Raw genomic sequence first — 52,689 nt, forward strand, 5'->3', positions numbered from 1 at the left:
AACAAGGACCTCAGCAATCCTCATTCTCGCTGGTCAGAGGCACTTTCCGCTTTCCTGATCACCAGTCGGACAGCCCACCTCGTGAAAGCGCGAGGCTAACGCAGCATGAGGCGGTTTGAAGCCTCCCCCCGCAGGGCGGCTCCGAAGGGCCACGAAACCTTCATCTCTCGCACAGCATCACTTCCGGAAATCGCTCCTACATGCAACTTCCTTTCATGTTCAGGACACACGGCAAGGGGGAATGTCGCGGTAGCGGAGCCGGACAAGGGGATGTAGCGGAACCGGACAAGGGGGTCGCGCGCGTCCGGCCGCACCCGACGGGGGGGCACACCGGTGCGGAGCGTCGGGTGCGGCGCACCGGGACGCTCGAGAGTGCCAGGCATCGTCGGAGTAGTGCGGTACCGGACGCGGTAGCGCACCATCGCGGCGCGCACCACGGTGGAGTCCACCGTCGTCCGGCACACCGGAGAGTGGGCTCCACTCGGTGGAGTCCATCGGGTGGAGCCCACTGAGTGGAGCCCACTCGATGTTCTGCATCCGGTGGCGATGCGCGACATCGGGTGGACTCCACTCAGCGGACGATGTCTGGCATCGTCACCACAGCCAGGCGGCGAAGTGCCCACAGCTGGCGCGAGGGGGTGCGGCGCGCAGCCGCGTTGCCGATCCGGTTCTGCCAGGGGCGGGGCCGGCACGACTGCCCGGCGGCAAGGCGGCGCCGTCCGGCGGCCGCCCCGGCGGTCTCCGGCTGAGGGCCGCTTCCAGACCGGCCGGCGCCCAGGGACTCACCGGACTCGGGCTCCTGGACCTCGTCGAACTGACCTTGCCGAAGTGCACCCGGGCCCGTACCCGGCACGGCTACGGTGCTGCCCATGCCCTCAGAACTGACTCCGGACCAGGTCCTCCGTGTGATCGCCGCCCTGGAAGCGGCATGGAACGGTGACAACGACGCCCTGGCCGCGCTGATACGCGGGGGGAGCGGCGAGCAGCCGCTGGCCGTTCTGGTCGCAGGGTTCGGCGAGAGCCGGCTGCTGAAGATGGTGCTGGCCGTCACCGGGATCGACGGCCTGGAGGGCGCCGAGCTGGAGCGGGCGCTGGCGGAGTACGGGCAGAGCCTCACCCCGCATCTGCTCGGTGTGGCATCGGGTCTGATGTCCGGGTGGGCTGCGAGCGCGGGCGAGGACGTCCGGGCGACCGGCGACCTCGCCCGCCACGTCCTGCGGGCCCTGCTGTCCTTCACGGGACGCGACGATCCGGAGGGGGTGCGGGCCCTGCTCGCGCACCTGCGCGCGGATGCCCTCGCCCATTCCTGAACCTCCCGGCCGGCCGCGCCCCGGTCTTCGGCCGCGACGGACCCGGAGGGCATCTGCCCGGCATCGTCACCACAGCCAGGCGGTGGAGTGCCGCAGCTGGGGCGCGGGGGCGCGGCTCGTGGCCGCGTTGCCGATCCGGCTCTGCCGGGCGAGAGGCCGGCGCGAGTTCCTCGCGGCGAGGCGGCGCTTGGCGGCTTCCTGGACGCGCTTGCGCTGCTTGCGCAGCTCCGCCTTCTTCGCCGCCTTCGACTTCGGCTTCCGCGGGCGCTTCCAGACCGGCTGCCACCCCGCGGGCTCGTCGACTTCGGGCTCCTGGTCCTCGGTGAGCGCGGCGGCCATCTGCTCGCGGGCGGCACGGGCGCGGGCGAGTGCGTCGTCGGGGGTGGGCTGGTCTTGCGGGGTGCTCACGTGACTCCTCCAATGGTCGGGCCCGGTGTGTGCTGGGTGCCGGGCTGCGGGGTGTGCGGCTGTGGGGCTGTCGCCGGGGCGGGCCGCGGCCGGGGGCCGTGGGTGAGGGCGCGCTCGCGGATGCCGTCCTGGAGGTGGGCGGCGACGGCTTCGAGCGTCCGGCGGGTCTGCTCCACCGTGTCGACGCCGGTCCCCTGCTCCAGGAGGCGGCCGGCCTTCCGGCCGGTGCGCAACGGCCGCGGGCGCGGCCTCGAGGCGGCGGGCACGGCGACGGGGTGCGGCCGGGGGCGGGAGCCCAGGCGCTCCGCTCGCCGCGCCGCGCGGACCCGGGCAGCCAGTGCGTCGGCGGCGAGGCGGGCCCGCTCGTACGGCGGGGCGGTCCGCTTGCGGGTCAGCGGACGCAGCACGGCCTCATCCTCGATGTCGCGCGGGTACAGGGCGCGCAGGTCGGCGGTCATCCTCCGGCCGCGCCCGACGGGGCGGGTGTGGCCGTCGACGGCCGTCTGCACGATCTGTTCGTCCAGGCCGGGTGGGTGTGGCCGGCCGCGCAGGGCGTAGGCGAGGTGGCGGCGGGCTTCGGCGAGCAGGTGGTGGCGCGCGAAGGCGCCGCGCATCACGTACACCACGGCGACGACGTCGACGGCCGCCAGCACGGTGTCGACCACCGGCCGCACCCGCGCCCACACGGCCGCGGCCGCCGCCCGCGCCCGCTCGGCCAGCCGGTAGACGGTGCAGGCGCCGAACGCCCGGATCGCCGAGGCGCGCCACCGCTCGCGCAGCTCGGTCAGCGACCGCAGCTCCGTGCGCTTGGGCGGGCGGGTCTGGTCGGCGGCCTGGCAGGCCAGCGCGTAGCCGGCCCGCTCCCCCGGCGCGTGCCCGTGCTTCTCCTCGTACCGGGCGGTGAGGACGGGCAGCGCGTCCTCGATCTGCTGGCGGCGGGTCGACTGCCAGCCGATCAGCCGCCGGTCGATGCCCGCGATCTCCATGACGGGCCGGCGGCCCCGGGTCACCTCGCGCGGCTCCCACGCCCACCCGAGCCTGGCCGTCACCTCCTCCATGAACAGGAGGGTGTAGAGGGTGTCGGCGGCGACGATGTGGGCCAGCATTGAGTCCGCGGACAGGTTGCCCCACTTCCCGTCGTGGGGCCGCCGGGCGCGGATCGACACCACCGCGTGATCGTGAAGAAGTGGCCTCGATTCCGTGGCTCTGGACTCGTAGTGCCGGAAGACCGCGACGATCAGCCCGTCCTTGACCCGGGCCCGCTGCTTTCCGCCGGCCTTCCAGCGGATCTCCGCGACCGACTCCTCCAGCCACGCCAGCGTCTTGTCCCGGGCGATGTCCTGGCACAGCTCCAGCACCAGCCGGGTCCCGTCATCTCCGAGCGCCCACGCGATGTGGGCCGTCGACGGGGCCCGGAACACCAGGTCCATCGCCAGCCACGGCGTACGCTCCTTCGCCTTCTCCGTCGTCGGGGAGCGGTTGTGCTCGATGGGCCTGCCCAGCACGGTCGCCCGCCTCGCCTGCGCCGGGGTCCTGCCCTGCGACAGGAGGTCGCGCTCGATCCGGTCGGCGTCCGGGTGCCGGCCCTCGCCCAGGAGGAGTTCGGCCTGCCGCTCGCTCACCACGTCCCCGGCCGCCAGGCCGACCGCGGCCAGGCCCCGGCCCTTCCACACTCCGGGCGGGACACCGGCCTGGTCCTGGGCGACGCGCAGCGGCGTCCCCGCCGTGCGGTGGCCGTCGCCGACCATCACGTCGCGGGTGAGGTAGCGCCACCCGCTCCCCGGGCGAACCTTCGATTCGCTGATCACCGGCCCATAGAAACCAGGCACTGACCTGTACAAAAGCGCGATCCCGGGTACGTCCCGCCGGGCGGGAGAGCATCACCAGATCTTTACCGGAGCGCCCGCCAGGCGGGCCGCCGGGCCAGCCCGAGACGGTAAGCCGCTGGTGTGTGCACAGTCCGCCGCATGAACGCGAATACGAACCTGTCCACGGAGGCCTCTGCCCGCTGTGCAACCGCCCGCTCACGCTGCGCACGACCGTCGAGGTCCGCTCGAACGTGCCGTACCCCACCCGGACCGGTTACCTGCCCCACTGCACCAGCTGCGCCAACGACCCGGCCAACACGCAGAAGTGGAACGACCTGATGAACGCCCCCTACGGCAGCTGACCCGGGCCGTGCGAATACTGCGCCGCGACCACAAGAGCACCACCAGCCTCACATTCTTCCGCTGTCCCGCAGCGGTTGAGCTTGCATAGGCCAGGTGGACCTTGCATCTGGATCTGCACAGGGCAACTGGATCTTGCATACGGCTGCCGCTTCGTAAGAGCCTTGTTTTCAATCCTCGGAGGCTTCGAAGGCAATGATTGAGTCGATTCGGATTGCTACCGCGCCTCCTCGGGCCAGGGGCCAGGTCACGTAGGTGGCGGCCGAGATGGGCGACTCAGTGAGCGATTCCACTCGCTCAACGTGTTCCTCCAGGCTGTGGCCCTTGGTGAGTACCAGCGCCTCACGTTCCTGCGTGCCGATGACGTATCGGATGATCATCTGGGGCGGCGCGAACTCGGGCTCGTAGAACATCGGTCTCCTTAAGGCAGTGGTCACTACAGGACGGCGGTACGCCTGGGCGTCGCAAGGTGGAGCTGCCCAACCGGAGTTCCGGGCGCGCAACCTGACCTTTCACCTCGCTGGTCAGGACCACCGCGCCATGCAGTCCTCACCAGGACCGGACATCCGCGGACTGCACGGTCCTTGAGCGTGCACCACCGCACCACTTCCCCGACCACGCACCACGACTGAGCGCTACGTCACCGACGCCCACAACACGAACAGCCACCACCGCCCCCGGCCCCCGCCGGGGGCTTCGTGCTTCCTGGAGGAGTTCGCCGTGCCTACGTACGAAGTCCTGCCCCGCTTCACCGCCGACCTGAACCGCCTCACCCCCGAACAGCGCCGGGCCTTCCGCCAGGCCGTCAACGCATTCGTCGACGGCCTGCGCGTCGGCCGCACGTTCCGCCCGGGGTTACGGATCAAGGGTGTGCGCCTCATGCCCGGGGTCTACGAGCTGACCTGGAGCGGTGGCGGGCGGGCCACTTGGTGCTACGGGCCGCAGAAGGTGCGCGGCACGCAGCACATCGTCTGGCGGTGCATCGGAGGCCACGGCATCCTCAACCAGCCGTGAGCAGGGCGCGGCGAGGGCGTTGGTCCCCGATGTCGTGGAGCACGTCGCCGGGCTTTAGGCGCTGCGCGGCCGGCGGCCCGCCGTCTTCTTCGCCCCAGCCTGCTTGGCCGGCTGCTTCTTCGCGGCCGTCTTCTTCTTCGGCTGCGGCAGCTCGTGTACGTCGGCCGGACCGGCTGCCGGCCCGGCATCGCCACGGGAGGCCTTCGCCTTGGACACCGACTGCTGCAGGGCGGCCATCAGGTCCAGCACCTGGGCCGGCTGCTCCGGCTCCTCCATCGCGGGCAGGGGCTTGTCCTCGCGTTTCGCCTCGATGATCTGGGCGATCGCCTCGGTGTAGCGGTCAGTGAACTCCGGCCCCTCCAGCCGGTCGATCGTCATGGTGTCCATGAGGGCGAGCGCGCCGGCGATCTCGTCCTCGGAGACCTCGGTGGGCGGGGGCAGGAGCTCGGTGGGTCGCGGATCTCGTCGGGCCAGCGCATGGCGTGCAGGACCAGGACATCGTCGCGGACCCGCAGCAGCCCGAGGCGTTCGCGGCCGGACCAGGCGTATTTCGCGACGGCCACCTTCTCCGAGCGGGAGAGGGCCTTGACCAGTAGCTTGTACGGTTTGGCCGCGACCTGGCCGGCGGGCTGGAGGTAGTAGCCTTCGGCGATCCGGATCGGGTCGACGGATTCCAGCGGCACGAACGCGTCGATGGCACCGGACCAGATCGTGCGGGGCATGGTACACCTCTCCCACTCATCCCGAGCACCACCAGGCTATGTATCCGTCCGGGGTCCCGCACACGCTCCGGAGCGACAAGGGTTGCTGCGGCAGCTGACCATGCTGCGTGCAGGGTCTCGTCGACGAGTCGGGTGGCGCCGGCGGTCCGGCCGGGGCTGGAAGGAGGACGGGGCGGTCAGGGCCGGTACGGGTGGCGTTCACGTGGCCCATCTGGTCCGTTCGACGGCCCATCCGCAGTGTCCGGGACGTTCGCTGTACTCGATACCTTTGCGGGTGACACGCACGCCGATGTGCTTGTGGCACAGGCTGTCCGGAGGTGGGGAGCGTCGTATGCCCTGTCCGCCTGCAGGCGAGGGGTCCGCGAGAGCCCTCCGCAGCCGGGTGGTCGGGGAGGGCTCTCGGTGAGGCCGGTGTGGGTGGGAGAGGTGGTTACCGCGCCGAGTGGCCGAAGCGGTCACCGGTGGCTGGGAGACCGCCTGTGCCGGGCTGATAGGTAGTGACTTGGGCGATCGCGCCACCTGCGGTCGCATTGGACATGGGCAGGGCGTGGAGGGCGCCGTAGGCGGAGGGGCCGTACGGCATGCCGACGTACAGCCTGGTGGCAGTGAAGTGGATGTTGTGGCCCATGTACTGGTCGGATCCCGGGGTGCCGGGGATGCCGACCATGCCCGCCTGGATCCATTGGTCGGAGTCGCCGGGCGTGCCGAGGAGCGAGAAGGTCTGGATGGCTCCCGCGTCGGTGGCGGTGTCGATGTCCTCGCCGGGGATGCCGACGGCGATCCGCATGGTGGCTGCGGTGCTTTGCGCTCGCGGTGCGGTGTTCACGGCACTGACCTGGTCGCCGAAGTGGTCGCTGGGTTCGGCGGCGCCGGTCACCGCGTCGTTGCCGGTTCCTTGCCAGAGGCTGTTGAGTTCGCCGAAGGTGTTGGCGGCGGTGAGGTGGACGACGACTACGCGGCCGGCCTCGGCCTGGTCGACGTTGTTGACGCCCAGGCTCTCGCCGGGTGAGCCGATGGCGAGCACCGACTCGGTGGCGGCTGCGGCACCGGACGGGCGGTAGTCGGCCATGGACAGTGAGGCGCCGAACTTGTCGCCGGTCTCGGAGCCGCCGCTGATGATGTCGGAGTCCTGGTCGATGCCGTGCAGAGGGGTGGGGATGCCGTCGGTGTTCACCTTGTGGTCGAAGATCCACACAGCGCCGGCACCGGCATGGCCGTTGATGGCCTCGTTGGGGGCGCCGATGGCGAGGTGGTTGCCGTCGGCGGCGACGGTGGTGCCGAAGCCGTCGTTGGCCTCGTTTCCGCCGGGAACGGTCGAGCTGTCCTGGGTGATGGAGGTGTTGGTGTTGCCCCGCAGGTAGAAGGCCATCCCCGCCTTGGCCAGGCTGCCGGAACTCTGGCCGGGAACACCGATCAGCAAATACGGCTCGCCCGCGGCGGTTCGGCCGGCGGCGACCGAGTGGCCCATGCGGTCACCGGTCTGCGAAGCTGCGGCGGCGATGGCTCCGGAGCCGGTGCCCTGCTCCAGGTGGAGGGTAGCGGTGCCCGTCCCGATGCCGTTCCGGGCGCCGTAGAGCACGTCGACCGTGCCTGCGTCGGTGGCGCTGCCAAGGTCTTCGGCGGGGGTGCCGACGACGAGGTCGGTGCAGCCGTCCTCGTCGTGGTCGACGGTGTCGAGCACCTCGCCGAACCAGTCCTCCGGTTCGGCGCCGCCGGGCACCCAGCCGAGGTCCTGGGTGATCTCGGCGGTGCCCTTGCCGCCGCCGTAGACCACCCGAATCAGACCTGCCGCGGCCTTGCCTGCGACGGTTGCCTTGGGGTCGCCGATTGCGATGTCCTCGATGCCGTCGCAGTTGAAGTCGGTGAGGGGGGCGGCGTTCACCTTGGAGTTCACCCAGGAGGCCAGATCGTCGACGCGGGTGGCGATTCCGCCGGTGCGGGTCTCGGTCGGGTCGGTACCGAAGCACCCTCCCTGGTACGAGCGGCTGCCGAGGGCGACCAGCCGATGAAGGCCGTTGACCGTGCGTACCAGGGGGCCGCCGGCGTCGCCCATGCACACTGATGTGCCGTCCTTGCCTGTGTAGGTGGCGGTGGTGGCCGCGGGCGCGTCCATGGAGAGGGTGCCGGTGTGCAGCTGCAATGGCGCCCACTCGGTGGCGGTGCGCCCGTATCCGGCGAACTGCAGTTCCTCGCCCGTGTCGGGCGCTGTGGAGGCCAGGGTGATCGGGGTGACGTTGGTGACGGGCCGGGACAGGCGGGCGAGTACCAGGTCGCGGTCGGTGCGCGGCACCAGTTCCACGATCTCGCGGACGGCGCCCTGGCTCGTGGTCAGGTCGGGGCGGCCTATGGTCGCGGTCGTTCTCAGCCGCGGTTTGCCCGCGGGCACGGTGAGGCTCTGTGCGGGGTCGTCGACGAAACAGCTGGCCGCGGTGAGTATCCATTCGCGGTCTATCAGGACGCCGGAGCAGCCGCGTGTGGCATCACCGATGGTTAACTGCGCGGTGTAGGTGTAGCTGTTGGTGGAGTCGACGGTTCCGGTCACGGTGTGCGCGGGTGAGGCGGTCACCACGATGGAGCCCGCGATCAGTGCTGCGGTCAGCGCTGCCCGGGCGGCGGATCCGCTGCTCCGGAAGGCCCCGAAGCCCTTAGGGCGCGGTGTGATGGGCATGGTATGACCTCCGGTCACTTGCTCGTACGGATCTCGACTAGGACGAATTCACGGGCCTGCGGGTCCGCGGACTCTCCGACCGGAGTCCAGGCGTCCTTGGGGACCTCGACTTCCTGAGACGCGTTGTCGGGCGCGGTGAGAGTGACATCGGCGGTGTGCGCGACCGATCCCTTGACGGCGAACACCGAGGGGATCTCCAGGGAGAGGTAACCCGACGTGCCGACGGTGCGGAAGCACACCTTGTCGTCGGTCCGGGACCACACCTCCATCAGTCCGGTGGCCGAGTCGCACTTGGCCAGGGTGATGTGACCGTCTCCGCGTTTGAGAACGATGCCCGTCTCTTCTTTGATCTTGTCGGCGTTCGGGTAGGCGTAGTCCTCGACCGTGTAACCGGGCTGTTCATCGGCCACCGTGACCGTAGTGGCGGATGCGCTGTCGTGAGGTAAGGCGGTGGTGGCGACGAGTGCGGCGATACACGCCGCGGCGGCCGCGCAGACGCCGACTGTCCGCCGTATCAGTTTCATTAGGTTCCCCTTGTCCGGACGATGGGACGTGGCACTCGGGGCCCGTCCCGAGCGGGCGGTGCACCGGCACGCGGGCGGTGACTCGGCCATGGTGACGCGGAGCCGAGACGCTTCGCGTCGTCCCCGGACCGCCTGCGCGGCGGCGTCGACGCAACATCGACACAACATCGGTCAGGAGTCCGGCAGTTCATGGCTCTACAGCGTGCCGACAGCTAGCAGCAGAGTTTCCAGGAGTCTAGGATCACTGCCACGAAATTGTCATGTCTTCGATCAATTCGTGCGTCGCCGAGGACACGCGTGTCGCTGGCAGGCCAGTCCGCCCGGCGGTAAGCCGCCGGATGCGCAGCCGCCGACACCGACAACGGAGGGAAAATCTTGGACGCCACTTTCTGGAGCAGACGGCGCATTCTCGGCGCCTTAGCAGCCAGCGCCGTCGCCACCACGGCCTCGAACCTGGTTCTCACCCCCACGGCCGCCCAGGCCGACGTCCCGCCGGACGACGGCACCGACGGTGATCCTTTCGCTCTGCCCGACACCGACCGGGCAAAAGTCGTCAAGGAGTGGCTGGTAGGCGGTAAAGCCGTCCGCGCTGCCGCGCTAGCGGCGCTGACCGGCTCCGACACGGACGTCCAGGAGTTCCTGGCCGCGGGGCTCGCTCAGGCCACCGCGGAGGACAACCGTGTCGCCGTCATGACATCCCTCGCCGCGGGCGGGAAGGGCACCCGGCGCGAGGCGACGGCGGCGCTCAACGGGGGTGACACCGCCATCGCCGCGTATCTGGGAGGCGGCTTCAGGTCCGCCATCATCGAGGACCTCCAGGTCGCCACCACGACCGTGATGGCCACCGGCGGCAAGGCCGTCAACCGCAACGGCAGCACCGCCCTGGAGACGGGAACCCGGGAAGCTTTGGAGACCTTCCTCACCGACGGGCAGTACACCGCGCGCCTGCAGGACATGAGGGTCGAGGTGTCCACCCTCATGATGCAGGCGGGCCCGGAAGTACGGAAGTACGCCTCCCGCGCCCTGTCGGGGACCGCCGCCGACATCGAGTGGTTCCTCGAGACCGGCCAGCACATCGCCCGCGCCCGTGACCAGGAGGCCGCGACGATCGAGGAACTCGTCGCGGTCGTCGAGCGTGAGGGCAAGAAGGCCGACGCAAAGACCAAGCAGGCCGAAGAGGCGGCGGCCCGCGCTGTGGACGCCGCCGCGAAGGCCAAGGAAGCGGCGGAGAAGGCCGCAGCCGAGGCGCAGGCCGCCCAGGACGACGTCGTCAGGTCCGGCAAGGCGGCCCGCAAGGCGGCCGAATCCGCGAAGGGCGCGGCCGACTCGGCCCGGGCCGCCGTCTTCGCTTCCCACGCCGCTGTCCAGGCGTCCCGCCGCGCCGCCTACGCCGCCACCGCCGCGAGCCAGGCCGCTGCCACCGCCGGCTCTGCCGCCGCCCGCGCGTACAACGCCGCCATCGCCGCCTCCAAGGACGCGTCCCAGGCATCCGCCGCCAAGAACGCCGCCGTCGCCGCCCGCAACGCCGCGGCCAAGGCCCGCAGCGCGGCCAAGGCCGCCGACTACGCCGCTTCCGCCTCGGCCCAGGCCGCGAACGCCGGATCTGCCGCGGCCTCGGCGGCACGCAACGCCGCAGCTGCCGCGAACGCCTCCGCCACGGCCGCCGCCGCGGCGGGCCGGGCACAGGCCGAGGCGGCCGAGGCCAAGCGGCAAGCGCAGATCGCCAACACCAACGCCCAGATCGCGACCAACGCGGCCGGAACAGCTCAGGCGCTGGCCAACACATCGGCGGCCGCCGCCCGCACCGCACGCGACGCTGCCAACAGCGCGGCCGGTCACGCGGAGAAGGCCGCCGAGGCCGCAGAGTGGGCCGCCACATACGCCGGTCAGGCCGTCGAGTACGCCAAGAAGTCCACCGAGTTCGCCAATGAAGCCACCAAGGCCGCCAACGTCGCCACCGACGCCGTCAACCAAGCGGTCGAGGTCGAGAAACAGGCTCGTGAGGCGGAGTGGCAGCGGCTCGACCAGGACACTCAGCAGGCGATCGAGGAGGCCCGGCTGCTCGCCCAGGTAGAAGAGCAGCAGCAGGCGCAGTCCCTCGACAAGCGGACACAGGCCGAGCGAGAGGAACAGGCGACGAAGGACCTCGTCGCGCAGGCCGAAGAGGCCCTTCGCAGCGGTGACACAGCGCATGCCACCGCCCTCGGGCGCCGGGCAGCCGTCGCCCTGATGGACTCCGATGGCACATGGTCACGTGAGGCCGCCCGGTTCGCCCTGGCCGGAGCGGACGCCGACATCCACGCCTGGCTCGACGCCGACCGGCAGTTCGCCCAGCGGCAGGACGACCGGGAGACCGCCCTCTATCTCGCCCAGGTCGCCACCCCCGACGTCGCCGACGCCGCGACCGCAGCGCTGGAGAGCGACGACGCGGACGCCGCCACCGCCTTCCTCACCACCGGCGCCGTGGCCGCCGCCGCGATGGACAACCGCGTCATCACCACCTCCCTTCTGGCCGGCAACCCCGGCAGCGCGGTGAAAAAGGCGGCCAACGACGCGCTGAACGCCGGAACGGCGCAGGCTCTGTACGACTTCTTGACCACCGGATACCAGGAGGCGCTACGGCAGGACGACGCGGTCGCCACCGCCACGATCCTCGCCACGGCGGGCCCCTACACCAAAGCCCACGCCCAGGCCGCGCTGGAGGGCCCGGTGTGGATGCGCCGCAACTTCGTCGCCTCGGTGCAGTACAGAACTGCTCAGCTCGACTACGATTCCGCCACCCACATCGCCGCCGTACAGGGCACGATCGCCGCCGCCGCGAAGATCGCCCACAAGGCGCAGGAGGATGCCGCGCGGGCGCAGGAGGCGGCGGCGAAGGCCCGTAACGCGGCCGCGGAAGCGCTGCAGTGGGCCGACAAGGCGCAGAAGTCGGCCGAGAAGGCCACCCAGTACGCGCGGCAGGCGGACACCAACGCAGACGTCGCAGAGCAATCCGCCAAGGACGCACAGGCCTCGGCCGACCGGGCCAAGTCGGCGGCCGCCACGGCTCGCCAGGCCGCCCGCTCGGCCAACTACTCCGCCAACCGGGCGGTGGACGCCGCCACCCGCGCGGTGGCTTCCGCCAACTCGGCCCAGGCATCGGCCACGTCCGCCCGGGCCTCTGCGGTCCAGGCCGGCCAAGACGCGCGGACGGCGGCCGCCGCCGCGAGCCAGGCACACCAGATCGCCGTGGCCAAGCGGCAGGCAGAGATCGCCGCAGCGGCCAGGAAAGCGGCCGAGGAGGCACGCAGGGCCAAAGAATCCGGTACAAACCCCGCCGACACGCCCGACAACGACAGCGTCAAAGGCGGCCTGCCCTGGTGGCAGGAGGGAGCGCGCTGGCTGGCGACCCAGACCAACAGGGCCAGCATCGGGACCGCGCTGATCTCCAGCGGCTTGGGACTCGCCGGCGGGCTGTGCCTCCTGGGCACGGCCACCGCAGGGGCGACCCCATTCCTCGAATCCTGGGCCCTCTTTTTCGGGAACGTGTCGATCGGATTCGCCGGGCTCAACGTCGTATTCACCGCGATCGGCTACGGATGGGGCAACGAGCTCAAAAGCTCGCTGTGGAGTTTCGGCCTGAGCGTGATCACCTACGGCCAGTCCGGCACGATCAAGGCCATCGCCGGCACCACAGCCGGGTCGATGATCTCGGCGGCCGCGCACGACCTCATCTCACCGGTCACCAGTCTGCTGACGGGCGGCTGGTGACTCACCTCGAACACCTCCTGCCTTGCGGGTTGAAGCGGTATGAACCGACCGCCCGGCAGTCGGAGAACCACCCCGGTCAAGGCCAGCAAAACCGACGACACCCATGACCGGGGGACGGGGGCACCTCCGTGTCCTCTGTCGAGCGCGGGTGCAAACGTACGGGAGCGGGAGCAGGTTCCGTCACGGAGCACCGCGAACGCCGCGTTGATCCGTTGTCGGACGACGCAGGGAGGGTCGCGGTGTGGCTCTCTAACCACGGTGCGGCACAAGGCGCGGTTCGGCGCCTCACGGACTGTGACTGGTGTGGCTGGTGGACAAGCTCTCGCCTACCCGCCGCGCGCCACTGGCTCAGAGCCCTACGGCACGTGCCACCCCAACCCCATTGGAGTAGCCGCAGCGGCCGGACAGATTCGCCCTGTCCGGCCGCTGCCGCTATGTGCTGTCCAGGGCGGCCTCCCGGTCGGCGATATCGGCGCCGGCATCCTCGCGCCCGCCCCCTACCGGGCGAAGGTAACGGTGACCGGCGCGTTGGGGCAGTGGCTGAGGACCTTGGACAGGGCGGCCTCTTCGCTGGGGTCGATGCCCAGGCCCCAGCGCGTCTTGTCGGCGACCCAGTCACTGACGTACTGGCAGCGGTAGCTGGTGGCCGGCGGCAGCCACGTTGTCGGGTCCTGGTCCGCCTTCGACCGGTTTGACGCGGCCGACACCGCGATCAACGCCCGCTCGTCGCCCAGGTCTTGGCGTAGGCCTGCCGCTCCGCCGATGACCAGGCAGAGGCGCCGGAGTCCCAGGCCTCGGCGAGCGGGACCAGGTGGTCGATGTCCAGCCCGCTGGATCCGGCGATGTAGCGGTCGTCATACGGCGAGTACCGGCGGCCGCCGCTCAGCCGGCAGTTCGTGCCCTGCTCGGGCTCGGTGACGGCCTCGGCCTTCAGCACCTCGGCGCGAGTGGTGCAGCCGTCCTTGTCGGCGTCGACCCAGTGCTTGAACTTGGTGCGCTCATACCCGGTGCAGTCCTCATCGCGGACGGGCAGAGCGGCCAGGGCGTCGCGCACCGGCAGGGTGACGGCCCGGCCCTCGGCGCGCCCGGTGGGATCAGCGGCCGGGGGCGGCATGGGCGGTGACGGGGGCGAGCAGGGCCGCGAGGGCGGTGGCGAGGACGGCGGTCCGGGCGAAGCGCACGACGGAGTCCTTTCGGAGATCACTGGTCGTGCTCTTCGTCGTGGCGACTGCGTGCGACGCGCCCGGTAAGCCGTAGCCTCTACCCGTTCAGGGGATACGAACGATGGCCTGCAGACGCATCTAGCAGGTCCGGCCCCGCGCGAGCGTGGACGTCGGCGGCGGCCCCGGCCAGACGGCCGGCTGATCATCGGAAGGTGCTGTACCCGATCGGCCGGTGGGGGCAGCCGCCGGCGCTGTGCGGCCGCCGCCTAGGATCCATGAGTGTGCATGAGATCCCCGACGAGCTGATCAGCCTGGAGCGCTCCGCCGTGCAGGAGCGGGCCCGGCTCGCCGGCCTCACCGGTGACGACTACGACGCCCGGCTGCGCCGCTGACGCGAGGCCTCCGCCGCCTTCCAGGCGGCCGTCACGGAGCACGCCGCCAGCGCCGAGACGAGCTGGTACGAGCTGGAGCAGGCCGTGAAGAAGGCCGTACGGCACCCGGAGCCAGAGGACGGCACGGCCGGCGCGTAACCCGCGGACGGTACCGGGACTACCGCGGGTCGGGCCAGTCGGCCAGCACAGCACCGGTCTCCTCATCGAGGAGGGTGACGCGGGTGCCCGGTCTGGCGCCGCGTTCGCCGATCCAGCGCCGGAACTTGTCCCGCGCGGTCTCCTCCTGGCCCCACCAGCCGTGCCGCACCGGCCGGCCGTCCACGGTGAGCAGCAAATGGTAGCGGCCGGGGCCGCTCCACCGGCCGAAAAGGGGGAGGCACCGGCCGGACGAACCGGACGATCACGCCCTCGGCCGATCCCGAGAAGGACTGACAACCAAGGTCCACCTCGAGTCCGCCGCGCGTCACGGCTGAAGGCCTTGGCCTTGGCCGGGGCCGGGCTGCTGGTGCTGCTGCTGTTCGTGCTCCTGGCGGCGCCGGTCGACCGGCCCGGCCGGGCCGGTGGCCGGGTCCGGGATCTCTCCCTCCCCGAAGGCGCGGCGGCGGGCCCTGGCCACGCGGGTGAAGGCGGCGAGCCGTTCCAGGTTCTCCGGTGTACGCAGCCACGTCGCCGGGTCGGTTGTCCGGCCCTCCAGGTACTCCCCGGGCATGGCGGCCTGCTGATGCGCGTGGACGGCGGCGGCCCTCTGCGCCGGGGTGAGGGCGGCGTCCCGGTCCGGGTGGTGGACGGTATGCGGCGCGTCTGACGGCTGGTCACGGTAGTGGTCTTCGGTGTGCGCGGCCGCTGACGCGGTCGCGGCCGGCGGGGCGTCCTGTGCGGCGGCGGGTGAGGGGCGTGCGGTGCGGATCGCGTTCTGCACGGCGAAGCTGGCGACCCGGGCCCGCTCGTACCGGGACGACTCGCGGGGCGGCTTGCCGTCGTTGCCGGCGATCCACCAGCGATCGGGCGCGGCGAAGTCGGTGGTGTAGAAGAGCTGGTCGGCGGCCGGGGTCCGGCGGCGGGTTGGGCAACGGTGGACTGGCGGGAGTGGTCGGACAGGGCACGGTGGGCGATGTAGTCGTCCAGGCCGCGCGTGAACTCCTGGCCGCGCAGGGTCACCAGCAGGTGCCGGCGGGCTTCGGCCAGGACGTGGCGGCGGGCGAACTTGCCGCGGACGGTGGAGAAGACCGCGGCGACGTCGACGGCGGCAAGTACGGCGTCCACGTGCGGATCCACCCGGGCCGTGCCCTGGCTGAGCACTCCGGGCGGCATCCATGACGGAGAAGACGTAGCGGACGTCCGCGAAGTCGCTGGACGGCCAGGACGTCGGCACCGGTCAGTCTGCACCGGCGCAGTTCTTTGTGCTGCAGGTGGCCGTCGACCACGACCCGTCCGGCCGCACCACATCCGCACGGGCCTCTACGTGACACAGGTGCCACTGTTCGACGAGGATGGCACCTCGGTATGAGCCGTCTCAGGCCCTGGCCGTCTCAGCTGCGGGCGGGACGTTCCTGTCGCAGGTCGAGGTAGCAGCGCAGTCGGACGCCGGGCTGTCCGGGGTCCCGCGTGGTGCGCTCCGTTGTCGCTGTCGCCCACCGGCCGGCGAGCATCTGCTGGAAAGTAAAGGCGGTTGCGTCATCGGCAGCCGCGACGTCGACCACGACAAGCCCCGGCTCTCTGATGTGCGTCTCGTTGATCGGGTTCACGTACAACACCACGCCGCGACCCCCGCGAGGGTTCCGCCAGCCCGATGGATTCACCCAGCTGGGTGCGCCCAGCCCGCTGGCCTGTCTCGGCTCTGCGGGCTGGGCGACAACTGAGAAACCATCCCCGCCTGCGGGGATGGTCCGCTGCTCCCCCAAGGAGTGGATGCCACCGGGTGGCGGGTGAGGGCCACTCGGTGGAGGCCACCGGATGAGGTAGGACAGAGGAGCCCACCGAGTGGAGTGGTGCGCGGCATCGCCGGTGCGAAACGCAGCATCGGATGCACTCAGCGGCCGGCCGCCCGGCCGCGGTGCGGTCCGGGTTTCTGCGGGCGGGGGGCCTGCTGGCCGTCCGGGCGCACCGGGCCAATATTGTCGCCCTGGACGGTGTTGCGGTTCGCGCGGACGCGGGAGTCGTCGCCCGCCTTGGCGAACGCGTCCTGGAGGTGGCGCAGCCGGTCGGCCGTGAGATCGAGGGCTTCCACGTCCGTGCGGGACTTTCGCAAGGCCCGCAGCGCGGTCATGTCGATCACCTCCCCGGGACTGGCCTCCGGCTCTTGGTCGTCGTGCTTGACTTCGGCGGCCGGGGGCGCGAGCAGATGCTCGGGCATCGCTGCCTGCTGGTGGGCGACGACGTCGTACGCCCGGCCCCGCACGGCGGTGGCGGTGGCGGTGCGCAGCTTCTCGCGCACCACCACGCCGGCGAGGACGGCACGCTCGTACTGGAGCGGGGCGGGCCTCATCACCGGAGATATCTCCCTCGCCGCGCTGATCCAGCGCCTGGGCCGACTGGACAGCACCGGCGAACTCCGCCTCGTCCCCGCCACGTGATCCGCGCCAGCACGACCACCGACCACTGCGCCATTCCCATCACGGCGACGCCGCCGAACACACCTGGACCCGGCTGACCGGCCACGCGCCCGTACTCGCCGCAGTCGACCTCGACGCTTTCTCCGTCACGCCCGGCATGGGCGGTCGGTGCGTGCGCCGGCCGGCAACCGCGCGCGTTCGTCCTTCGTGTACGGGCGGTCGGCCGCCCGGCACAGGTCGCGCCACCAGGCAACGGGGTCGACGTCCAGGCTCTGGAGCTGGCCGCCGGCGGCCAGCCGGACGTGCGTGCCGGAGGCGGTCGTGGCGAACGGGTCCGTGCTCACGCTGGCCGGGCCCTCCCCGAGCGCGCCGCCGTCCGAGACGCGGTGCAGCCGTAGGCCCCGGTCGAGAGTGAAGGAGACGAAGGTGTGGTCGCCGATGAACGCGAGTGGCTTCGTCGTAGTCGGGTAGGGGACGGCGCCACCGGTCCGGCGGCCGGTCGCCGCGTCCCAGAAGCGCAGCTTGCGGTCGCTGTGGCCCACGGCCACGAGACTGCCGTCCGGACTGAACAACACGGTGGGTGTCCGGTCCAGGGACCAGGCAACGCCGGTCGGCGAGGACCAGTTCGCAACGCGCCTGCCCTTCACCAGGTCCCAGATCATCAGTCGGCCGTCGCCGTGCCCGGAGCCGGGGACGATCAGCGCCTGCCCAGGGTGGCCGGGGCGTGCGACGAGCTGACCGTTGGGGGTCAAGGCCGGCCGGGGACTGGACCCGGGCGGTGCCACGCGCACCGGAGCGGACACGACGGCGCCCGTCGTGGGGTCGACGCGGAGTACGTCGTTGGAGGTGAGCAGCACGGCCAGTTCACCGTTGTCCAGCTGGGCCATGGACTCGATGGCGGACTTGCCGGCCGTGCCGCGCAGGTGCCCGGCGAGATCGACGTCGAGACGGCTGGCCAGGTCGTCGGCCGCGTACAGCACGAGCCTGAGACTCCTCGTGTCCCCTACGGCCACCCTGTCGCGTTCGTCCGAACTCACCCACAACGGCGCCCACTCGGGGTGTTCCGGTTCCTCCGGCAGCGCCACACTGCGCGCCGGGGCACCCGGGCTGCTCAGATAGAGCCGACCCTCCTCCAGGGTCGCGAACCTGTCGTGGTGCGGGTCCAGCGCCATGGGCTGGCTCACGGACGCGCTGAACGGCAGCGGCTCGACATCCCTGTTGAGGCGCAGTCGTACGAGGCCGTCACCGACCGCCGCCACCGCCAGGGGACGTCCGGTCGAACCGCGGGACCAGATCGCCGTCGTCACGTTCTCGCTCGACGTGTCGTTGGTGGGGACCACCGCTGTCCAGGTGTCACGGGAGAGAACACCCGCGGCGGACACGACACCGTACTCCGTGCCGTCGCCGCTGGACTCGGCAGAGCGGAAGTACGTGCGGTAGTAACCCGTGGCGTCGGTCCCGGAGAAACGGGTCGGAGCTGCCCCGGCCACGACGCCGCCGTCCACGCGCACAAGCCGCACATCCGCGTCCAGCCGGGCACCGTTCACGGAGAGCACCTTGCCCCGGGCCATGAAGGCATTGGTCGCGTTGACGTCCGTCACCAGCCGTCGTCGCTCCCTCCCGGTCGACAGGGAGAAGACCCCCGCCGACGACAGGTAGCGACCGGACAACGGACTGCGGACCCAATGGAGGGTCACCTGGTCGGTCCCCTCCGCGAATGCGGCGCCGTCCACCACCCGGCCCGCCGTCATCCGCCCCGTTCCCGTGACCGGGGTCGCCGCGGGCACGTTCCAGATGTCGAGCGCACCGCGCTGGTCGATCCCGCCGCTCGCGCGCCGGTTGCCGTAGGAGTGGAGGCGCAGCAGGCGGGAGGAGTCGTCGGAGAAGTCCAGCGAGGAGTCGTACACGTCATCCGACTCCGGTCGTGCCCCGGTGACCAGCCGCGGTTCGGGATCCTTGCCGACCTCCCAGAGCCGGACCGATCCGTCTGCGGACGCGATGGCGTACCAGCGTCCGTCGTCGCTGATCGTGTCCCGTGAGTCCTGTGTGGGGACTCCATGCAGGCGGTGGATCTCCGGGTGATCCGTGCCGGCGCCAACGACGACGGTGACCGTTCTCCGGCCCCGGTCGGGATCGGTGGTCACGGCGAGTACATCCGTCCGCGAGGCGGCCGTGACCCGGTCCACGCTTCCCGGCCACAACCCGGCATGCATCCGCTCCACGTCCCGCATCCGCAGGTACTGCCGGAACAGCTGGGCTCGGGCCTTGTCCGTGCGGGCCGTCGCCCATGCACCCATCGTCATCTGCACGGAGAGCCCGAAGTCGTTCGCCGACCGTTCCTGTGCGAGGTCGGCCAGCTGTTCGGAGGCGCCGGTGCGCAGCTGCCTCGCGATGAGGTCGCGGCTGCGGCCGGCGTCCCAGGCCAGCCAGCCCGCTATGAGCGTGAGAGCGGTGACGGCGGCAGCGAACCCGCGCAGCACGTACGCGCCCCGTCGCGCGTGACGCCGTCCTGCCGTCAGGTAGGCCCGCTCCACGGCGGTGATGTCGCGGTCGCGTTCCGGTTCCCACCGGTCCGCGGCGGTGAGCAGCTTCCCCGGGACGGGCACGAACGGACGGCAGCCTTCCGCGTCCCACGCGGCGGCCTGCTCCGCGACCTGGGACTGCCAGGCACGGAACTCCTCACCCTCGCGCAGACAGGTGCGAAGCCACTCCCATTCCCGCAGCAAAGCCTCATGAGCCATGCGCAGCGACTCACCGAGGGCGTCGCCCGGCGGCGGCAGGGTGAAGGCGAGCAGTTTCTGCCGTGCCATGTACCGTGCCAACAGCCGTTGAGATTTGTCAAGTTCGCCGACCGGCACGGTATCCGGCAGGAACCGGCCTAGTCCGTCCGGGCGTGCCAGACGCTGGAACAGGCGTCGCGCGGTCTGTTCGTCGGCGACGCCTTCCGCGAGGGCCGCGTCGAGAGCGCGTTGCGCATGCCGCGCCAACGCACCGGACAGACCGCCCAGTTCGTGGTAGGTGGTCAGGGTCAGCTGTCCCCCGGAACGTCGCCGCCACAGCTCGGCCATGGTGAACTCCAGCAGCGGCAGGGCGTTGCTCTCGCCGCGTGTGTCCTGGGCGTCCTGGACATCACGAAGCAGCAGTTCCTTCAGCCCGTCCTGGAGGCCTGCCCCGGGGATCGCAGCGAGCCGTGCGGAGATCACCTCGCCCAGTGCCTCGGGAGGGAGCGGGTCCAGCGGTACGACGGCTCGGGCCCGCTCGGCGGCCAGCAGCACGGCGGACAGCACGTCCAGCGTGGCGTGCCGGGCGGACACAACCGCCCGTATCCCCTGGCCGGTCGACGTGCTGACGGTCAGCTCCCGCCACCACGTCACTACCTGCCGGGCGGCGGACGGCGCGGTGGCGGCGTACTCCTCGAACTGGTCCAGGACCAGCACACCCATCCGGTCCCGGAAGGCCCCTCTCAGTTCCTCCCGCAGCGCGGCGAACGCGACCGCGTCCCCGGCCAGTGCCTCCCGTACGACTGCCAGCAGCGCCCCGGCATCTCCCTCGGGTACGGCCGCCCGCCACAGGGCCAGCAGCGCCTCGCCGAGCGTCGCGGCCGGGCCGTCCGCCTCCTGGGGGATGCGTACCACAACGGTGGCTTCAGCCGCCCGTAACCGCGGCAGCAGACCTGCGTGCAGCAGCGACGACTTGCCCGTGCCCGACTGCCCGGTCAGCAGGGTCAGCGGCTGCTCGCCTACCGCCGCGACCAGTGCGTCCGTCTCCACGGCACGCCCCGTGAACAGGTGCGCGTCTTTCTCCTCGAAGCGCAGCAGACCCTTGAACGGGCCGGCGTCGTCGGGGGCGTCCGGCGCCCGGGCGGCCAGTCGCGGGGCGGGGATGAGGTAGGCGGTACCGTCGAGTCCGGCACGGCCGCGCGTGGCGAGCATGCCGACCACATGGCCGGCTTCGACGTCCCAGACCGGACCGCCGCTGAAGCCGGGCTGGATCGCCACGCTGCCGTGTCCCGCGTCCAGTTGGATAAGGCCCGCGCCCTGGCCGCCGCGCAGGACGCCGTGCGCGTTCACACCGGTGTCGGTGCTCTCCGGGAAGCCGTACAGGCGAGCCGCACGGCCGTACAGCGGGGCGTCGAGACCGGCCAGGGGAAGCGGCGCGGTACCGGCGACCGCGCGGTCGAGCCGGAGGACCGCGATGTCATCGGCGGGATGCCAGGCGATGACGGTGGCGGTCACGTGTTCCCGCGTTCCTGCGGGCACCAGTGGGAAGTCGACCGCGAGCGGTTCGACCGGCCGGCTCGGTTCCGTCCCGTCGCCGTGGGCCACCACATGCGCGCACGTGCACACCAGGTCCCGCGCCAGCAGGAATCCGGCGCCCAGCAGCTCCCCCTGGTGGTCGAAGAGCCGGGCGAGCCCCTGCTCGAACTCCGCGCCTGGCGACGGGAGGGGGGAAGCCGGCGTCTCAGCCGCCGTCAACGGCGGGCTCCGCGTCCGGGGCCGACTGGTCATCGGCGCCGTCCCGGCCGGTACCGCCGGGTTCCGCGCCCGGGTCCGGCTCGTCGTCCGCGTCGTCCCGGCCGGCACCGGCGGGTCGTCGCTCCCACTCCAGGGCCACCTTGAAGTGCGCCTCGGTAGCGGCGCGGGCCAGCACGACGCCGGCATCCGCGCTGAGCTTCACCCCGAATTCGAGGCAAACCCTGTCGGGAGCCTGCGGCATGGTCCGCAGCGAGGCCAGAACGTCCTGGACGGCCGGACGGACGCGGTCGACAGCCTGCCGGAGGGTGTCCGCCGCGGCACTCGCGGCGTTCCCGGGCCGTCTGCGCACGGGTTCGTACGCGTCGCTGTCCGGCGGCGCGGGACCGTCGACCTCCACGCGCAGCACCGAACCATCGCTCACCCGGAACTCCGTTGCCTCCGTCATGAGTTCACCCGCCCCCGTTGCTTACTCTCAGTGCGCCTGCGGTGGAGGCACCCAGCCTAATGGGACGGTGCCGGCTCTGTCTCGGGCGGGAACCAGCGATCGACGGTCCCGTCCAGCGGTCGCGTCCGGCGCCAGCCGCCTCCAACCTCGAAGGGAGGGCAGGCGGCGAGCCGGTGCCTGCCGCACGAGCCGGACGGACGACGACCCCGCCGCCTGGCCCGACATCGCCCACGCCGCACGCCGCGGCGGCACGGCGCCGCCCGCACGCACGAAACCAGCCTGATCACCCACCACCCGTCGACCGAGCCGGAAGTCACCGAGACCGCCCGCTTCCTGGCCGCCCGGGGCGTCCCGTCCACTTCGACCAGGAGGGCCTGCACGTGTGCGGCAGCGACGGGCCTTGGCCCCGAATCCTGGACACGGGTTATGCAGCTGGTGTCAGCGTAGTTGATGCTGCTCGGAACGCTGTCTCGTAGGCGATCGGGCTGCGATGTCCGAGGCGGGAGTGACGGCGTCGGGTGTTGTAGCGGTGCAACCAGCGGAACGCGTCGAGGCGGGCTTCGCGCTCGCTGGACCAGTTCCTTCGGCCCTGGAGCGTCTCTCGCTTGAACGGCGCGTTGAACGACTCGGCGAGCGCGTTGTCCGCCAAGCTGCCGATCGCGCTCATGGACTGACGGACGCCAGCCTGGCGGCAGGCGTCAGCGAACGCCCGGCTGGTGTACTGGGCGCCGTGGTCGGTATGCATGACTGCCCCGGCGAGGCTGCCGCGGGTCCGTTGGGCGGCTGCCAGGGCATCGAGGACGAGGTCGGTTCGCATGTGATCCACGACCGCCCAGCCGACGAGGCGGCGCGAGGCGAGGTCGATGACGGTGGCCAGATAGAGGAACTACCCTCCGTGTGGCGGGAGATAGGTGATGTCACCGACGTACTTCGTGTTCGGTTCACTCGCGGTGAAGTCGCGGCCGATCAGGTCCGGAGCCTTCGCCGCGGCCGGGTCCGCCACCGTGGTGCGGTGCCTGCGGCGCAAGCGCAGACCCGCCAGGCCGGCCTGGCGCATCACGCGGGCGACCCGCTTGTGATTGACCCGCTCGCCCTCGTCGCGGAGCTCGGCGGTGATCCTCGGGACACCGTAGGTGCCGTCGGATTCCCGGTGCACGGCCCGTATTCGGACGGCGAGCCGGGCGTCGGCCGCTTGCCGTGCGGCCCGGTCCGCAGCCGTTCGGCGCCAGTAGTAGAAGCTGGAGCGGGCGATGCCGAGGATGATGCACAGCCGCTTCACGCCGTGGCGGCGCTGATGGTCGGCGACGAACTGGAAGCGGTTCACCAGCGCGTCTCCCCGGCGAAATACTTCGACGCCTTCCGCAGGATCTCGCGTTCTTCCTCCAGCTCGCGGACCTTCTTGCGCAGAGCGGCGTTCTCCGCCTCCAGCGGTGTGGGCGGCTCGGCCGGAACCTCCGCCCGGCGTCCCCGGGGCCGACTCGCCCCGGCCGCCCTGACCCAGTTCCGCAACGTCTCCGGGTTGACCCCCAGATCAGCGGCGACCGACCTGATCGTCGCTCCAGGCCGCGACTCGTACAACGCGACCGCGTCCGCCTTGAACTCCGGCGGGTAGCGCTTCATGACCACGGGACACCCGTTCTCCTTGGACTCAAGATCCAAGTGTCTCGAGTGTCCAGGATCCGGGGTCAAGGCCCGGGAAGGCATCACCCATGACCTGGTTCTTGCCCGAGCCGATGCTGACCGTGGCCGTGGACAGCCCCGCCCTGCCCGCCGGGTGGGCCGCCGAGCCGAAGTGGGACGGTTCTCCGGACATCTGAGGCTGTCTCATCAGATGACGACGGCGCTTTCGCGGCAGCCGAGCAGGTGCCGGCCGGTGCGTGGCTCTGACTGATATCCCGTGTCCCCGGCGGGGCCGTTCGCTGTCGGCCTCGGGGGGATGCGTGACTCTCGTGTATGTGCCGGGGTCGAAGGCCGGTCCGTCCGGTCCCGAGCGGGTTGTGCTGGCTTCAGGGGCGGGCCCGTGGAGGGGGAGGGACGGAAATGGCGACAACGGCTGCCGCGCTGGTTCTGCGCGGAAGGCGGCGTACGGCGCTTCGTCTGGAGGGTGAGGTGGTGGTGCTGCGCAGACCGGCCAGGGAGTTTTGGATCCCGATGGAAGCGATAGCGGAGGTGCGGGCGGAGGGACGTTGCGTCGAGATCGAACTGCTGGGTGGGGCGGAGCCGACGGTCTACCGCATCGAGGGTGTCTCCGCGGCGGGCGCTGCCGCCTTCGGACGGACGGTCGGTCATTTGCTGCCGCCGTCCGGCGGTGGCACCGGCTCCGTGGACGGTTTGTCGCTGGTGGATGTGCGTTCACTGCCCGGGCGGAGGTGGCTCTCGGGGTGGAGGCTTGCCACCGTGGTGGTGGGCGGCCTGCTTTATGCCGGGCTGGTGACCGGCCGTGGGCGTGATCGGGGGCGGAAGCCGGGCGCTCATAGTGCTCTGTTGTTCGGGCGGTCTTTACGGGTGCGGTTTATTCCTCTATGGCGGGATTGAGTGGCTCGTGAGGCAATGGCGGGTGAGACGGCGTGGCATCACCGTCATGGCGCAGTTCTCGCACTACACCGACAAGCTGAAGGTGTACACGTACACCACGGTCACCGGCCAGGACTACACGTACTGGTCAACCCGCACCGGCACCGGCACGGACCCGATCGAGGTCACCTACGACCCCGCACACCCCGGCGACGCAGAAGAGGACATCAGCCTCGTGGGCATGCTCTTTGGGGTTCTCATCGTGCTGGCGATGCCGGGCTTCGGGGCAGCAGTGGCCACTTTCTTCGCCGCTCGCGAGATCGCCGTGCTGTGGGGCGGCTGAACAGCAGATGACAGCGCCTGGGCCCGGTCGTGCATGGGCGGATCCCGCGGGTGCCGCCCGGCCCGCGAACGATCGCACACTTCGCCACCGGCACCGCAGTGGCCTGAAGCGAAGAACGACAGACGACGGCGTCGACCTCGAGTCCGGAACATCCTGCCCACGAGAGACAGCAACTGATCGATCTGACCGGCTGACCGGCTGAGCTCAACGACTTCCAGGCGTTCGCCCCAGGCACTCGGCATCGCCCATGTCTCACGAGACACCCTCCAGCCTGGAGAAGGACGGCTTCCGCGCCCAGCTCGCCGTTCACACGGACGGCCGGGTACTGCTGCGCTCAAGGCAGGGAACAGACATGACCGGCTCATTCCCCGAGATCCGGGCTGCGGCCCTCACACAGCTGTCAGCGGACACCGGCCTGGACGGCGAACTGGTCGTGTGGGGGGAGGGCCGACTCGCGTTCGAGCGGCTGCAGCAGCGTCTCGCCCGGCCCGCGGCCCGGGACCGGTGCGGCTGAGGCAGTGCGCCAGTTTCCGGTGCACTACGTCGCCTTCGACCTGGTTCACCAAGGCGACACCGACCTGACCGGCTGTCCGTACGATCGGCGGCGCGCGGCGTTGGAGGAGCGGCAACATCGTCCTCCGTCCCGCCGGACAGGTCTGCAGCGCATCGCGACTGGAGGCCCTCGCCCTGGCCGGGGCCGGGCTGCTGGTGCCGCTGCTCGTGCTTGTGGCGGCGCCGGAATCTCTTCCTCCTCGTGGCGCGGCGGCGGGCGCTGGCCGTGCGGGTGGCGGCGAGCCGTGCCAGGTTCTCCGGTGTGCGCAGCCACGTCGCTGAGTCGGGCGGCCGGCCCTCCCCATCTCCTCGGGCGCTGCGGCCTGCCGGTGGGCGTGGGCGGCAGCGGGCCCGCCGCGCCGGGTTGAGCGCGGCGTCCGGGTCCGGGTGGTCGATGGCGTGCAGCGCGTCTGACGGCTTGCCGCGGTGGTGGTCTTCGGCATGCTGGAGGTGGCCGTCGTCGTCGCCCGGGACAGCTTCGGACGGTGGCGTCATCCCGTCCGGCCGCACCGTGTCCGCTCGGACGTCGACGTGGCGCAGGTGCCGCTGTTCGGCGAGGACTCTGCCTCGCCGTGAGCCCTACGCCACGGTCGGCTCCGTAGGCGGGGCGGCTGCGGCGGGAAGCTCCTGGCGCAGGTCGAGGTAGCAGCGCAGCCGGACGCCCTGCTCCCCGGGTGTCCTGGTGGTCCGGTCGTCTGTCGCCGTCGCCCAGCGTCCGGCGAGCGCCTTCTGGAAGGCGAAAGCGGTGGCGTCGTCTGCGACCGCGACGTCTACGACGACGAGCCCTGGTTCCGTGACGTGTTCGTCCCTGATCGGCTTCATGCCCTGGTCGACGCCCGCGGATAGTACCCGGTTCATCCGGACCTGGGTTGTTCACCCGGTTGAGTGGCACCAACCCCTACGCCGCCGCCTGCAACGCCGCTCCGGCTTACGGCCCTGCCCTTTTGCGCGCAACGTCCGTCCGCTGCGCCCTCCCTCAACATCTTGCTTCCGGCAGTGCCGGGGGGACGCGTCCTGCCGCCGCTTGCCGTCTATGCGTCTTCGGCGGGTTCACGGTAGACGCCGTCGTCGTCCGCATCACGAGACCACTCGCGGAAGTCGGTGTTCCCCAAATCATCGCCCGGCGGCCACCGACGATCGAGATGACTACGGCCATCGTGAACGAGGCGAACAGGCCGATCGCCGGGTCGACGCCCGCGATGATCGAGAAGGAGATCGCCTCGGGAATCAGCGCGAGCGCGACGACCAGGCCCGCGAGGACCTCGGTGCGCCACACCTTCGGGTCGGAGATCCAGTCAGGCTTCAGGCCACGCAGGCGCGCGACCGGGGAGACAGCAGTGGCAGCAGAAGACAAGGCAGACGGAACCTGTCGGGCTCGGGCACGCCCCAACGGCAGGCCGGGACGTGCGGGAGGACGCGGAGAGGCCGGGCCGGCCCCCCGCGGACGGCCCCGTGGAGGACGGAGCCGGAAGTCGAAGAGGGACGGGGCTCGCCTACGCAAGGGCGCGGCGTTACCTCACGTCCGGGGGCGAAGCCTCACGGCGGGCAGGCGGCGGCGCCGGGCGTCATGGGCTCGCGCACGCGTCTCTCCTGCAAGAATTGGATCTTCGCCGGGGCATCATCGCCTCCGACACGGCAACGGCGGGGCAGTCGCGCGCCACCCTCACCACTAGCAACTCTACCCTAACGTTAGAGTAGAGATCGTTAGTGCCCACCCGGGCCGAGAACGCCGCCGACGAGAAGAGCCAGAGGATCACGGGCGTGGACGACAAGCACATGCAGATCGGCGAGGTCGCCGCGCGCACGGAGCTGTCCCTGCGCACCATCAGGCACTACGAGGAGACGGGCCTGGTTGTCCCCTCCGCCCGCTCGCAGGGCGGCTTCCGCCTCTACACCGAGAACGACGTCGCCCGGCTCATGGTCATCCGCCGGATGAAGCCCCTCGGCTTCACCCTGGACCAAATGCGCGACCTGCTGGACGTGACCGATCGGCTCGACGCTGATGAAGCGCTCGGCGCCGAAGAGCGCGAGGCCCTGCTGGACCGCGTCCGCACCTACCAGGAGGCCGCTGCCGAGCAGGTCGAGAAGCTCCGGGTCCAGCTGGCGCGTGCCGAAGACTTCGAAGGCGCCCTCCGCGGGCGCCTGCCGGCGCCCGCCCCGGTCAGCGGCTCCTGACGGTCGCCTACGGAAGGCGCCCGTCCGCTCAGGTCGTTTCGTCGGTGAAGACCGGCATGCCGAGGTCGACCAGCTGGGGCCGGCCGTCGGCCGGGGCCCGGCTCAGACTGTTGAGCTTGGCGGTGGCGGCGCCGAGGCTGACCTGTGGGCACCGAAGGAGTCAATGAACACGTCGGGCATGAGGGCCTCCATCTCGGTGGGTGTGGGTGCGCCGGAGTGCCGCCCAGCCGGAAGAGGCGGGCGGCGCTCCGGTGGCGCGTGCTACTGGGTGGTCTCGGTGATGACGAGGAAGCTGCCGGTGGTCAGGTCCATCACGACCCGGGCGTCCGGTGTGCCCTGGGCGCGCTGGGCGGCGGCGTATTCGTCGGCGGGCCATGAGCCGCGGGGATGGCCGGCGGGGAACCGTTCCAGGACGGTGCGCTGTGCGGGGAGAGTGGTCGTCATCGCGGGCCGCCTTCCTCGTAGGCGTCGATCAGGTCGCTGATCACGTCGGGGCTGGCGGCTTCGCCGACCCACCGGCCGGATGCGGTGAACACCGGGATCTGGTCGTGGTCGGCGTCGAACACGACGACGTAGTTCCCGAACCGCTCCAGCACGAGGTCGTACAGCACGGGGGCCGGGGCGGCCTCCAGGACCTCGAGGCCGACGACGGTGAAGTGGGCCGGGGCGTCGGGGTCGTCGTCGGGCTGCGTGGCGGTGCCGGGGACGCGCAGCAGGTCGCCGGGCTGGATCTCGCGCAGGAGCACGTTGGCGAAGTCCGGATCGGCGGTGGTGCAGGCGTACACGGTGTCGGGCGCGATGGTGTCCGCGTCGGCGGGGGAGTGGATCAAGTCGAACGTCGCGGTGCCCCAGCCAAGGCCGGGGGCCGGGATCGCGTCGACGTAGCCGTCTATGGAGAGGTGCGTCTGGAGGTTCATCAGCTGGCCTCCGCCAGGGTGTTGGTGGGGCGAGGGAAGCGGGGTCGGGTCGGGCGCTTCTGCGTGAGCACCAGGAGCTCGCGGTTGCGCCGCTGTTGCGCGGGGGTGAGCGGCCGGGCCTTCGCACCGTCGCGGTGCCACGGCGGTGAGGCCGGCGGCTCCGGGTAGGCGAGGGCGTGGTCGACGTTGCGGTCGGTGCTGCTCATGGGGTCCTCCACGTGGAGGTCAGGCGTGGTCGCCTTGGTCCTTGGGCTTCGGCGCGAGGTCGGAGGCGAACCGCCCGAGGCGGGCCTCAACGGGGTTGGCGGTGACCCAGTCCTGAGCGCATGCCTTGTGCACGGGCTCGCCGGCGTGGGGGCGCATGGGCGTGGGCCGGCCGCACAACGTGCAGGGGAGGTCCTGCCAGCGGTCGAAGTGCTGGCCGTCACGCCAGAGGAGATGTTCGCCGGGTGCCGGGATCAGTCCCGGCTCGAACGGCGGCTTCTCCTTCGTGCGTCCCGGGCGGGTCACGGCCGGAAGGCGGGCAGCTGCTGGAACACGCGCTCCAGCAGGTCCGGCTTCGGCTTCCAGGGCACGACCTGCCCGCGCGCGGGAACGGGCAGGGGGAGTTCTTGGACGTCGTCGAGCACCAAGTGCCAGGCGCCCGGGTGCACCCACTCCGAGCAGAGCGGCGCACCCTCGGGGTCCTGGTGGCAGTCGGTGATCCGGGCGACGCCCACCACCGCGCCGGTGACCAGCTGGCGGCCGCGGATCGTGCGACCGATCAGCGGGCTCCGCAGGGCGGCCTGGTCGATGGTCTTGCTCGTGTGCAGCAGCACCCAGCCGGTCCGCCACCGACCGGGCCGGTTCTCCACCGTCTTGGCGCCGGCGAGGATGCAGGCCGCGTACGGCTGCCGGATGCTGATGCCGCGGATCCAGTCGCCCTCGGGCAGGGTCGCGGTGCTCATGCGGCCCGCCCCCACACGGCCGTGCCCGGTCTGCCCGCCCGGCGTCCGTTGATGGACGGCACGGTGATGTGCCGCGCCGTCGCGAGGACCGCGCGGCCGGAGTGCTTGCCGTCGTACAGGGCCGCGTCGGCTGCCCTCTGCAGGGCGGTCAGGTCGCGGGTGCCGAGGACGTCTGGGGTCGCGGCGCCGACCGAGGCGGCGACGGCGATGGTGCGTCCGTCGTCCAGGACGACTGGGGTGTGCAGCATCCGGGCCAGCTGCGCGAGGCGCTGCTCGCGGCGGTCGGCGGGCAGCTCCAGGACGGCCGCGAACTCATCGCCTCCGAGGCGGCCGGCGGCAGCGTGCGGGCCTGCCCACGCGGTGATTCGGGCGCCGAACGCGGCGAGCACGGCGTCCCCGCCCGGGTGTCCGGCCGTGTCGTTGATCTGCTTGAAGTGGTCGGCGTCGACCATGACCACGGCCGCGCCGTCGCCGTGCCGGGAGAGGATCCGGCGGGCGCGGGCGGTGTAGGCGTCGCGGCGCAACAGGCCGGTCAGCGGGTCCCTCCGGGTGGCGGCGAGCTGCTTGTGCAGCGTGACCGCGTGGACCGCCCAGCCGGTCAACGGCACGGCGGCGGTCGTCAGTAAGAGGGTGCGCTGGCCGATCCGACCCTGAACGCGCAGGAGGGACGACATACTTGGGTTCTCCGTCTCGTCTCGTACGGGATGGATGGGCCCGGGGCAGCCGTCCAGCCGCCAAGCAGAGCGGCTGTCCCGGGGCAGAGCTACAGCTCGAAGGAGCTGGGGGAGTTGAGCCAGCTGTACGGGCTCCTCCAGGAGCCGGCCTGTGCGGCGTGCCAGTCGAGCTCCCCGCCGGGCCGGTATCCGCAGGCGCCCCAGCCGTCCGGCCGCCCGTGGGAAATCTCGAGCCCGGCCGCCGCCGCGGCAGCGGCCTGGTCGTAGACCTCGTGGGCGATCCGTAGGTGGGTCATGACGTCCATCTCCTTCCGTGCTCGGTGATGAGGGGCCACCGCGACCGCCCCGGCCTCCGTCGAACGGGGCTGGGGCGGCACGGAGCGTCCGTCACGCGTGGAGCGGCGGGTCAGAACTCCAGATGGATCGTGATCGGCCGCCGGGGATCACCGGCGGCCGTGTGGACGGTGCGGCGGTGCGCGGCGAGGCCGGCGGCTCCGCCCTGGATAGGCAGGTGGCAGTCCGGGCAGCCGTGGAACCAGTCGTCGCCGTCGGGGAGGTCGGCCGGGGTGAGCGGGTGCGGGTGCGGCCCGTCGGCGGCGCGGCTCATCCGCGGACCGCGTCCGCGTACTGCGCCTCGAGGTCGGCGCGGCCCTCGGGGTCGTCCTCCTGGTCGTCGGCCTCCTGGTCGATGTCGTCGGTGCCGCCGTGGACGGTGCAGCGCACGTCCGGGTCGTTCATCAGCTCGCCGGTCAGGGCCCGCAGGAGGTCGGTCACGTTGTAGACCGGCGCCCACGCCTGGCCCTCGCATTCGTCGTCGGCCGCGCAGCCCACCAGGGCCTCGAAGCCGACGTCGCCGGCCTCGTCGACGTCGTTGCGCTGGGCGAGGACGATGCGGTCGGCTCCGAGCCGGATCTCCGCGACGCGGTCGCCGCCGGCGAGCTGCGAGCCGTCGCGCCAGCGCCACATCGGCAGGATCTCGGGGCCGAAGCAGCGGCGCACCAGGAGCAGTTCGCCCAGGCCCTCGCCCCCGTCCCAGCCAAGTTCGGCACGGCGGGCGTCGCTGAGCGGCTTGAGCATCGCCTCCAGGCGGTGGAGGTTCTCCGCGACGACGACGTGGTCGAACCCTTCGGCGGGCAGGCCGGGCCAGGCGTCGACCATGGCGGCGTGCTGCGCGAGCACGACCTGCTCGGGCACGCGCCGGTTCGCGGGCCGGTCTGCCTGGCGTTCGACGCACACGGGGGCCGGGGTCGGGATGACCAGCGCGACCGTGGGCACGCCGTGGCGGCGGGCGGTCGCGATCAGGTTGGCCCGCACTGACTGCTCGCAATTCGTCGCGTCGACCACCGTCATCTTCCGGCGGGCGAGGCGCGCCTCCAGGACGGCTTGGAGCGCGAACACGGCGTCGCCGGTCGCCTCCTGGCAGCCCGCGTCGTCACTGACCAGGGCTCGGAACCTGTCGAGCTCCAGGACCTGCGTGGCGGGCCAAGTGCGCGCCCACGTCGACTTGCCCGACCCGGCAGCGCCGATCAGGACCACCAGCGAGTCGTCCGGGATCGTCGTGTCGACGGGCAGCGCGTTGACCAGGCGGAAGGTCTTCATACGGATTCTCCCTGCGGGTCAAGAGCACGGGTGGCGTAGTAGGTCTGCAGGCTGGCGTTCTCGGTGACGAGCGCAGCGGCCTCGTGCAGCGGGCACGACATCTCGCCGTCGCGGTCCGGTTCGATCCGTCCGGCTGTCTGAGCGGCGACGGTGAGCAGCTGCGCGAGGGAACCGAAGACGCCGTCCTGGCGGTGGTCCTCGTGGTGGAGCTCGCGCAGGACCTCCGCGAGCTCCTGTGCTCCGATCTCGCCGGTGAGTTCGTCCTCAATCTGCTGGAGGGCGAGCTTGGCGATCCCGGCCGCCGCTCGTACGCGGTCCAGGCGGGTGCGGGTCACCGGCGGCCGCCGGGGCGGGTGGTGAGCCAGGTGGTGACGGCGGCGGCGCCGATGCCGATGGCGCGGTGCAGGGCCGCGTCCAGCTCCATCCACGCACTGCCCGGGCCGGTGATCTCCTTGGTGACCGCGCCGTCGTCGTCGAGGCGGACCGCCTGGCAGTGCTCGATGTAGCCGGTCTTCTTGGTCTTCTTCGCCAGCCACAGCAGTAAGGCGCCGCGGTCGATCGCGGCGTGCGTCGAGGCGTTGATGGCCGCGCCGGCGAGCAGCGCGGTGGGCGTGACGCGGTAGCCGAAGGCCCGGGTGATGCCGATGGTCGCGGCGAACTGGACGGCGGTGTAGGACGCGACGTGGCAGGCCACCGCGCGCCTGCCGAGGGTGCTGGTGGTCATGGTCGGGCAGGTGGAGTCGGGCGTGGCGGGGGAGCCGTCGGCGTGGACCAGGTCCTTGCCGTAGAGCCGCTTCCGCGAAGCCGTCGTCGACCCCTGGACCCAGTGATCACATGCGGGATGCAGCTCACCGAAGGTGGCCAGCAGGGTGCCGAACAGGGCCAGGCGCTCGGTGGTGAGGTGACGGGGCATGCTGGAGGTCTCCTGATCTCGAAGGGGTGAAGGAGCGGGTGGCCGGCCCTTTGCCGATGCCCGGCCACCCGGCGGTTCCCTGCCCCGGGATCTGTGTGCCGGGGCAGGGACCCGTGATGGAAGGTCGGAACCGATGGCTGACTGTCTCGGCCTGCGGTTTCAATGCCGGTGGCAGGACCGCCGGGCCGGGTGTCCCGGGTGCTTTCAGTCGCCGCTGGTGTGTGCGGTGGCGGTGGCGCGGACGGCGTCGGCGAGCAGCACGGTCAGCTCGTGGCCGTGGCCGACGGCGTCCTCCAGGTGCGCGATGAGCTCCGGGGCCAGGCCGCGGGTGCGGGCCCCGGCCAGGACGCCTTCCAGGTAGAGGACATCGGCAAGGACCCGGCTGCGGACATCGAGGACGCCGGGCTGCACGGCCAGGACGTTGTGATTCTTCGCGGTGGCCAGGGCTGCGTGGTCGGCGGCCTCGCGGTAGGCGGTCTCGGACTGTGCGGTGAGCAGCGCGTCGATCTGCGTGGTGGTGTCGTAGGCGCGGCGCCAGCCGAAGCGTGCGGCGGCGGCGTCCATCAGGGAGCGGCGGGTGAGGGGCACGGTGACCTCCGGGGGAGGGTCCATCGCCTGGTCCGGGTGACCGGGCGGACACCGCACGGCCCCGGCCGCCGGGGAAGGCCGACCGGGGGCGCACAGAGAGCGCCGGTCAGTCCTGGGTGAGGCGGCGGGCGTAGAACCGGATGCGGTCGCCGTGTTCACCGGTCTCGGTGCGCAGGATCTCCGGCTGTGTGATGGCCAGGTGCTGCAGCGCGGCCTCGATCCAGTCGTTGGTGCGCTGGATGGTGAGGCGGAGCAGGTCCAGCGACTCGAGGTGGAGCTGCTCGTCCGCGCCGCGGTTGCGGTAGGTGGTCACCCAGCTCCGCAGCTGCTCGCGGACGGTGTCGTCGTCGGGGCGGGCCGGGATGTCGCGGGGGAGCGCCCGGCACTGGGCGGCGTGGTCGTTGGCGATGGTGGCCGCGTCCTCGAGCTGCAGCCAGTCGTAGCTGGCACGCCGGTTGGCCGATGTGCGGAAGTGGCAGCCGAGGCAGGCGACGGTGTGCCGGTATCCCCGTGCGGCGGTGTAGACGAGGACGACCGCGTACACCTGGTTCCAGTACCGCTCGACGACGGTGACGCCTTCCGGCGTCCAGGTCTCTCCGGTCTCGGGCCACGGCTCGGGCTCGACGGCCGGCGGCGCGACGGGGGCGGGGGCGGGGCGGCGGGAGAAGAGGGTGAGGGCCACGGCTACTCCTTGTCGGTGGTGGTGCGGTGGGCGTGCCGGGCGGCGGTGGCGGCCACGGCGATAGGACCAGGGCGAGCACGTACAGCCGACCGCTCATCCGGCGACCGCGAGGATCGCGGCGGCCAGGAGGAGGGCGAGCGCGGCGAGGATGATGTCGACCGCACGGGCCAGACGCTGGAACTTGGCGACGGCGAGGCCGGACAGCGTCCTGACGCCGATGATGCGGGTGACCTCGCGCATCGCGGCGAGCAGCGCTTCATCGGTCAGCCGCGCCCAGAGTGGGAAACCCTCACGGACGGTGCGGCCTCGGCCGCCGAGGTTGGGGCGCACGACCAGGAACAGCAGCACCGCGGCGGCCGCGAGCGCGAGGACGGCGGCACCGCCGCCCAGCTTGGCGGGCACCGGAAGATCCTTGTCCGAGACGCTGGCGAGTCCGGCGAGGACCGCACCGTCGAAGGCCAGCAGGAGGGACGCCTTGCTGTCGGTGCGGCTGATCTTCGCTTCGACATCCGCGCAGGTGGGCAGCAAGCGCCGCGCTCGCCGACGGTGTTCGCCAGCGGGCGCATGCGGAGCGGCCAGCCAGCTCTGTCCGGTCCCAGCCCTGGGGGCGGGAGTCAGGCCGAGCGGCCGGGGCGGGGTTCAGGATGTCCGGCCGGCGGTGCCCGGTCGGCACCGATGGTCAGGGCGGCGGGGGCGGGCACGAGTCAACCGGCACGTCCAACTGGCCGCACCGGTCACCGACGAGTGGGACCACTTCACCGACGCCCCTCCTCGTAGAGAAGGTCGTAGTCAGCGGAATACCCCCACGTCGGCGGGGAAGACGCGGCTTCCTGGACGCGCTTGCCCTGCTTGCGCACCTCCGCCTTCTTCGCCGCCTTCGACTTCGGCATCCGCGGGCGCTCCCAGACCGGCCGCCACCCCACGGGCTCGTCGACTCCGGGCTCCTAGTCCTCGTCGAGCGCGGCGGCCATCTGCTCGCGGGCGGCACTGGTCGAGCGAGAACTTCGTCGGGATGGGGCTGGTCTTCCGGGGTGCTCACGTGACTCCTCCAGCGGGGTTCCGGCCCGGTGTGTGCTGGATGCCGGGCTGTGGGGCTGTCGCCGGGGCGGGCCGCGGCCGGGCGCCGTGCGTGACGGCGCGCTCGCGGATGCCGTTCTGGAGCCGGCGGCGACGGCTTCGAGCGTCCGGCGGGTCTGCTCCACCGTGTCGACGCCGGTCTCCGGGGGCGGGAGCCCAGTCGGTCCGCGCGACGCACGGCCTGAGCCCGGACCCTCAGTGCGTCGGCGCGAGGCGGCCCCGCTCGTACGTCGCGGTCCGGTTGCGGGTCAGCGGACGCAGCACGGCCTCATCCTCGATGTCGCGCGGGTAGAGGGCGCGCAGGTCGGCGGTCACCATCCGCTTCCCGGCCGGGCGGGTGTACTCGTCGACCACGGCCTGCACGATCTGCTCGTCCAGGCCAGGCTGGTGGGGCCGGCCGCGCAGGACGTAGGCGAGGTGGCGGCGGGCTTCGGCGAGCCGGTGCCAGCGGTGGAAGCGGCCGCCGCTGTTCATCACGAAGACCGTCGTGGCGACGTCCACGGTGGCCAGGGCGACGTCGACCACGGTGGCGACCCCAGTCCGGATCGCTGCCGCTGCGACGCAGGCGTGCTCGAAGAGGCGGTTGATGAGATCGACGGCCGCCTTCGAGGTGGGGATCGCCCTCTCCTTTCGCCCCTTAGCAGCTGCAAGAGCGGGCAAGCTTTCTGTTTCGGCGGGCGCGTGTACCGCTTACGCTGGCGGGCGAGCATAGCTCGCAGGTTGCACACCTGCATGACCATCCCGGAGTCCTGGGCAAGGCCGGTCAGGGGCAGGGCGCGGTCCAGGTGCTTGCCGACGGCTCAGAAACCCGGTCGGACGGCAACAGCAGCGGGGACCAGCGGCCGGGCAGCGGCCCGACGGGAGGGCGCGTCCGACATGGCGTGGCGCACCCCCGAGAATGTCGGATCGGCGGCAACCACAGGTCACCTGCCCGCTCCAGAGCGCTACCTCGCGGATGCGTGCCGCTCATGGCTTCTTTGCATCATGTGGTTCGACGAGCATGGGTCCAGAGTGGGATTAGGGAACCGATCGTCACCTGGCTGGGGTGCGGTCAGGAAGCACCGGAGGGTGTATCGCAGGAGATAGCGGGCCGCCTTCAGAGCGCTCGGTTTTTGACCCTTTCGTCCGGGGTTGGAGGGTGCGGGGGTCGACGGCTTCGGCGGGTGCGCTCTTGGCGTACAGGCCGTCGGGCTGGCTGTCGCGGTCGTGGGGCAGGAGCCAGAAGACGCGGCGGCGGAAGGTGCCGGAGGCGCGGGAGGGCTTGGCTGTCGGGCCGAGGACGGCGTAGCCGACCAGGCGGCCGTCGCGGTGGTAGGCGGGCCGTCCCTTCCGGGTGGGCAGCCGGTCCAGGCTCTGGCGGACGTAGTCCAAGGCGGTGAGGTCCTCCAGCCACACGAGCTCGGTCTCGTGGCTGATCTCTTCCGCGGTGATGAGGGAGCTCATCGGCCGGCCTCCCATTCCTCGTCAGTGAGCAGTCCGATGCCCGGGTAGTGCTTGCGCTGGTTGGACAGGATCATCTCCTTGGGCGAGGCCAGTCCGACGAGTTCCCGGGTACGGGCGGCGAATGCGCGGGAGGACATGGCTGGGGCTCCCTCATTCTGGCACCAGGCCTTGTAGGCGGCGTAGAGGGTCGTCTGCTCGGCGCGCAGTTCCGGGGCGAGGCGGCAGCGCTCTTCGTAGAAGCGGCCGGTGTGGTCTTCGGTTTCTGCGTAGGTGCTGGTAGCGATGCGGACGCGTTCGGGGCCGGTCAGGTCGCGGTCGCCGCCGAGGTAGCGGCGGGCGCCGTCGATGAGCCAGCCGAGGATGCCGGGCCCCTCTTCGGTGACGAGGATGTCTGCGAGGTTGTCGATCTTGCGGTGGTCGGGGACGACGCGTTCGAACGGGATCAGGCGCATGCGGCGCCAGAACGCGAAGCCGCCGGTGCCGACTTCTGGGCGGTGGTTGCCCAGCAGCCACAGCTTGTGGGTGGGTGTGAAGCTGAAGAAGTCCTGCCGCATCCGGCGGGCCTTGATGCGGTCGCCGCCGGTGAGCAGTTTGACGCGGGCCTCGTCGAACTTGTCGCCGGGTTTGACCTCGGAGCAGACGATGACGCGGCGTCCGTGGAGTTCGGCGAGGTCGGTGGGGTGTCCCTCGTATGGCTTGGCCATGAGGAAGCCAGGCGGGGCGGCGTCGGCGTAGTCGCCGAGCAGTTTCATCAGCACGTCGAGCAGGACGGACTTGCCGTTCTTGCCGGAGCCGAACAGGAAAGGCAGGACCTGGCCGCCGACGTCGCCGGTGACGGAGTAGCCCAGGAGCAGTTGCAGGTAGGAGATCATTTCCCGTCCTTCGGCGTCGTCGCCGAAGGTGTCGGTGAGGAAGCGTTCCCAGCGTGGGGTGGGTGTGGGCTTGGGGCCGACGGTGGTGGAGCGGGAGTGGAAGTCCTTGTTCGGGTCGGGCGTCCTGATCAGGCCGGTGTGCAGGTTGACGATGCCGTCTGGGGTGCACAGGGCGTAGGGGTCTGCGTCGAGGCGGGCGGCGTTGAGGACCATGCCGGGGGCGGACTTGGCCTGGGTGAGCATGGCGTTGATGCCGGTGGTGGACAGGGCTCGGCGGCGGTGTTTGTGCAGGGCGCTGGTGGTGAATACGCCGCGGGGGTCGTGGGTGGCGATGTTCTCGGCGAGGTCGCCGGCCGCCCACAGGACGGTGTCGTCCTCGTCGATCTGCCAGCGGGTGGCGTCCCACCGGTACCAGCCGATGCCGGGCACGTGCCGGTAGTCGTTGGCGTAGAGCTTGACGAACAGCTTGGCGTTGCCGCGGTCGGTGAGGGTGTCGGGCAACAGGCCGTCCGCGGTGGCCTCGCCGGCGGTGGCCCGCGTGGGGGGTGCCTGTAGCGGCAGCGGCACGGTGGCGCCTTGGGCCCGGATCTGCGCGGCGACGGCTTCGGGATCGAACTCGAACAGGGTGCCGGGGTCGGCCGAGGGGGAGGTCACGGGCGCCTCCCGCTCGCGTGGAGGGGGTGCTTGTGGCCGGCGGCGAGGCCGCTGCGGATGATCTGCTCGGCTCGCCGGTCCTGGCCCGGGCGGGCGGCGGAAGCAGCAGCCTTGAGCGCCTGCTCGGCCTCTGCCTGGGAAAGGCGGCCTGCGGCAACGAGTCCGCCGAGCGTGTAGGCGGCGCGGTTGAGTGCGTCGGAGAAGCCGGCGCCTTCGATGACCTGACCGCAGGCTTCGACGGGTTCCAGGACGGCTGCGAGCGTCTGTTGGATGCGGTCACGGCCGGCGCCTGCAGCAAGGACGGCCTGCTGGGCGCGGGGCGGGACCGGTCGCGGGGCCGGGATGGTCTGGGCGGGCAGGTGGCCAGTCCGCTCGAGTTCTTGGGCGAGCCATGCGGGCAAGGGGGCTGGCTGGCGGATTTCGCCGAGGGGGGTGTAGGTGCCGCTGTGGGTGGTGGTTCCAGGGGCGACGATGTAGCTGCCGTGGGCTCGGATGTCGACCTGCCAGGCCAGGGCACGGCGGGGGCTGGAGCCGACTGAGGACAGCCAGCGGCGGGTATCGGTGGCCCGGTACCAGACGTGCAGTCCCCCCGAGGGGGTGCGGACCCGCAAGGTGGTCTCGTCGTCCGCGGGACTGGGCTGCCCGCGCAGGGCGGCCAGGACAGCCAGGGTGTGGAATCCGTTGGCCAGGCCGGTGAGGTCGACATCGTCGCCGATCGGGATGCCGGGCAGGATCCGGTCGCGGGTAGGCGGCTCGGCGTCGTGGGCGTCGATGTCGATGATGACCAGCCCGGCCGGGCCGCAGGAGACGCCGATGCCGAGCTGCGGGTGGGCGCCCCACCACTGCTGGATGCGGTCTGGGTCGAGAGTGGCGGCGTGGAAGCCATGGCACCAGCGGCCGACCGGAAGACAGGGGCAGTCGGCAGGCGCGTGCGGGGTTGTGTGGCAGTCGCTGCAGTTCGCAGCCGGTGTCTTGCGGCCCGCCGCGAGGGGGTGGACGGGCCAGCCCTGGAGGGCGCACCAGCGGGCAGCGCGCAGGGAACGTGCAGCGACTGAAGGCGCCGGGGCGGAATGGTTTGAGTCGCTGCAAGAAAAGCGCAGGTCAGCAGGCATGTGCACCCCCTATCAGCGACTGAAGCGACTCAATGGTGGACACAGCCTAGCGAACAGTTCCTGCAAAGGTTGCGCGGCACATGCGGAAGGGGTTACTGCACCGTCGATCAGGTGGCCTGCGGGGGGTGCGGGGAGCGACTGAGTGCCGCGGCAGCGACTGAACATTCTTCAGTCGCTATTGCTACAAGTCGACCGTTTCCGCAGGTCAGCAGCCTCTGGGATGCCTAATCAGCGACTGAAGCGACTCAAGTCTTCTATATATCACGCACACGCACACACATGGATGGCTTCATATATTAGAAGCTTCGGTCGCTTCAGTCGCTGCACGAGTGAGGCGACGTTTCTGACCTGGGCTTTTCCCGCCTACCCGACAGCGACTCAACACCTCTTCAGTCGCTGGGCTTCAGTCGCTGGTTGCGGTCCGCGACTGCGTTGACCAGATGACCCGATACTGGCCAGCTACAACTCCCCCAGGAGGCCTTGGCCACCGTTGAGGCGATGCCCAAGGTGGACCGGTTGGACAGCAAGCCCTACCGGGCCGTCGCCACTCGTCAGGACCAGCTCGCCGAGCAGCGTAAGAAGCGGCCGGCTGAGCCAGGCCCTCGCCCGGATCAGCAGCGTCGAGACGTCGCTACCGTGCTCGCGCCGGTCGTGGCCGCCGCGCTCAACCTGCTTGCCGATACCGTCCGGCGCGCCGGCGCCGACCATGACGACATCGTCAGGCGCTCAAGGCCGCCGGTGTCCACGAGGCGTTCGCCAGCGTCTTCGACGCCGCCTCCGAGCGCGGCTGCACGCCGACAACCTCGCCGGGGCCGTGGGTGACGCCCAGCGACCCTTTGAGTGGCTCTAGACACCCCCATCCGCACCCGTCACCGCCCCTGGCAGGGCCTGAGATGACCAAGGTGGCGATCACCGTTCGGCTCCTGCACGGCCCAAAGCTGGCCGCCCGCGTCTGCTACGACCTGCGCCACCAGTTCAAGGACCCGCACCTGCGCTACCTCACCGCCCGCGGCGCCCCCGTGCGCGAGGCGCTGATGGGCACCGACGGCATCCTGGCGCTGCTGCACGCCATCCCCGTCACCGTGGACGCCTACCTCGCCGGGCCGCGCCAGGACGAGCCGCTGGCCGTGGCCCTCGGGTGTGCCAGCGGCCGCCACCGCTCCGCGACCGTGGCCGACGCGCTCGAGGCTGCCCTGTCCGGCGACGCCGAGAGGGCCGCCGCGTACCGGGTCGCCGATCTGGCCGAGCGGTACACAGGGCGCGGCCTGGTCGTGGACCTCCACCACCGCGACCTCGACAAGGACGTTGTCGACCGCTGAGAGCAGCACCCCCGCCCCTGTCCGACCCGCACCACCAGGAGGAGAGCCCGGTGACCACCGAGCCCGAGCACACCGACCCCGTCCCCGACCTCGCGATCCCGCTGTCCGCCGCCGCCGCCCGGGCGCTGGGTGACGACGTCGGCCAGCTCGCCGAGCGGTTCGGTGCCGTCCTGCACGGCCTCGCGCAGCTGCGCGCCGGCAGGGCGGACATCGACGACCTCAAGACGACCATCGCAACGTCCGCCGACCTGCTGGACCGGCTGGGGGGCATCCAGAACGCCGCCGTCCGTCAGCACTCCGCAGGAGGCGGCTTGTACGGCGAGCTGGCGAAGGCCATGGACGTCAAGCGGGCCACCGCGCAGTACCGCCGCGACACCCTGCTGAAAAACGACCCGAGCCCCATGGAGCGGTGGGCCACCGGCAGCAGCTGAACGCCGTGCAGCAGACTCCCGGCCGGGTGCTGCACGGATCCGCTGCCGCAGCACCCGGCGCTGCTGCACGAGCAGCACCCGTGTGCCGCCCGGCCGCCGGCCCCCCGGTGCAGCACCCCTCGCCCGCCGTGCAGCAGATGCAGCAGCGCCCCGGACCGCGACGGGGCCGGGGCGCTGCTGCATCTGCTGCTTCAGGCTTCGACGTACGCCACGATCGTGATCTGCCGGAGGGCGGTCACGTAGTAGATCACCCGGACCCCGTCGACGTCGTCCACGTAGTCCCGCAGCAGGGTGCCGGGCACAGAGGTGCCCAACTCCGGGTTGACGCTGATCGCGACGATCGCGCGGTCCAGGCGGTGCGTCTCGGCCGCCGTCAGCTTCTCCAGCTGGCTTAGCGCGGGCTCCACCAGGACGACCTGGGAGCGGCGCGGGCCGTGCTCAGGCGACACGGCGGGACTGCTGCTCGTCGGCGAGGCGCTCTAGGTGGGCGTCGCGGGCTTCCTCCCACAGCATCCCGGACTCGGGGCTCGGGTAGCCGTTCTCCGCGATGTCCTCCAGCACCGAGGCGAGGACGTCGACCTTCGCGCGCTGGTCGGCCGCGTAGGCGCGGATCGACGCGGCGGCGTTCTCATCGAGGGGCTGACGGTCGGGTACGGGCGCGGGGGCCGGCTGCTGGCTCATCCGGGGCTCCTGGACGGGTTGCTGGCGTGTGTCCTCACGGTAGCGTCGGCGCGGGCCGCTCCGGGACGGTACGGACGGAAACCCGCGCCCGGAGCGGGACCCGACTGGACCCAGGACCCAGGTAGCGGCGGAGCGCACGGGTAGGACGGCGGCCCGGCGGAGCATCCTGGAGACATGCGCACCAAGGATGTCCGGGTGGGCGAGACGTACCGCTGCGAGGTGCCCCTCGCGCTCCCGTGGCGGCGGTACCGGCCGGAGACGATGGGCGACTCCTGGTTGCCGCTGAGCTGGCTGCGCGGCACGTACTTCCAGCTGTCCGTGGTCGACGTGGACACCGCCGCCCGGACCGCGCAGGGCCTGGTGATGGGGGCGAGCCCCCGGGTCACGGTGGCGCTCACCGAGGACCAGGCGCAGGAAGCCGGCCTCCCGCCCGGGGGCGGCTATCAGGTCTCCGGGATGCTGCTGGACGCCGCGGGCGAGCCCGTCGAACTTCCCCGCGTCGGCACGCTCACCGTGCCGCTGCGGTGGCTGCACCCGGTGGACACGCCCGTCTCCCCCAGCCACCGCGACGCCTCGGTCCGGGGAATCCACTGACCCGACCGCCCGCACAGAGCGTGTCCGGCGACGTCGAAGATGAACCGATTGCCACCGAAGTTGGATCGCCGGGACTGCTCCTACGAATGAGCCAGGGCATCGGCGCGCAGGTGCGCGAGCAGGGCCCGCGCCCCCTTGGGATCGTCGCGTCCCGTGAAGGACAGCAGGGCCCGCAGGACGTGGCGGGCGAGGTCGCCGGTCGCCCGGACGTCCTCGCCCGCGCTCGCAGCCCACGCGGACATCAGACCCGCTGTCACACCGAGCAGATGCGGGGTGATGCTCTGCCCGTACTCCGCCAGCGCCCGCTCCAGCTCGGCGCCCTCCAGGCCCTCGATCCCGAGGACGACCAGCACCATCTTCAGCAGCCGGCTCTCACCGAACTCGGCGATCAGGGCCGCCAGCGGCCGCTCGCCGCTCCCACCGCGTACCAACGCGGCCAGGGCGTCGTCGTCACCGCCCCATGCCGCTTCCAGAGCGGCGACTACACGAAGGACCTGATCCGGAGTGAGCTCTGAAGGCATGGGCAGCACCGTAGCGGCCCCAGTACGGGGCCGGGCGTGATTCGGAGCGAGAGCCTCCCGAGGCCAACCGGGCCCAAGCTCCCCTGTCACAGGACAGAGCGTGATCACCGTCAGATGGGGTGTCACGCTCTCGCACCCGCCTCTGGAGGGGGTCCCGGGGGGTGTTCCGCCCTCAGAATAAGATTATTCCGGACATTCTGGGGGCTGCTGTCACGCGGTCGGCGGCGGGCGTGACAGGCAGCGTGACACCCCGGTTGTGACGCTCGGTGAGCGACACAACCGTTGACCTGTCTCACCGAAGTCTGACCGATCTCACCGAAGTTTGACGGCTGCTTGGGCCTGTCACCAAGGGCGGCGCACGGCAGTTCCTTTTGCACTTCCATGGTGGGTGTGACCGTCACTGCCGAGTCGTACTCTGCAGGCGCTGCATCACGATTGGCCAGCCACTGATGTTGGATGGGGGAGGACATGGACGGCGCGGTATGGGGTGCGGTCGGCGCGATGGTAGGGGCTGGTCTAACGGCCTTAGGCGGTTACCTAGGTCCCGTGCGAGCAACTCGTGCTGCAGCGCAGCAACAGACCCAGCAGCGTCGGGAGGAACGCGAGGCCGGCGCGGTAGAACGGCTCATTGCGATCCGCTCCGCCTATCGAGCGTGGGACCTCTATCTGAACGAAGTCGCGAGCTTGCGCCGGGGGTCTGCGAAGGCTGTTGCGCGGCGTATCTCTGAGCTTCGCGAAGCTGCTCTGGAGGCTTCGGACGCGGCGATGCGAGACGGGTGGTGGATCGGGACCGAGCACATTGCGTTCGAGTCCGTTTCGGCCAGAGTGGTGGCCCTGGTCTCGGGTGCGTCCTCGGTCGTCCTATCGGCAGAACTAGCTGAAGTGCGGCGAATGAGAAGCAGCTTGAACGAGCGGATCCTGGAGCGGCTCACAGCTCTCGTCGACGACGTTACTGTGCTCCGGAATGCACCAGATCAGTAACGTTGTGACGGCTGGGCAGCTGCAGTATTTCTGCGGTTCGACCGCATGGCCACCGTCTGGGAAGGACCGGGCGCCATGGTGGTCAAACTTCGGTGAGACGCTGGCCAAAGTGGAGTGAGACAGGACAACCGTGCTTCGGCACCCAGGTGTTCGCTCTCATCCGCCGGTACAGCCGGGTCAGTCCAGGTCGGCGCTGGCGAGGGCGGCCGCGAGCGCGATGTGGGTGACCGCGTTCAGGCAGAGTTCCGCCGCCGCGCTCGGGTCGGTCGCGGTACGCACCTCCTGCAACGTCAGGAGACCGGTCAGCACTGCGGAGTCGACCGCGTCGTCCAGGACCTCGTCCTCGGTGAACTCGCCGCTGGCCACCAGCTCCTGGACCAGGGCGACGGCCTGCTCCGGATCGTGCCGCCAGCAAGCGGCGACGTCCTCGCCGGCGCTCGCCAGCTCCATGGCGGCGGCCTGTCCGTGTCCGCCCAGCGAACCGTCCGGGTCGATGGCTTCCTCGGCCGCCGCCACGGCGCACCGGGCGGCGAAGGTCCGCCTGGCCGCCGCCCGCTCCCGCGTCACGGCGGCCGGCCACCGGGCGTCGTCCTCGGCTCGGGCCGCGTCCAGCAGCAGGGCGGCGCTGAGACTGACCTGGAGGCACGGCATGAGGTCTACCTCCACGCCCTCCTGGGCGGCCGGGGCGGCGGCGATCGGCTGGTAGACGGCGCCCGCCGCTTCGGCGCAGGCGCCGATCAGCTGGGTCAGGGCGGCGATCAGCCGCGCGTTGCGGCGCCGGCGGGCGGGCAGGTCCAGACGGTCCGGTGTCGTGGTCACCCCGGCACTATGCCGTGCCCGGGGCGGGCGCCGCTCCGGGCACGGGTGCCGGTGATCAGTTCGAGAGTGGTAGCCAGACGTGCGGTGCGCGGCACTGCCCGCAGACGACGCATCCGATGCATCCGTCGCACCACTGCTTCGGCAGGCGCGGGCAGGCGCAGACCGGGTTGTAGTCCGGGTCGTCCTCGCCCTCGAACCAGGGCTCCCCCAGCGGCGGCGTGCAGTCGACGTGGACCTGGCCGTCGGCCGTCAGGTCCTCGTACCGGGTGCCGCAGCCGGCCACCTCCACCCAGGAGGCCACCACGCGGTCGGCCGCACTCACCGCGCACCGCCCGCACCCGCCGGACCGGAAGGCACGAGGCTGTGCTCCAGCCAGGCGGCGAGCGCGTGGGGGGCGGCCGGGTCGGCCTGGGCGAGTCGGCCGGCGAACCCCAGCCCGCCGTCGGCGGCCGGGGCGTGAAGGCGGGTGAGCGCGGCGAGCAGGGCGGCGTGGGCCCGCACCCGGTCGGGCAGCGAGTCTGCGGCGGCCGTGCGCGTGGCCGGGTCGGCGTAGTGGCCCGAGTGGCCGGCGAGGGCCTGCGCCAGCCAGCCGTCGACCACGGGATGGTAGTCGCCCCGGTGGACCAGGAACTCGAGGGCGGCCTCGTCTCCCGGCCGGGTCTCCACGGTCCGGTCGAGCCGGCCGGCTCGGGCGAGCGCGGCGAGCTCGTCGGCGCGGGCGGCGAGCTGCTGCTGCTCCTGGCGGCGCTGCTGCTCGGCTTCCTCGGCCCGCCGGTCGGCGGCGAGCTCGTCCTGGACGACGGCGTCGGTCTCGGGGTCGTAGACGCCGCCGGTGGCGGCGAGCAGCTGGGTGATGCGCTCCCACTCAGCAACTTCGGCCGGCCCGCGTTCGTCGTCGGCCAGGTCCTCGCGGTCGCGGTCCATGTGCTGCTGCAGCCGGGCGTCCTCGAGCGCGGCCGCGGCCTCGGTGACCGTCATCCCGGCGGCGCGGCGGCGCACCGCGCGGCGGCCGACCTTCGCCTGGTCGACCGGCCGGCGGGGCGCGGGCGTGCCGGGCGCCGGGAAGCGCCGACGGCGGGATCGGGGAACAGGGGTTGCTCACGAAGCCTCCCGATTGTCGCGGGGACAGGGGACGGGATATCCGGGTGCCGGGCGGATGCGCGGCAGCCGTGGTGAGCCGAAGCACCATAGGTGACACCACCGGCCTCCCCTGAACTGCGGCTTCAGCCGGGCGAAGCACAGTGGTTGTCACCGATACGGCGCGCTACCTGTCACCAGCAGCACGCGAAGCAGAGCCAATGTCACCGCATCTGTGTCCCGCGGCCGGGTGCCGGCTGTCGGGGATCACCGGGGTGAACTGCCCCGGTCAGAGACCCGTCACAGGGCTCCGGCGTCCCGGGCCGTCCAGACGCTCGGGTAGATCGGCCGGAAGCCGAGTTCCCGGCGGATGCGCTGGTTGGACGTGATCCCGAACCACGGGTCGGGGTCCGTGAGCTCGTGGAGCCCGGCGGGCACCTCGACGCCGTTGAGCTGGTACAGCTCGACCGTCGTGACGGGGGCGTCATCGGCGATGTTGTAGATCCGGCCGGCGATACCCGGCGCGTACAGCAGACGCATCAGGCCTTGGGCGACGTCCGCGTGGTGGGCCATCTGCAGGCGCTGGTGCGGTGCCCAGCCGGCGGCCCAGCGCAAGGAGTTGGCGAGGTGCGGGTCGCCCTCGCCGTAGACGAAGGGAAGCCGCCCGATGCGTACGTCCAGGCCCTTGAGCGCGAGCAGTTCACGCTCGGCCTCGGCCTTGGACTCGGGGTAGGCGCCCCACATCTCACCGCCCGGTCGGCTCTCGTCCTCCTCGGTCAGCGGACGGCCCCGTCCGACGCCGTACACATTATTCGTGCTGACCTGCACAAACCGCTCCACGCCCAAGGCCTGCGCGGCGCGGCCCAGGGCCACCGCGGCGTCCCGGTTGACGGCCCACGCCTCCTCGTCGGGCACCCCGCGGAAGGAGGCGGCGACGTTCACCACGGCGTCCACGCCGGCGAGCGCCTTGTCGAGTGTCGCCGCGTCGCGCATGTCTCCTACGGCGACCTGGGCGCCCAGCTCCGCGAAGCGCTCACCGCGGGCCGCGTCCCGTACCAGGACTCGCACCTGCTCGCCCGGCTGCCGCTGGGCCAGCAGCCTCGGCACGAAGCGGCGTCCGACCTGTCCCGTCGTACCGGTCACCAAAGTCAGCATGATGTGCTCCTCACCCACTGTGTTGCCTGTCATCGGCGACCAGCCTCGACGGATGCGGCGACGTCCGGGAGAGACCTCTTCATCAGGGGATCGGGAGTCCCTGGATAAGCCGGCCGGGGTCCCGCACCCTGGAGAGGTGAACCGAGTCGAACTCGCCGGCTTCCTGCGCCGTGCTCGCGCCCGCCTGGACCCCTCCGACGTGGGTCTCACAGCCGGAGTCCGGCGCCGTACGCCGGGGCTGCGCCGCGAGGAGGTGGCCCAGCTGGCGGGCATGTCCGTGGACTACTACACGCGGCTGGAACAGTCCCGGGGCCCGCGCCCGTCCCGCCAGATGCTCACCGCGCTGGCCCGCGCCCTGCGCCTGACGGAGGACGAACGCGACCACCTCTTCCACCTCACCGGTCAGGAGCCGCCGCGCCGTGAGGCGACCAGCACGCACGTGCGCCCGGGCCTGCTCCTGGTGCTGGACCGGCTGCACGACACCCCAGCGATGGTGGCGACCGACTGCGGCGAGATCCTGGCTCAAAACGCGCTGTCGCGGGCGCTGAGCGGAGACGTCCTCGCCCGCCCGCCCCGCGAACGCAACATGATCCGCCGCTTCTTCCTGGACCCGGCGGCCCAGGAGCTGTTCCCGCCCGAGGACCGCCCGGCGCGCGCCCGCGAGCACGTCGCCGGCCTGCGAGCGGTGGCCTCGGCCCGCCCCACGGACCCCGAACCCGCCGACCTCGTCGCCGAACTACGCTCCGCGAGCGCGGAGTTCGCCCACCTCTGGGACGAACACGAGGTCGCCGTACGCCGCGCCGCCACGAAACGCTTCCGGCATCCCGCGATCGGTGACCTCGAACTCGACTGCGAAGTCCTCGTCAACTCCGATCACAACCAGCAGCTCGTCATCCACACGGCCCGCCCGGGCACGGAGTCGCACGAGCGCTTGCAGTTGCTGCGGGTGGTGGGCTTGCAGGACCTGACGCCGAGGAGCTCCTGACCGCGTGCGCACCCTTCCCGGTCCGTCCCCTGCCCTACGGCCACGCGAGCACCTGGATAAGGCGACCGACAACACACCGCGCTCCGCCAGTGACAACAAGCCTGCCGACGTGACACCTACCGTGCTTCGGCTCACGAATGCGTTTCTAGCAGGTCTCGAATTCGGCCGGGTCAGAACCGGAACTCAATTTGCGAGACGTGTGTGAAATCTGCGCGCAGGCCGACGGCGCGGGTGCCCCATTGCGTGAAATAGGACTCGGTGATGGCCTCGGCGACGATCGGATGCAGGTCTTCCTCCGTCGCACCGGCCTCCTGGAGGTCCAGGATCTGCTTCGCGTAGGTGGGCGAGATCGCCGTGGTGATGGTGCGCTCGCGGCCGTCGTCCGAGCTGCCCGTGCAGGTGAATCCGAAGTACGCGGTGACATCCACCATCATGCCGCTGGAGGTGGCCGCCTGGTGCCGTGCCTGTGCTCTGACCTGCGGTTGCCACTCGGATTCGGTCTCCTCCACCAGGGCGGCCCGAAGGCGCTTCTGCGGGGTCGTCAGCGTCCCAGCGCGGTAGCGCTCCACCGTGCGGCGCGAGACACCCAGGCGCTCCGCCAGGGCCTTGGTCGACCCCTTCGCCCGCGTGAGAAGGAATTTCACCTGAGCCTTCGCGGATTTCGGCGCGGGCCGGGTGACCACCTTCCGCTCCGCCCGTGCGAGGGCCTCCAGAACCTTGCCGCGGCGCGGGGCCGGCTGCTGCTGCTCGTGATCGCTCATGCCGCCCAGTCCGCCATGGCGAGCCTGTGGACAGCGGCCGGTGCCCGCCAGGTCGTGCCGATCGTCGGCGTCCATGTGACCACGCAGCTCAGTTGGCAAATCAGCACGTTTGTTGGCAAACGTTGCTGATGTTGCTGCGTGGTCACTCTGCGGAGTGATCGCGGCTGTCGTCAGAGTCGCGGGATTGGCGGCGTACAGCGCTGATGGCTGTCCACGGTGCGATGAGCGCGGCGACCGCGGAGACGGCAGGGCGGGCAGGGCGGCGCGGGGGTGCCCAGGGCGGTCACGAGCCGCAGCAGCCGCCCGCCGGGGCCTGCTCGGCAGCCGCCCCGACCGTGGCGGGGGCGCCGAGTTGGACGAGCTGCGGTGCGGGCGCGCAGCAGTCGCCGCCGTCGCCTTCCTGGGCGTCGGGGGCGTCGAACAGGCCAGCGCCGCCGCAGACTCCGGTCTCGGGCAGGGTCAGTTCCACGCGGTCGGCGGAGGCGAGGTCGCCGGCGATCGCCGCAGCAACGGAGCGGACCTGCTCGTAGCCGGTCATCGCCAGGAACGTCGGTGCGCGGCCGTAGGACTTCATCCCGACCAGATACACGCCCTGCTCGGGGTGGGAGAGCTCGCGGTGGCCGTGCGGATAGACGGTGCCGCAGGAGTGCTGGTTGGGGTCGATCAGCGGAGCCAGGGCCACGGGCGCCTGGAGGCGCTCGTCCAAGCCGAGGCGCAGCTCGTCGAGGAAGGACAGGTCGGGGCGGAAGCCGGTCAGCACGATCACTTCGTCCACCGGGTCCAGGCGGCGGCCGTCCTCGCCGACCAGGACCAGGCGGCCGTCGGTGTCGCGCTCGATCGCCTCGGTGCGGAATCCCGTTACCGCGTCCGCGTGGCCCTCGTCCACGGCCGCCTTCGCCGCCAGACCCAGGGCGCCGCGCGCCGGGAGCTGGTCGGCTTCTCCGCCGCCGAAGGTGGCGCCCGAGATGCCCCGGCGCAGGATCCATACGCCCTTCGTTCCCGCGCCGTCGCCGGACTTTGCGAGGTCGGCTAGGTAGGCGAGGGCGGTGAACGCGGAGGCGCCCGAGCCGATCACGGCCGTGCGCTTGCCCGCGTACCGGGCGCGGACGGCGGGGTCCTTCAGGTTGGGGACGCGGTAGGTGATCCGGTCCGCGGCGGCCTTCTCACCGAGCGCGGGCAGCCCGCTGCCGCCGGCCGGGGACGGCGTATTCCAGGTGCCGGAGGCGTCGATGACGGCGCGGGCGAAGAGGCGCTCCTCACGGCCGTCGGTGTGGGCGACGTGCACGACGAACGACTGGGCCTCGCGGTCGGCGCCCACGATCCGGTCCCGGCCGGTGCGTGAGACACCGGTGACGGTGGCGCCGGTGCGGACACGGTCGCCGAGGACGCGGGCGAGCGGCTGCAGGTAGAGGTCGGCCCAGTTGCCGCCGGAGGGGTAGGTGGCCGGGTCGGGCCGTGTCCAGCCGGTGGGGGCCAGGAGCTTCTCGGCGGCCGGGTCGACGACCTCGCCCCAGGTGGAGAACAGCCGCACGTGCGACCACTCGCGCACCGCCGCGCCGGCGGCCGGGCCGGCTTCGAGGACCAGGGGCTCGATGCCGCGCTCAAGCAGGTGGGCGGCGGCGGCCAAGCCGACGGGTCCGGCGCCGATCACGATGACGGGCAGCTCGGTGGTGGCGGGCGCGTTCACGGCGACTCCTTGCGTGTTTCGACATCTGTCGATGGCTTGCGCGGCTCAGCATGGCACCTGTATCGATAGACGTCAACATAGACATTCATCGAATCCAGGAGGTTCCTTCATGGAGTACGTCGACGTCGCGGTGATCGGGGGCGGGCAGTCCGGCCTCGCCGCAGCCCATGCCCTGCTGCGTGAGGGCCTTCGGCCGGTGGTGCTGGAGGCGTCCGGTACCGCGGCCGGGTCGTGGCCGCGGTACTACGACAGCCTCACGCTGTTCTCGCCCGTCCGGTACAGCTCCTTGCCCGGGATGCCGTTCCCCGGTGACCTGGACCGCTACCCGCACCGGGACGAGGTCGCCTTCTACCTGACGGCTTACGCCGCCCGCCTGGACGCGGACATCCGCACCGGCCGTCGGGTCACCGGCGTACGGCGCGGCGACGCCGGCTTCGAGGTAGAGCTCGCCGACGGCAGCGCGCTGGCGGCGCGGGCCGTGGTCGCGGCGTCCGGCACGTTCGGCCACCCCCACTGCCCTCCTCTTCCTGGCCTGGACGGCTTCACCGGCACGGTGCTGCATACCGCCGAGTACCGCCGCCGGAACCCTTCACGGGCCAGCGGGTCGTGGTGGTGGGCGCGGGGAACTCCGCGGTGCAGATCGCCGCCGAACTGGCCACCGCCGCCCGGGTCACGCTCGCCAGTCGCGCGCCGGTGAAGTTCGCCCGCCAGAGAATCGCCGGGCGCGACCTGCACTTCTGGCTGCGGCACACCGGCCTGGACATCGCCTCGCTCGGCGGCCTGTTGCGCCAGCCGCCCACGCAGCTCGTCATCGACGACGACCGCTACCGCGCCGCCCTCGCCCAGGGCGCCCCTAACCGGCTGCCGGTGTTCACCGGCATCGATGGCGCGAAGGTCTGCTGGATGTGGTGCGCTCGACGCCGCCGGGCGCCCCCGGCACCGCGGTGGTGCCTCGGCCACGGTGCCGGGCATGGCGTTCGTCGGGCTGGAGTGGCAGCGCTCCCTGTCCTCCCACTCGCTGCGCGGAGTCGGCCGGGACGCCGCCCGCATCGCCCGCCATCTTGCTGCACACCTGCGGGACCGGTGACCCACTGCCCGCTTGGTTCGACATGTGTCAACATAGACGCATGTCGAATGCGAAGGTGCTGCCGCTGCTCGAGCCCGCCGACGGTCAGGGCGTGGCACCGTGCTGCCCGCCGCTGACCGAGCGGCCGATGACCGCCGAGGAGGCCGAGAGGGCCGCACGGATGTTCAAGGCGCTCGGCGACCCGGTCCGCCTGCGTCTCTTCTCGGCCGTGGCCTCCCACGAGGGCGGCGAGGCATGCGTGTGCGACATCTCCGACGTCGGCGTCTCCCAGCCCACGGTGTCCCACCACCTGAAGAAGCTCAAAGAGGCCGGGCTGCTCACCTCCGAGCGGCGCGGGACCTGGGTCTACTACCGGGTCGAGCCGTCCGTGCTGGCCGCGATGGGCAAGCTGCTGGCCCTGCCGGCCGCGGCCTAACCGGCACGGGAGGGGGAACGTCGTGGGGAACGGGTCCGCGAACGCGGTGATCATGCCGCTGGCGCCGGAGCACGCCGAGCAGGTGCTGGCCATCTACCAGGCGGGGATCGACGAGGGGAACGCCACCTTCGAGACCGTCGCACCCTCTTGGGAGGCGTTCGACACGGCGAAGATGCCCGAGCACCGCTTCGCCGCCGTAGACGCCGACGGGACCGTACTGGGGTGGGTGGCCGCGAGCCGGGTCTCCGACCGGTGCGCGTACGCGGGCGTGGTCGAACACTCCGTCTACGTCCACCCCGCCGCCCGCGGCCGCGGTGTCGCCTCCGCCCTGCTGAAGGCGCTGGTGGACTCCACCGAACAGGCCGGGATCTGGACGATCCAGTCCGGGATCTTTCCCGAGAACACTGCCAGCCTCGCCCTGCACGAGCGGGCCGGCTTCCGGGTCATCGGCACCCGCGAGCGCATCGGCCGCCACCACGGCGTCTGGCGCGACGTCGTCCTGGTCGAGCGCCGCAGCCCAGCGATCCACTGAACCCGCCCGGCAGCAGGAGCAGCCCAACCGGGATGTGTGCGCGGTGATCAAGGGGTGGCGGCGTGCCACGGCGCGTCAGCCCGGGTGTGCAGCGCACCGGCGGTCAGCCGGAGCGCGTATACCGGCGGGTCGGCGCGGGGGACGGGGCCGAGGTAGCTGTGGCCGGTCATGTGGCACCAGGCGGGCAGGTCGAGCGGGGCGGCGGGGTCGGTGGCGATGACGTGCACGACGGTGCCCGGGGGCGCGTCGGCGATCTGCTTGCGCAGGCGCAGCAGGAGGGTGACGCAGAGCAGGCCGGTGCCGTCGACGGTGATGTCCGCAGCGGGTATCGGTGCGGTGGTCATCGGGGCAGGGTCTGGGTGACGCGCCACAGGCGGCGGGGCAGGTCGCCCTCTTCGAAGGCGTGGACCTCGTTCAGGTTCCAGCCGTCGGCGAGGGCGTCGACCAAGGCCCGGTCGAAGAAGTGCACGGCGAAGCCCCCGTGCTCGTAGATGTCGTCGCCGTGCGCGGTGCCGGCGCCGTAGTGTGCGTCGCCAGTGTGACGCACGGTGTAGACGAAGGTCCCGCCGGGCCGCAGGACACGGCGGATCTCGCCGACTACGGCGTGGATCTCCTTCGTGGACAGAGCCATGCACAGCAGCATGTGGGCGAAGACTGCGTCCACCGAGGCGTCCGGCAGGGGCAGCGGGTCGCGGACGTCGTGCACCGCGGTGGTGACCCGCCCGGCCACGTCCTGGGCCCGGGCGGCGTCGCGCAGCTGCTCCAGCCCGGTGGGGCTGAAGTCGGTGGCCTGGACGGTGAACCCCTCGCGGGCGAAGTACAGGGCGTCGCGGCCGTGCCCGACGCCGAGCTCCAGCACATCGCGGGCTCCGGCCGTGTGGAACACGGCGGCCGCGTGGACAGCAGGGGCGGAGGGCTGCTCGCCGTACATGCCGGGGTGGGCGGTGTAGGTGTCCTGCCAGTGCCGGCGCTGCTCTTCCGCCAGGTCCTG

63 protein-coding genes and 4 pseudogenes (1 of these 67 only partly in view) are annotated in these 52,689 nt (G+C 71.5%); 18 read left to right on the forward strand and 49 right to left on the reverse strand.

Features of this window, described 5'->3' with window-relative positions; all coding sequences use genetic code 11:
• Positions 1–869 precede the first annotated feature (869 nt).
• Positions 870–1,310: a hypothetical protein gene (locus ACZ4W9_RS28730; protein ID WP_467940645.1), complete on the forward strand. Its 441-nt coding sequence runs from the start codon at positions 870–872 to the stop codon at positions 1,308–1,310.
• Positions 1,311–1,376: 66 nt separating this feature from the next.
• Here the strand turns inward: ACZ4W9_RS28730 and ACZ4W9_RS28735 are convergent, their stop codons facing one another.
• The 3 genes from ACZ4W9_RS28735 to ACZ4W9_RS28745 all read right to left on the reverse strand — a co-directional run bounded on the left by ACZ4W9_RS28735 (position 1,377) and on the right by ACZ4W9_RS28745 (position 4,299).
• On the reverse strand, positions 1,377–1,718 hold the full coding sequence (locus ACZ4W9_RS28735; RefSeq protein ID WP_467940647.1) for a hypothetical protein: 342 nt from the start codon (positions 1,716–1,718) through the stop codon (positions 1,377–1,379).
• A complete protein-coding gene (gene mobF, locus ACZ4W9_RS28740; RefSeq protein ID WP_467940883.1) occupies positions 1,715–3,466 on the reverse strand; it encodes a MobF family relaxase in 1,752 nt (583 codons plus the stop codon). The genes ACZ4W9_RS28735 and mobF overlap by 4 nt, the downstream gene beginning before the upstream one ends.
• Positions 3,467–4,056: 590 nt before the next feature.
• A complete protein-coding gene (locus tag ACZ4W9_RS28745; protein ID WP_467940649.1) occupies positions 4,057–4,299 on the reverse strand; it encodes a hypothetical protein in 243 nt (80 codons plus the stop codon).
• A 307-nt stretch (positions 4,300–4,606) separates the two neighbouring features.
• On the opposite strand from ACZ4W9_RS28745, the gene ACZ4W9_RS28750 reads away from it, so the two are divergent.
• Positions 4,607–4,900 (forward strand): hypothetical protein, encoded by a 294-nt coding sequence (locus ACZ4W9_RS28750; RefSeq protein ID WP_467940651.1) that lies wholly within the window; start codon positions 4,607–4,609, stop codon positions 4,898–4,900.
• Positions 4,901–4,954: 54 nt separating this feature from the next.
• Here the strand turns inward: ACZ4W9_RS28750 and ACZ4W9_RS28755 are convergent, their stop codons facing one another.
• The 4 genes from ACZ4W9_RS28755 to ACZ4W9_RS28770 form a co-directional block, all read right to left on the reverse strand.
• Positions 4,955–5,287: a hypothetical protein gene (locus ACZ4W9_RS28755; protein WP_467940653.1), complete on the reverse strand. Its 333-nt coding sequence runs from the start codon at positions 5,285–5,287 to the stop codon at positions 4,955–4,957.
• The gene (locus ACZ4W9_RS28760; RefSeq protein WP_467940655.1) at positions 5,275–5,622 is read right to left on the reverse strand and encodes a Ku protein; all 348 of its coding nucleotides are present in this window, start codon (positions 5,620–5,622) and stop codon (positions 5,275–5,277) included. Before ACZ4W9_RS28760 ends, ACZ4W9_RS28755 begins: the two co-directional genes overlap by 13 nt.
• 430 nt (positions 5,623–6,052) lie before the next feature.
• On the reverse strand, positions 6,053–8,290 hold the full coding sequence (locus ACZ4W9_RS28765) for a trypsin-like serine protease (RefSeq protein ID WP_467940657.1): 2,238 nt from the start codon (positions 8,288–8,290) through the stop codon (positions 6,053–6,055).
• Positions 8,291–8,304: 14 nt separating this feature from the next.
• Complete coding sequence (locus ACZ4W9_RS28770; RefSeq protein ID WP_467940659.1) at positions 8,305–8,700, reverse strand: hypothetical protein; 396 nt, start codon at positions 8,698–8,700, stop codon at positions 8,305–8,307.
• Between the two features lie 489 nt (positions 8,701–9,189).
• Here ACZ4W9_RS28770 and ACZ4W9_RS28775 point away from each other — a divergent pair, with 489 nt between their 5' ends.
• A complete protein-coding gene (locus tag ACZ4W9_RS28775) occupies positions 9,190–12,564 on the forward strand; it encodes an ALF repeat-containing protein (protein WP_467940661.1) in 3,375 nt (1,124 codons plus the stop codon).
• A 497-nt stretch (positions 12,565–13,061) separates the two neighbouring features.
• On the opposite strand, the gene ACZ4W9_RS28780 is transcribed toward ACZ4W9_RS28775, so the two are convergent.
• The 3 genes from ACZ4W9_RS28780 to ACZ4W9_RS28790 form a co-directional block, all read right to left on the reverse strand.
• Positions 13,062–13,271: a hypothetical protein gene (locus tag ACZ4W9_RS28780; protein WP_467940663.1), complete on the reverse strand. Its 210-nt coding sequence runs from the start codon at positions 13,269–13,271 to the stop codon at positions 13,062–13,064.
• Positions 13,272–13,276: 5 nt separating this feature from the next.
• Positions 13,277–13,678 (reverse strand): hypothetical protein, encoded by a 402-nt coding sequence (locus ACZ4W9_RS28785; protein WP_467940665.1) that lies wholly within the window; start codon positions 13,676–13,678, stop codon positions 13,277–13,279.
• Between the two features lie 598 nt (positions 13,679–14,276).
• Positions 14,277–14,441, reverse strand: a complete 165-nt coding sequence (locus tag ACZ4W9_RS28790) for a hypothetical protein (RefSeq protein ID WP_467940667.1) — start codon at positions 14,439–14,441, stop codon at positions 14,277–14,279.
• A 43-nt stretch (positions 14,442–14,484) separates the two neighbouring features.
• Here ACZ4W9_RS28790 and ACZ4W9_RS28795 point away from each other — a divergent pair.
• Positions 14,485–14,589, forward strand: a pseudogene (locus tag ACZ4W9_RS28795) (IS5/IS1182 family transposase); the annotation flags it as partial.
• Here ACZ4W9_RS28795 and ACZ4W9_RS28800 read toward each other — a convergent pair.
• A complete protein-coding gene (locus tag ACZ4W9_RS28800) occupies positions 14,583–15,038 on the reverse strand; it encodes a hypothetical protein (protein ID WP_467940669.1) in 456 nt (151 codons plus the stop codon). The pseudogene ACZ4W9_RS28795 and the gene ACZ4W9_RS28800 overlap by 7 nt on opposite strands.
• 167 nt (positions 15,039–15,205) lie before the next feature.
• On the opposite strand from ACZ4W9_RS28800, the gene ACZ4W9_RS28805 reads away from it, so the two are divergent.
• On the forward strand, positions 15,206–15,436 hold the full coding sequence (locus ACZ4W9_RS28805; protein WP_467940671.1) for a hypothetical protein: 231 nt from the start codon (positions 15,206–15,208) through the stop codon (positions 15,434–15,436).
• A gap of 212 nt (positions 15,437–15,648) precedes the next feature.
• Here the strand turns inward: ACZ4W9_RS28805 and ACZ4W9_RS28810 are convergent, their stop codons facing one another.
• The 5 genes and pseudogenes from ACZ4W9_RS28810 to ACZ4W9_RS28830 form a co-directional block, all read right to left on the reverse strand.
• On the reverse strand, positions 15,649–15,864 hold the full coding sequence (locus ACZ4W9_RS28810; RefSeq protein ID WP_467940673.1) for a DUF6207 family protein: 216 nt from the start codon (positions 15,862–15,864) through the stop codon (positions 15,649–15,651).
• Between the two features lie 284 nt (positions 15,865–16,148).
• Complete coding sequence (locus tag ACZ4W9_RS28815) at positions 16,149–16,604, reverse strand: hypothetical protein (protein WP_467940675.1); 456 nt, start codon at positions 16,602–16,604, stop codon at positions 16,149–16,151.
• A 213-nt stretch (positions 16,605–16,817) separates the two neighbouring features.
• A complete protein-coding gene (locus ACZ4W9_RS28820; RefSeq protein WP_467940677.1) occupies positions 16,818–21,146 on the reverse strand; it encodes an nSTAND1 domain-containing NTPase in 4,329 nt (1,442 codons plus the stop codon).
• Complete coding sequence (locus ACZ4W9_RS28825; RefSeq protein ID WP_467940679.1) at positions 21,133–21,591, reverse strand: CU044_2847 family protein; 459 nt, start codon at positions 21,589–21,591, stop codon at positions 21,133–21,135. Before ACZ4W9_RS28825 ends, ACZ4W9_RS28820 begins: the two co-directional genes overlap by 14 nt.
• A gap of 424 nt (positions 21,592–22,015) precedes the next feature.
• A pseudogene (locus ACZ4W9_RS28830) lies at positions 22,016–23,217 on the reverse strand (IS3 family transposase).
• A 414-nt stretch (positions 23,218–23,631) separates the two neighbouring features.
• On the opposite strand from ACZ4W9_RS28830, the gene ACZ4W9_RS28835 reads away from it, so the two are divergent.
• From ACZ4W9_RS28835 to ACZ4W9_RS28850, 4 genes are all read left to right on the forward strand, one after another.
• On the forward strand, positions 23,632–24,126 hold the full coding sequence (locus ACZ4W9_RS28835; RefSeq protein WP_467940681.1) for a hypothetical protein: 495 nt from the start codon (positions 23,632–23,634) through the stop codon (positions 24,124–24,126).
• A gap of 46 nt (positions 24,127–24,172) precedes the next feature.
• Complete coding sequence (locus ACZ4W9_RS28840; RefSeq protein ID WP_467940683.1) at positions 24,173–24,448, forward strand: hypothetical protein; 276 nt, start codon at positions 24,173–24,175, stop codon at positions 24,446–24,448.
• Between the two features lie 247 nt (positions 24,449–24,695).
• Positions 24,696–24,962, forward strand: a complete 267-nt coding sequence (locus ACZ4W9_RS28845) for an ATP-dependent DNA ligase (protein ID WP_467940685.1) — start codon at positions 24,696–24,698, stop codon at positions 24,960–24,962.
• A gap of 479 nt (positions 24,963–25,441) precedes the next feature.
• Complete coding sequence (locus ACZ4W9_RS28850) at positions 25,442–25,576, forward strand: hypothetical protein (RefSeq protein ID WP_467940687.1); 135 nt, start codon at positions 25,442–25,444, stop codon at positions 25,574–25,576.
• Positions 25,577–25,579: 3 nt separating this feature from the next.
• Here the strand turns inward: ACZ4W9_RS28850 and ACZ4W9_RS28855 are convergent, their stop codons facing one another.
• Together ACZ4W9_RS28855 and ACZ4W9_RS28860 are read right to left on the reverse strand one after the other, a co-directional pair.
• Positions 25,580–25,858, reverse strand: coding sequence for a DUF6207 family protein (locus ACZ4W9_RS28855; protein ID WP_467940689.1), 279 nt, complete (start codon positions 25,856–25,858; stop codon positions 25,580–25,582).
• A 118-nt stretch (positions 25,859–25,976) separates the two neighbouring features.
• Positions 25,977–26,354 (reverse strand): SulP family inorganic anion transporter, encoded by a 378-nt coding sequence (locus ACZ4W9_RS28860; RefSeq protein ID WP_467940691.1) that lies wholly within the window; start codon positions 26,352–26,354, stop codon positions 25,977–25,979.
• Positions 26,355–26,761: 407 nt separating this feature from the next.
• On the opposite strand from ACZ4W9_RS28860, the gene ACZ4W9_RS28865 reads away from it, so the two are divergent.
• Positions 26,762–27,175, forward strand: coding sequence for a MerR family transcriptional regulator (locus tag ACZ4W9_RS28865; RefSeq protein ID WP_467940885.1), 414 nt, complete (start codon positions 26,762–26,764; stop codon positions 27,173–27,175).
• A 261-nt stretch (positions 27,176–27,436) separates the two neighbouring features.
• Here the strand turns inward: ACZ4W9_RS28865 and ACZ4W9_RS28870 are convergent, their stop codons facing one another.
• From ACZ4W9_RS28870 to ACZ4W9_RS28965, 20 genes are all read right to left on the reverse strand, one after another.
• Complete coding sequence (locus ACZ4W9_RS28870) at positions 27,437–27,619, reverse strand: hypothetical protein (RefSeq protein WP_467940693.1); 183 nt, start codon at positions 27,617–27,619, stop codon at positions 27,437–27,439.
• Complete coding sequence (locus ACZ4W9_RS28875; RefSeq protein ID WP_467940695.1) at positions 27,616–28,092, reverse strand: hypothetical protein; 477 nt, start codon at positions 28,090–28,092, stop codon at positions 27,616–27,618. Before ACZ4W9_RS28875 ends, ACZ4W9_RS28870 begins: the two co-directional genes overlap by 4 nt.
• Positions 28,092–28,298: a hypothetical protein gene (locus ACZ4W9_RS28880; protein WP_467940697.1), complete on the reverse strand. Its 207-nt coding sequence runs from the start codon at positions 28,296–28,298 to the stop codon at positions 28,092–28,094. The genes ACZ4W9_RS28875 and ACZ4W9_RS28880 overlap by 1 nt, the downstream gene beginning before the upstream one ends.
• Before the next feature lie 19 nt (positions 28,299–28,317).
• The gene (locus ACZ4W9_RS28885; protein WP_467940699.1) at positions 28,318–28,602 is read right to left on the reverse strand and encodes a hypothetical protein; all 285 of its coding nucleotides are present in this window, start codon (positions 28,600–28,602) and stop codon (positions 28,318–28,320) included.
• Entirely contained in the window at positions 28,599–29,039 is a 441-nt protein-coding gene (locus ACZ4W9_RS28890; RefSeq protein ID WP_467940701.1) for an ASCH domain-containing protein, read from the reverse strand. Before ACZ4W9_RS28890 ends, ACZ4W9_RS28885 begins: the two co-directional genes overlap by 4 nt.
• The gene (locus ACZ4W9_RS28895; RefSeq protein WP_467940703.1) at positions 29,036–29,713 is read right to left on the reverse strand and encodes a GGDEF domain-containing protein; all 678 of its coding nucleotides are present in this window, start codon (positions 29,711–29,713) and stop codon (positions 29,036–29,038) included. Before ACZ4W9_RS28895 ends, ACZ4W9_RS28890 begins: the two co-directional genes overlap by 4 nt.
• Before the next feature lie 89 nt (positions 29,714–29,802).
• The gene (locus tag ACZ4W9_RS28900; protein WP_467940705.1) at positions 29,803–30,009 is read right to left on the reverse strand and encodes a hypothetical protein; all 207 of its coding nucleotides are present in this window, start codon (positions 30,007–30,009) and stop codon (positions 29,803–29,805) included.
• Between the two features lie 110 nt (positions 30,010–30,119).
• Complete coding sequence (locus ACZ4W9_RS28905) at positions 30,120–30,320, reverse strand: hypothetical protein (protein ID WP_467940707.1); 201 nt, start codon at positions 30,318–30,320, stop codon at positions 30,120–30,122.
• Entirely contained in the window at positions 30,317–31,312 is a 996-nt protein-coding gene (locus ACZ4W9_RS28910; protein ID WP_467940709.1) for an AAA family ATPase, read from the reverse strand. The genes ACZ4W9_RS28905 and ACZ4W9_RS28910 overlap by 4 nt, the downstream gene beginning before the upstream one ends.
• Positions 31,309–31,647: a hypothetical protein gene (locus tag ACZ4W9_RS28915; protein WP_467940711.1), complete on the reverse strand. Its 339-nt coding sequence runs from the start codon at positions 31,645–31,647 to the stop codon at positions 31,309–31,311. Before ACZ4W9_RS28915 ends, ACZ4W9_RS28910 begins: the two co-directional genes overlap by 4 nt.
• Entirely contained in the window at positions 31,644–32,225 is a 582-nt protein-coding gene (locus ACZ4W9_RS28920; RefSeq protein WP_467940713.1) for a hypothetical protein, read from the reverse strand. The genes ACZ4W9_RS28915 and ACZ4W9_RS28920 overlap by 4 nt, the downstream gene beginning before the upstream one ends.
• A 204-nt stretch (positions 32,226–32,429) precedes the next feature.
• Positions 32,430–32,837 (reverse strand): hypothetical protein, encoded by a 408-nt coding sequence (locus tag ACZ4W9_RS28925; protein WP_467940715.1) that lies wholly within the window; start codon positions 32,835–32,837, stop codon positions 32,430–32,432.
• Positions 32,838–32,919: 82 nt separating this feature from the next.
• On the reverse strand, positions 32,920–33,495 hold the full coding sequence (locus ACZ4W9_RS28930; RefSeq protein ID WP_467940717.1) for a hypothetical protein: 576 nt from the start codon (positions 33,493–33,495) through the stop codon (positions 32,920–32,922).
• 93 nt (positions 33,496–33,588) lie between these two features.
• A complete protein-coding gene (locus ACZ4W9_RS28935; RefSeq protein WP_467940719.1) occupies positions 33,589–34,023 on the reverse strand; it encodes a Pycsar system effector family protein in 435 nt (144 codons plus the stop codon).
• 227 nt (positions 34,024–34,250) lie between these two features.
• Positions 34,251–34,385, reverse strand: coding sequence for a hypothetical protein (locus tag ACZ4W9_RS28940; protein WP_467940721.1), 135 nt, complete (start codon positions 34,383–34,385; stop codon positions 34,251–34,253).
• A 382-nt stretch (positions 34,386–34,767) separates the two neighbouring features.
• Positions 34,768–35,097, reverse strand: a complete 330-nt coding sequence (locus tag ACZ4W9_RS28945) for a hypothetical protein (RefSeq protein ID WP_467940723.1) — start codon at positions 35,095–35,097, stop codon at positions 34,768–34,770.
• Positions 35,098–35,604: 507 nt separating this feature from the next.
• On the reverse strand, positions 35,605–36,015 hold the full coding sequence (locus tag ACZ4W9_RS28950) for a DUF6009 family protein (protein WP_467940725.1): 411 nt from the start codon (positions 36,013–36,015) through the stop codon (positions 35,605–35,607).
• Positions 36,012–37,541, reverse strand: a complete 1,530-nt coding sequence (locus ACZ4W9_RS28955) for a DNA primase family protein (protein WP_467940727.1) — start codon at positions 37,539–37,541, stop codon at positions 36,012–36,014. The genes ACZ4W9_RS28950 and ACZ4W9_RS28955 overlap by 4 nt, the downstream gene beginning before the upstream one ends.
• On the reverse strand, positions 37,538–38,653 hold the full coding sequence (locus ACZ4W9_RS28960) for a bifunctional DNA primase/polymerase (RefSeq protein WP_467940729.1): 1,116 nt from the start codon (positions 38,651–38,653) through the stop codon (positions 37,538–37,540). The genes ACZ4W9_RS28955 and ACZ4W9_RS28960 overlap by 4 nt, the downstream gene beginning before the upstream one ends.
• Before the next feature lie 459 nt (positions 38,654–39,112).
• On the reverse strand, positions 39,113–39,361 hold the full coding sequence (locus ACZ4W9_RS28965; protein WP_467940731.1) for a hypothetical protein: 249 nt from the start codon (positions 39,359–39,361) through the stop codon (positions 39,113–39,115).
• Positions 39,362–39,555: 194 nt separating this feature from the next.
• Here ACZ4W9_RS28965 and ACZ4W9_RS28970 point away from each other — a divergent pair, with 194 nt between their 5' ends.
• Together ACZ4W9_RS28970 and ACZ4W9_RS28975 are read left to right on the forward strand one after the other, a co-directional pair.
• A complete protein-coding gene (locus tag ACZ4W9_RS28970) occupies positions 39,556–39,972 on the forward strand; it encodes a RapZ C-terminal domain-containing protein (RefSeq protein ID WP_467940733.1) in 417 nt (138 codons plus the stop codon).
• A 50-nt stretch (positions 39,973–40,022) separates the two neighbouring features.
• Positions 40,023–40,403 carry a hypothetical protein gene (locus ACZ4W9_RS28975; RefSeq protein ID WP_467940735.1) on the forward strand — a complete coding sequence of 127 codons (381 nt, stop codon included), beginning with the start codon at positions 40,023–40,025 and terminating at the stop codon, positions 40,401–40,403.
• 191 nt (positions 40,404–40,594) lie between these two features.
• Here ACZ4W9_RS28975 and ACZ4W9_RS28980 read toward each other — a convergent pair whose 3' ends face one another.
• Positions 40,595–40,852, reverse strand: a complete 258-nt coding sequence (locus tag ACZ4W9_RS28980; RefSeq protein WP_467940737.1) for a hypothetical protein — start codon at positions 40,850–40,852, stop codon at positions 40,595–40,597.
• Complete coding sequence (locus ACZ4W9_RS28985; RefSeq protein ID WP_467940739.1) at positions 40,842–41,084, reverse strand: hypothetical protein; 243 nt, start codon at positions 41,082–41,084, stop codon at positions 40,842–40,844. Before ACZ4W9_RS28985 ends, ACZ4W9_RS28980 begins: the two co-directional genes overlap by 11 nt.
• Positions 41,085–41,258: 174 nt before the next feature.
• Between ACZ4W9_RS28985 and ACZ4W9_RS28990 the strand changes: the two genes are divergently transcribed.
• The gene (locus tag ACZ4W9_RS28990) at positions 41,259–41,678 is read left to right on the forward strand and encodes a hypothetical protein (RefSeq protein ID WP_467940741.1); all 420 of its coding nucleotides are present in this window, start codon (positions 41,259–41,261) and stop codon (positions 41,676–41,678) included.
• An 80-nt stretch (positions 41,679–41,758) separates the two neighbouring features.
• On the opposite strand, the gene ACZ4W9_RS28995 is transcribed toward ACZ4W9_RS28990, so the two are convergent.
• The 5 genes from ACZ4W9_RS28995 to ACZ4W9_RS29015 form a co-directional block, all read right to left on the reverse strand.
• Positions 41,759–42,199 carry a hypothetical protein gene (locus tag ACZ4W9_RS28995; protein WP_467940743.1) on the reverse strand — a complete coding sequence of 147 codons (441 nt, stop codon included), beginning with the start codon at positions 42,197–42,199 and terminating at the stop codon, positions 41,759–41,761.
• Positions 42,200–43,357: 1,158 nt separating this feature from the next.
• Positions 43,358–43,999 carry a hypothetical protein gene (locus tag ACZ4W9_RS29000; RefSeq protein WP_467940745.1) on the reverse strand — a complete coding sequence of 214 codons (642 nt, stop codon included), beginning with the start codon at positions 43,997–43,999 and terminating at the stop codon, positions 43,358–43,360.
• Between the two features lie 55 nt (positions 44,000–44,054).
• The gene (locus tag ACZ4W9_RS29005) at positions 44,055–44,321 is read right to left on the reverse strand and encodes a hypothetical protein (RefSeq protein WP_467940747.1); all 267 of its coding nucleotides are present in this window, start codon (positions 44,319–44,321) and stop codon (positions 44,055–44,057) included.
• Positions 44,318–44,998, reverse strand: coding sequence for a hypothetical protein (locus ACZ4W9_RS29010; protein ID WP_467940748.1), 681 nt, complete (start codon positions 44,996–44,998; stop codon positions 44,318–44,320). The genes ACZ4W9_RS29005 and ACZ4W9_RS29010 overlap by 4 nt, the downstream gene beginning before the upstream one ends.
• A gap of 378 nt (positions 44,999–45,376) precedes the next feature.
• A complete protein-coding gene (locus ACZ4W9_RS29015) occupies positions 45,377–46,231 on the reverse strand; it encodes an NAD-dependent epimerase/dehydratase family protein (RefSeq protein WP_467940750.1) in 855 nt (284 codons plus the stop codon).
• A 136-nt stretch (positions 46,232–46,367) separates the two neighbouring features.
• On the opposite strand from ACZ4W9_RS29015, the gene ACZ4W9_RS29020 reads away from it, so the two are divergent.
• On the forward strand, positions 46,368–47,216 hold the full coding sequence (locus tag ACZ4W9_RS29020) for a helix-turn-helix transcriptional regulator (RefSeq protein ID WP_467940752.1): 849 nt from the start codon (positions 46,368–46,370) through the stop codon (positions 47,214–47,216).
• A gap of 170 nt (positions 47,217–47,386) precedes the next feature.
• On the opposite strand, the gene tpg is transcribed toward ACZ4W9_RS29020, so the two are convergent.
• On the reverse strand, positions 47,387–47,977 hold the full coding sequence (tpg, locus tag ACZ4W9_RS29025) for a telomere-protecting terminal protein Tpg (RefSeq protein ID WP_467940887.1): 591 nt from the start codon (positions 47,975–47,977) through the stop codon (positions 47,387–47,389).
• Between the two features lie 283 nt (positions 47,978–48,260).
• Positions 48,261–49,664: an FAD-dependent oxidoreductase gene (locus ACZ4W9_RS29030; protein WP_467940754.1), complete on the reverse strand. Its 1,404-nt coding sequence runs from the start codon at positions 49,662–49,664 to the stop codon at positions 48,261–48,263.
• A gap of 109 nt (positions 49,665–49,773) precedes the next feature.
• On the opposite strand from ACZ4W9_RS29030, the pseudogene ACZ4W9_RS29035 reads away from it, so the two are divergent.
• From ACZ4W9_RS29035 to ACZ4W9_RS29050, 4 genes and pseudogenes are all read left to right on the forward strand, one after another.
• A pseudogene (locus ACZ4W9_RS29035) lies at positions 49,774–50,220 on the forward strand (NAD(P)-binding domain-containing protein); the annotation flags it as partial.
• Positions 50,178–50,294: pseudogene (locus ACZ4W9_RS29040) on the forward strand (hypothetical protein); the annotation flags it as partial. The pseudogenes ACZ4W9_RS29035 and ACZ4W9_RS29040, both read left to right, overlap by 43 nt.
• A gap of 497 nt (positions 50,295–50,791) precedes the next feature.
• On the forward strand, positions 50,792–51,166 hold the full coding sequence (locus ACZ4W9_RS29045) for an ArsR/SmtB family transcription factor (RefSeq protein ID WP_467940756.1): 375 nt from the start codon (positions 50,792–50,794) through the stop codon (positions 51,164–51,166).
• Positions 51,167–51,218: 52 nt separating this feature from the next.
• Entirely contained in the window at positions 51,219–51,698 is a 480-nt protein-coding gene (locus ACZ4W9_RS29050; protein ID WP_467940889.1) for a GNAT family N-acetyltransferase, read from the forward strand.
• A gap of 47 nt (positions 51,699–51,745) precedes the next feature.
• On the opposite strand, the gene ACZ4W9_RS29055 is transcribed toward ACZ4W9_RS29050, so the two are convergent.
• Positions 51,746–52,042, reverse strand: a complete 297-nt coding sequence (locus tag ACZ4W9_RS29055; RefSeq protein ID WP_467940758.1) for a sulfurtransferase TusA family protein — start codon at positions 52,040–52,042, stop codon at positions 51,746–51,748.
• Positions 52,039–52,689 carry the 3' portion of a class I SAM-dependent methyltransferase gene (locus tag ACZ4W9_RS29060; protein WP_467940760.1) on the reverse strand. It continues 15 nt past the right edge of the window, so 651 of the gene's 666 nt are visible here — the last part of the coding sequence; its start codon lies off the right edge, out of view; the stop codon is at positions 52,039–52,041. The genes ACZ4W9_RS29055 and ACZ4W9_RS29060 overlap by 4 nt, the downstream gene beginning before the upstream one ends.

Source organism: Streptomyces sp. NPDC029296 (assembly GCF_055569255.1).

Excerpts from the sequence above, each read along its gene's own strand:
- ACZ4W9_RS28760 (WP_467940655.1), bottom strand. The coding sequence starts at position 5,622 with ATGCCCCGCACGATCTGGTCCGGTGCCATCGACGCGTTCGTGCCGCTG.
- ACZ4W9_RS28815 (WP_467940675.1), bottom strand. The coding sequence starts at position 16,604 with ATGAGGCCCGCCCCGCTCCAGTACGAGCGTGCCGTCCTCGCCGGCGTG.
- ACZ4W9_RS28875 (WP_467940695.1), bottom strand. The coding sequence starts at position 28,092 with ATGAACCTCCAGACGCACCTCTCCATAGACGGCTACGTCGACGCGATC.
- ACZ4W9_RS28905 (WP_467940707.1), bottom strand. The coding sequence starts at position 30,320 with ATGAGCCGCGCCGCCGACGGGCCGCACCCGCACCCGCTCACCCCGGCC.
- ACZ4W9_RS28840 (WP_467940683.1), top strand. The coding sequence starts at position 24,173 with ATGGCGCAGTTCTCGCACTACACCGACAAGCTGAAGGTGTACACGTAC.
- ACZ4W9_RS28765 (WP_467940657.1), bottom strand. The coding sequence starts at position 8,290 with ATGCCCATCACACCGCGCCCTAAGGGCTTCGGGGCCTTCCGGAGCAGC.
- ACZ4W9_RS28835 (WP_467940681.1), top strand. The coding sequence starts at position 23,632 with ATGGCGACAACGGCTGCCGCGCTGGTTCTGCGCGGAAGGCGGCGTACG.
- ACZ4W9_RS28950 (WP_467940725.1), bottom strand. The coding sequence starts at position 36,015 with ATGAGCTCCCTCATCACCGCGGAAGAGATCAGCCACGAGACCGAGCTC.
- ACZ4W9_RS28990 (WP_467940741.1), top strand. The coding sequence starts at position 41,259 with ATGCGCACCAAGGATGTCCGGGTGGGCGAGACGTACCGCTGCGAGGTG.
- ACZ4W9_RS28900 (WP_467940705.1), bottom strand. The coding sequence starts at position 30,009 with ATGACCCACCTACGGATCGCCCACGAGGTCTACGACCAGGCCGCTGCC.
- ACZ4W9_RS28870 (WP_467940693.1), bottom strand. The coding sequence starts at position 27,619 with ATGACGACCACTCTCCCCGCACAGCGCACCGTCCTGGAACGGTTCCCC.
- ACZ4W9_RS29015 (WP_467940750.1), bottom strand. The coding sequence starts at position 46,231 with ATGCTGACTTTGGTGACCGGTACGACGGGACAGGTCGGACGCCGCTTC.
- ACZ4W9_RS28920 (WP_467940713.1), bottom strand. The coding sequence starts at position 32,225 with ATGCCCCGTCACCTCACCACCGAGCGCCTGGCCCTGTTCGGCACCCTG.
- tpg (WP_467940887.1), bottom strand. The coding sequence starts at position 47,977 with ATGAGCGATCACGAGCAGCAGCAGCCGGCCCCGCGCCGCGGCAAGGTT.
- ACZ4W9_RS29050 (WP_467940889.1), top strand. The coding sequence starts at position 51,219 with ATGCCGCTGGCGCCGGAGCACGCCGAGCAGGTGCTGGCCATCTACCAG.
- ACZ4W9_RS28755 (WP_467940653.1), bottom strand. The coding sequence starts at position 5,287 with ATGGACACCATGACGATCGACCGGCTGGAGGGGCCGGAGTTCACTGAC.
- ACZ4W9_RS29045 (WP_467940756.1), top strand. The coding sequence starts at position 50,792 with ATGTCGAATGCGAAGGTGCTGCCGCTGCTCGAGCCCGCCGACGGTCAG.
- ACZ4W9_RS28940 (WP_467940721.1), bottom strand. The coding sequence starts at position 34,385 with ATGCCGAAGTCGAAGGCGGCGAAGAAGGCGGAGGTGCGCAAGCAGGGC.
- ACZ4W9_RS28745 (WP_467940649.1), bottom strand. The coding sequence starts at position 4,299 with ATGTTCTACGAGCCCGAGTTCGCGCCGCCCCAGATGATCATCCGATAC.
- ACZ4W9_RS28925 (WP_467940715.1), bottom strand. The coding sequence starts at position 32,837 with ATGGACCCTCCCCCGGAGGTCACCGTGCCCCTCACCCGCCGCTCCCTG.
- ACZ4W9_RS28910 (WP_467940709.1), bottom strand. The coding sequence starts at position 31,312 with ATGAAGACCTTCCGCCTGGTCAACGCGCTGCCCGTCGACACGACGATC.
- ACZ4W9_RS28845 (WP_467940685.1), top strand. The coding sequence starts at position 24,696 with ATGTCTCACGAGACACCCTCCAGCCTGGAGAAGGACGGCTTCCGCGCC.
- ACZ4W9_RS28785 (WP_467940665.1), bottom strand. The coding sequence starts at position 13,678 with ATGCCGCCCCCGGCCGCTGATCCCACCGGGCGCGCCGAGGGCCGGGCC.
- ACZ4W9_RS28855 (WP_467940689.1), bottom strand. The coding sequence starts at position 25,858 with ATGAACCGGGTACTATCCGCGGGCGTCGACCAGGGCATGAAGCCGATC.
- ACZ4W9_RS28995 (WP_467940743.1), bottom strand. The coding sequence starts at position 42,199 with ATGCCTTCAGAGCTCACTCCGGATCAGGTCCTTCGTGTAGTCGCCGCT.
- ACZ4W9_RS28895 (WP_467940703.1), bottom strand. The coding sequence starts at position 29,713 with ATGTCGTCCCTCCTGCGCGTTCAGGGTCGGATCGGCCAGCGCACCCTC.
- ACZ4W9_RS28960 (WP_467940729.1), bottom strand. The coding sequence starts at position 38,653 with ATGCCTGCTGACCTGCGCTTTTCTTGCAGCGACTCAAACCATTCCGCC.
- ACZ4W9_RS28985 (WP_467940739.1), bottom strand. The coding sequence starts at position 41,084 with ATGAGCCAGCAGCCGGCCCCCGCGCCCGTACCCGACCGTCAGCCCCTC.
- ACZ4W9_RS28880 (WP_467940697.1), bottom strand. The coding sequence starts at position 28,298 with ATGAGCAGCACCGACCGCAACGTCGACCACGCCCTCGCCTACCCGGAG.
- ACZ4W9_RS28730 (WP_467940645.1), top strand. The coding sequence starts at position 870 with ATGCCCTCAGAACTGACTCCGGACCAGGTCCTCCGTGTGATCGCCGCC.
- ACZ4W9_RS28965 (WP_467940731.1), bottom strand. The coding sequence starts at position 39,361 with ATGGTCGGCGCCGGCGCGCCGGACGGTATCGGCAAGCAGGTTGAGCGC.
- ACZ4W9_RS28890 (WP_467940701.1), bottom strand. The coding sequence starts at position 29,039 with ATGAGCACCGCGACCCTGCCCGAGGGCGACTGGATCCGCGGCATCAGC.
- ACZ4W9_RS28850 (WP_467940687.1), top strand. The coding sequence starts at position 25,442 with ATGCTGGAGGTGGCCGTCGTCGTCGCCCGGGACAGCTTCGGACGGTGG.
- ACZ4W9_RS29055 (WP_467940758.1), bottom strand. The coding sequence starts at position 52,042 with ATGACCACCGCACCGATACCCGCTGCGGACATCACCGTCGACGGCACC.
- mobF (WP_467940883.1), bottom strand. The coding sequence starts at position 3,466 with ATGGTCGGCGACGGCCACCGCACGGCGGGGACGCCGCTGCGCGTCGCC.
- ACZ4W9_RS28825 (WP_467940679.1), bottom strand. The coding sequence starts at position 21,591 with ATGACGGAGGCAACGGAGTTCCGGGTGAGCGATGGTTCGGTGCTGCGC.